50 protein-coding genes and 1 pseudogene (2 of these 51 cut by a window edge) are annotated in these 57,671 nt (G+C 41.3%); 17 read left to right on the top strand and 34 right to left on the bottom strand.

Going from position 1 to position 57,671, the window contains the following annotated elements:
* From G327_RS0102390 to G327_RS0102410, 5 genes are all read right to left on the bottom strand, one after another.
* Positions 1-132, bottom strand: the 5' end (the start) of a protein-coding gene (locus G327_RS0102390; RefSeq protein ID WP_019613166.1) for a glutamate-5-semialdehyde dehydrogenase. Its footprint begins 1,116 nt before the window's first position; only the first 132 of its 1,248 coding nucleotides appear in the window; its start codon is at positions 130-132; its stop codon lies off the left edge, out of view.
* 71 nt (positions 133-203) lie between these two features.
* Positions 204-1,313 carry a glutamate 5-kinase gene (gene proB, locus G327_RS0102395; RefSeq protein WP_019613167.1) on the bottom strand — a complete coding sequence of 370 codons (1,110 nt, stop codon included), beginning with the start codon at positions 1,311-1,313 and terminating at the stop codon, positions 204-206.
* 141 nt (positions 1,314-1,454) lie between these two features.
* A complete protein-coding gene (gene crl, locus G327_RS0102400) occupies positions 1,455-1,847 on the bottom strand; it encodes a sigma factor-binding protein Crl (protein ID WP_019613168.1) in 393 nt (130 codons plus the stop codon).
* 46 nt (positions 1,848-1,893) lie between these two features.
* Positions 1,894-3,153 carry an esterase FrsA gene (gene frsA / locus G327_RS0102405; protein WP_019613169.1) on the bottom strand — a complete coding sequence of 420 codons (1,260 nt, stop codon included), beginning with the start codon at positions 3,151-3,153 and terminating at the stop codon, positions 1,894-1,896.
* 178 nt (positions 3,154-3,331) lie between these two features.
* Positions 3,332-5,296, bottom strand: a complete 1,965-nt coding sequence (locus G327_RS0102410; protein ID WP_019613170.1) for a cation:proton antiporter — start codon at positions 5,294-5,296, stop codon at positions 3,332-3,334.
* A 336-nt stretch (positions 5,297-5,632) separates the two neighbouring features.
* Here G327_RS0102410 and G327_RS0102415 point away from each other — a divergent pair, with 336 nt between their 5' ends.
* Positions 5,633-6,526 (top strand): GGDEF domain-containing protein, encoded by an 894-nt coding sequence (locus tag G327_RS0102415; RefSeq protein WP_019613171.1) that lies wholly within the window; start codon positions 5,633-5,635, stop codon positions 6,524-6,526.
* Here the strand turns inward: G327_RS0102415 and tilS are convergent.
* The 17 genes from tilS to rpsB form a co-directional block, all read right to left on the bottom strand.
* A complete protein-coding gene (gene tilS, locus G327_RS0102420; protein ID WP_019613172.1) occupies positions 6,506-7,873 on the bottom strand; it encodes a tRNA lysidine(34) synthetase TilS in 1,368 nt (455 codons plus the stop codon). The two genes, G327_RS0102415 and tilS, sit on opposite strands and share 21 nt — an antisense overlap.
* Positions 7,874-7,888: 15 nt before the next feature.
* Entirely contained in the window at positions 7,889-11,410 is a 3,522-nt protein-coding gene (gene dnaE, locus G327_RS0102425; RefSeq protein WP_019613173.1) for a DNA polymerase III subunit alpha, read from the bottom strand.
* Between the two features lie 153 nt (positions 11,411-11,563).
* Positions 11,564-12,178 (bottom strand): ribonuclease HII, encoded by a 615-nt coding sequence (rnhB, locus tag G327_RS0102430; protein ID WP_019613174.1) that lies wholly within the window; start codon positions 12,176-12,178, stop codon positions 11,564-11,566.
* A 21-nt stretch (positions 12,179-12,199) separates the two neighbouring features.
* Complete coding sequence (gene lpxB, locus G327_RS0102435) at positions 12,200-13,342, bottom strand: lipid-A-disaccharide synthase (protein ID WP_019613175.1); 1,143 nt, start codon at positions 13,340-13,342, stop codon at positions 12,200-12,202.
* A 68-nt stretch (positions 13,343-13,410) separates the two neighbouring features.
* Positions 13,411-14,199 (bottom strand): acyl-ACP--UDP-N-acetylglucosamine O-acyltransferase, encoded by a 789-nt coding sequence (gene lpxA, locus G327_RS0102440; protein ID WP_019613176.1) that lies wholly within the window; start codon positions 14,197-14,199, stop codon positions 13,411-13,413.
* Entirely contained in the window at positions 14,199-14,651 is a 453-nt protein-coding gene (gene fabZ / locus G327_RS0102445) for a 3-hydroxyacyl-ACP dehydratase FabZ (protein WP_019613177.1), read from the bottom strand. The genes lpxA and fabZ overlap by 1 nt, the downstream gene beginning before the upstream one ends.
* A 15-nt stretch (positions 14,652-14,666) precedes the next feature.
* Positions 14,667-15,683, bottom strand: coding sequence for a UDP-3-O-(3-hydroxymyristoyl)glucosamine N-acyltransferase (lpxD, locus tag G327_RS0102450; protein WP_019613178.1), 1,017 nt, complete (start codon positions 15,681-15,683; stop codon positions 14,667-14,669).
* Between the two features lie 10 nt (positions 15,684-15,693).
* Positions 15,694-16,206, bottom strand: coding sequence for an OmpH/Skp family outer membrane protein (locus G327_RS0102455; protein WP_019613179.1), 513 nt, complete (start codon positions 16,204-16,206; stop codon positions 15,694-15,696).
* A gap of 71 nt (positions 16,207-16,277) precedes the next feature.
* Positions 16,278-18,701, bottom strand: a complete 2,424-nt coding sequence (gene bamA / locus G327_RS0102460; RefSeq protein WP_019613180.1) for an outer membrane protein assembly factor BamA — start codon at positions 18,699-18,701, stop codon at positions 16,278-16,280.
* A gap of 198 nt (positions 18,702-18,899) precedes the next feature.
* Positions 18,900-20,276 (bottom strand): sigma E protease regulator RseP, encoded by a 1,377-nt coding sequence (gene rseP / locus G327_RS0102465; protein WP_019613181.1) that lies wholly within the window; start codon positions 20,274-20,276, stop codon positions 18,900-18,902.
* Entirely contained in the window at positions 20,270-21,469 is a 1,200-nt protein-coding gene (ispC, locus tag G327_RS0102470) for a 1-deoxy-D-xylulose-5-phosphate reductoisomerase (RefSeq protein ID WP_019613182.1), read from the bottom strand. Before ispC ends, rseP begins: the two co-directional genes overlap by 7 nt.
* Positions 21,470-21,472: 3 nt before the next feature.
* Positions 21,473-22,324, bottom strand: coding sequence for a phosphatidate cytidylyltransferase (locus G327_RS0102475; protein ID WP_019613183.1), 852 nt, complete (start codon positions 22,322-22,324; stop codon positions 21,473-21,475).
* A gap of 39 nt (positions 22,325-22,363) precedes the next feature.
* On the bottom strand, positions 22,364-23,110 hold the full coding sequence (uppS, locus tag G327_RS0102480) for a polyprenyl diphosphate synthase (protein WP_019613184.1): 747 nt from the start codon (positions 23,108-23,110) through the stop codon (positions 22,364-22,366).
* 70 nt (positions 23,111-23,180) lie between these two features.
* Positions 23,181-23,738 carry a ribosome recycling factor gene (gene frr / locus G327_RS0102485; RefSeq protein WP_019613185.1) on the bottom strand — a complete coding sequence of 186 codons (558 nt, stop codon included), beginning with the start codon at positions 23,736-23,738 and terminating at the stop codon, positions 23,181-23,183.
* 38 nt (positions 23,739-23,776) lie between these two features.
* Entirely contained in the window at positions 23,777-24,517 is a 741-nt protein-coding gene (gene pyrH, locus G327_RS0102490; RefSeq protein ID WP_019613186.1) for a UMP kinase, read from the bottom strand.
* A gap of 196 nt (positions 24,518-24,713) precedes the next feature.
* Positions 24,714-25,586, bottom strand: coding sequence for a translation elongation factor Ts (gene tsf / locus G327_RS0102495; protein ID WP_019613187.1), 873 nt, complete (start codon positions 25,584-25,586; stop codon positions 24,714-24,716).
* A 98-nt stretch (positions 25,587-25,684) separates the two neighbouring features.
* Positions 25,685-26,422, bottom strand: a complete 738-nt coding sequence (gene rpsB, locus G327_RS0102500) for a 30S ribosomal protein S2 (RefSeq protein WP_019613188.1) — start codon at positions 26,420-26,422, stop codon at positions 25,685-25,687.
* Positions 26,423-26,845: 423 nt separating this feature from the next.
* Here rpsB and map point away from each other — a divergent pair, with 423 nt between their 5' ends.
* Both map and glnD read left to right on the top strand, forming a co-directional pair.
* Entirely contained in the window at positions 26,846-27,634 is a 789-nt protein-coding gene (gene map, locus G327_RS0102505) for a type I methionyl aminopeptidase (RefSeq protein ID WP_019613189.1), read from the top strand.
* A 58-nt stretch (positions 27,635-27,692) separates the two neighbouring features.
* On the top strand, positions 27,693-30,311 hold the full coding sequence (gene glnD / locus G327_RS0102510) for a [protein-PII] uridylyltransferase (protein WP_019613190.1): 2,619 nt from the start codon (positions 27,693-27,695) through the stop codon (positions 30,309-30,311).
* A gap of 205 nt (positions 30,312-30,516) precedes the next feature.
* On the opposite strand, the gene G327_RS25900 is transcribed toward glnD, so the two are convergent.
* From G327_RS25900 to G327_RS0102540, 7 genes and pseudogenes are all read right to left on the bottom strand, one after another.
* Positions 30,517-31,188 (bottom strand): HAD family hydrolase, encoded by a 672-nt coding sequence (locus G327_RS25900; RefSeq protein ID WP_019613191.1) that lies wholly within the window; start codon positions 31,186-31,188, stop codon positions 30,517-30,519.
* A 16-nt stretch (positions 31,189-31,204) separates the two neighbouring features.
* Positions 31,205-33,511: a 3-deoxy-manno-octulosonate cytidylyltransferase gene (locus tag G327_RS0102520; protein ID WP_019613192.1), complete on the bottom strand. Its 2,307-nt coding sequence runs from the start codon at positions 33,509-33,511 to the stop codon at positions 31,205-31,207.
* Positions 33,508-34,914, bottom strand: coding sequence for a hypothetical protein (locus tag G327_RS0102525; protein ID WP_019613193.1), 1,407 nt, complete (start codon positions 34,912-34,914; stop codon positions 33,508-33,510). The genes G327_RS0102520 and G327_RS0102525 overlap by 4 nt, the downstream gene beginning before the upstream one ends.
* 152 nt (positions 34,915-35,066) lie before the next feature.
* Positions 35,067-35,207: pseudogene (locus G327_RS27300) on the bottom strand (IS1595 family transposase); the annotation flags it as partial.
* A 40-nt stretch (positions 35,208-35,247) separates the two neighbouring features.
* Complete coding sequence (locus tag G327_RS0102530) at positions 35,248-36,297, bottom strand: ABC transporter ATP-binding protein (protein WP_019613194.1); 1,050 nt, start codon at positions 36,295-36,297, stop codon at positions 35,248-35,250.
* A complete protein-coding gene (locus tag G327_RS0102535; protein ID WP_019613195.1) occupies positions 36,297-37,928 on the bottom strand; it encodes an ABC transporter permease in 1,632 nt (543 codons plus the stop codon). Before G327_RS0102535 ends, G327_RS0102530 begins: the two co-directional genes overlap by 1 nt.
* Complete coding sequence (locus G327_RS0102540; RefSeq protein ID WP_019613196.1) at positions 37,918-38,931, bottom strand: Fe(3+) ABC transporter substrate-binding protein; 1,014 nt, start codon at positions 38,929-38,931, stop codon at positions 37,918-37,920. Before G327_RS0102540 ends, G327_RS0102535 begins: the two co-directional genes overlap by 11 nt.
* A 240-nt stretch (positions 38,932-39,171) precedes the next feature.
* On the opposite strand from G327_RS0102540, the gene G327_RS0102545 reads away from it, so the two are divergent.
* Positions 39,172-39,417: a PTS transporter subunit EIIB gene (locus tag G327_RS0102545; RefSeq protein WP_019613197.1), complete on the top strand. Its 246-nt coding sequence runs from the start codon at positions 39,172-39,174 to the stop codon at positions 39,415-39,417.
* 68 nt (positions 39,418-39,485) lie between these two features.
* Here G327_RS0102545 and G327_RS0102550 read toward each other — a convergent pair whose 3' ends face one another.
* The 3 genes from G327_RS0102550 to G327_RS0102560 all read right to left on the bottom strand — a co-directional run bounded on the left by G327_RS0102550 (position 39,486) and on the right by G327_RS0102560 (position 43,643).
* The gene (locus tag G327_RS0102550; protein ID WP_019613198.1) at positions 39,486-40,886 is read right to left on the bottom strand and encodes a sigma-54-dependent transcriptional regulator; all 1,401 of its coding nucleotides are present in this window, start codon (positions 40,884-40,886) and stop codon (positions 39,486-39,488) included.
* Between the two features lies 1 nt (position 40,887).
* Entirely contained in the window at positions 40,888-42,006 is a 1,119-nt protein-coding gene (locus G327_RS0102555; protein WP_019613199.1) for a sensor histidine kinase, read from the bottom strand.
* A 185-nt stretch (positions 42,007-42,191) separates the two neighbouring features.
* On the bottom strand, positions 42,192-43,643 hold the full coding sequence (locus G327_RS0102560; RefSeq protein WP_019613200.1) for a sigma-54 dependent transcriptional regulator: 1,452 nt from the start codon (positions 43,641-43,643) through the stop codon (positions 42,192-42,194).
* 326 nt (positions 43,644-43,969) lie between these two features.
* Between G327_RS0102560 and fliS the strand changes: the two genes are divergently transcribed.
* The 13 genes from fliS to G327_RS0102635 are packed head-to-tail and all read left to right on the top strand — an operon-like array spanning position 43,970 to position 54,577.
* Positions 43,970-44,365, top strand: a complete 396-nt coding sequence (gene fliS, locus G327_RS0102570; RefSeq protein WP_019613202.1) for a flagellar export chaperone FliS — start codon at positions 43,970-43,972, stop codon at positions 44,363-44,365.
* A gap of 13 nt (positions 44,366-44,378) precedes the next feature.
* Positions 44,379-44,681 (top strand): hypothetical protein, encoded by a 303-nt coding sequence (locus tag G327_RS0102575; RefSeq protein WP_019613203.1) that lies wholly within the window; start codon positions 44,379-44,381, stop codon positions 44,679-44,681.
* A 44-nt stretch (positions 44,682-44,725) separates the two neighbouring features.
* On the top strand, positions 44,726-45,721 hold the full coding sequence (gene pseB / locus G327_RS0102580; protein ID WP_019613204.1) for a UDP-N-acetylglucosamine 4,6-dehydratase (inverting): 996 nt from the start codon (positions 44,726-44,728) through the stop codon (positions 45,719-45,721).
* Positions 45,722-45,739: 18 nt separating this feature from the next.
* The gene (gene pseC, locus G327_RS0102585; RefSeq protein ID WP_019613205.1) at positions 45,740-46,900 is read left to right on the top strand and encodes a UDP-4-amino-4,6-dideoxy-N-acetyl-beta-L-altrosamine transaminase; all 1,161 of its coding nucleotides are present in this window, start codon (positions 45,740-45,742) and stop codon (positions 46,898-46,900) included.
* 3 nt (positions 46,901-46,903) lie between these two features.
* A complete protein-coding gene (locus G327_RS0102590) occupies positions 46,904-47,458 on the top strand; it encodes a GNAT family N-acetyltransferase (RefSeq protein WP_019613206.1) in 555 nt (184 codons plus the stop codon).
* On the top strand, positions 47,455-48,318 hold the full coding sequence (locus G327_RS0102595) for an aldo/keto reductase (protein ID WP_019613207.1): 864 nt from the start codon (positions 47,455-47,457) through the stop codon (positions 48,316-48,318). Before G327_RS0102590 ends, G327_RS0102595 begins: the two co-directional genes overlap by 4 nt.
* Positions 48,319-48,342: 24 nt before the next feature.
* On the top strand, positions 48,343-49,104 hold the full coding sequence (locus G327_RS0102600) for a cytidylyltransferase domain-containing protein (RefSeq protein WP_019613208.1): 762 nt from the start codon (positions 48,343-48,345) through the stop codon (positions 49,102-49,104).
* Positions 49,105-49,106: 2 nt separating this feature from the next.
* Positions 49,107-50,393, top strand: coding sequence for an aminotransferase class III-fold pyridoxal phosphate-dependent enzyme (locus tag G327_RS0102605; RefSeq protein ID WP_019613209.1), 1,287 nt, complete (start codon positions 49,107-49,109; stop codon positions 50,391-50,393).
* Between the two features lie 2 nt (positions 50,394-50,395).
* Positions 50,396-51,475, top strand: coding sequence for a UDP-2,4-diacetamido-2,4,6-trideoxy-beta-L-altropyranose hydrolase (gene pseG, locus G327_RS23895; RefSeq protein WP_019613210.1), 1,080 nt, complete (start codon positions 50,396-50,398; stop codon positions 51,473-51,475).
* The gene (locus G327_RS0102620; RefSeq protein WP_019613211.1) at positions 51,465-52,160 is read left to right on the top strand and encodes a formyl transferase; all 696 of its coding nucleotides are present in this window, start codon (positions 51,465-51,467) and stop codon (positions 52,158-52,160) included. Before pseG ends, G327_RS0102620 begins: the two co-directional genes overlap by 11 nt.
* Before the next feature lie 4 nt (positions 52,161-52,164).
* Positions 52,165-53,223, top strand: a complete 1,059-nt coding sequence (pseI, locus tag G327_RS0102625; RefSeq protein WP_019613212.1) for a pseudaminic acid synthase — start codon at positions 52,165-52,167, stop codon at positions 53,221-53,223.
* Entirely contained in the window at positions 53,213-53,887 is a 675-nt protein-coding gene (locus tag G327_RS0102630; protein WP_019613213.1) for a PIG-L deacetylase family protein, read from the top strand. Before pseI ends, G327_RS0102630 begins: the two co-directional genes overlap by 11 nt.
* A gap of 36 nt (positions 53,888-53,923) precedes the next feature.
* Positions 53,924-54,577, top strand: coding sequence for a formyltransferase family protein (locus G327_RS0102635; RefSeq protein ID WP_019613214.1), 654 nt, complete (start codon positions 53,924-53,926; stop codon positions 54,575-54,577).
* 100 nt (positions 54,578-54,677) lie between these two features.
* Here G327_RS0102635 and G327_RS0102640 read toward each other — a convergent pair whose 3' ends face one another.
* Positions 54,678-56,666: a motility associated factor glycosyltransferase family protein gene (locus G327_RS0102640; protein ID WP_019613215.1), complete on the bottom strand. Its 1,989-nt coding sequence runs from the start codon at positions 56,664-56,666 to the stop codon at positions 54,678-54,680.
* Positions 56,667-56,822: 156 nt separating this feature from the next.
* A protein-coding gene (gene fliD / locus G327_RS0102645; RefSeq protein ID WP_019613216.1) for a flagellar filament capping protein FliD crosses the window boundary here: on the bottom strand, positions 56,823-57,671 show its final stretch. 1,206 nt of this gene lie beyond the right edge of the window; 849 of the gene's 2,055 nt are visible here — the last part of the coding sequence; its start codon lies off the right edge, out of view; its stop codon occupies positions 56,823-56,825.

Genomic DNA, 57,671 nt, shown 5'->3' on the forward strand with positions numbered 1-57,671 from the left:
AATAATCTCTGCCTGGTTCGCTTCTAACGCCAGCGCAATTGTTTCTAATGCTTCATTTTTTTTATTGCTGTCAGTAACGGCAAGTTCATAACTTGCTTCTTTTGCCAGCTTTCCGATTACTTGTAAATCCATTAACTTTTCCTTTACTGATATGTATTTTCACGCAGAATATCGGCATAAAATGTATTCTGCATAAGATGATATTATAACAACACTAAATCATCACGATGAATAACGACGCGCCCATGCTCAAAACCTAAACAGGACTCAATCTGCTCGGAGTGCAGCCCTTTAATTTTTTCAATATCAATGCTTTTATAGCGTACAACCCCACGTGCCAGTCCTTTACCGGCCTGATTGTTAATCACAACAATCGAACCGCGCACGAATGTATCCAGGGTGCCGGTAATACCTTTAGCTAATAAGCTGCTGCCGGAACTGACTATCGCTTTGGCTGCGCCGTCATCAACCACTATTGTGCCTGCAACACGAGAGCCTGCAAAAATCCAGTTTTTACGGGCTTCTAACGGGCTGTTTTCAGAAATAAAACGTGTACCAACCGCTTTATCTGCAGCCGCATCAATAATAACATTCTTTTTATGGCCGGAAGCAATAACCACTTCAATACCTGCACGGTGAGCGACACTGGCGGATTCAATTTTAGTCGCCATACCGCCTGTTCCCAGGCCGCCGACACTGCCGCCGGCTAATGCATGAATTTCATGGGTGATCTGCTCAATTTCAGGGATCAGCTGCGCATCCGGGTTGCTGCGTGGATCTGCGGTAAACAAACCAACCTGATCGGTTAATAATAATAACTGATCAGCATCTGCAAGTAATCCGACCAATGCCGAAAGGTTATCATTGTCCCCGACTTTAATTTCACTAGTCGCTACCGCATCATTTTCATTGATAAGGGGGATAATACGGTGCTTTAACAGAGTATTAAGCGTGTCTCTTGCATTTAGGAAACGTACGCGGTCATCAAGGTCCGCACGTGTTAATAACATCTGCCCGACATGCAGCCCGTATATTTTAAAGAGGTTTTCCCACTCTCTGACCAGCTGCCCCTGTCCAACAGCGGCTAACATCTGTTTATTTGCGATAGTAGGTTCAATATCAGGTTTATTTAAATGTTCTTTGCCGGCGGCAATCGCCCCGGAGGTCACCACTATAATATGATGCCCTTGACTATGCAGATACGCACACTGGCGCACTAGCTCAACCATATGCGCACGGTCTAACTTTGCAGTCCCGCTAGTCAGTACACTGGTTCCTAATTTGACTACAATTGTTTTGCTGTTGCTTTTCATGCTTAATCTCATTTACAGTTACTTTTGCCACGTTTTTAAAAGCCCATAAAAAAACAGCAACGAGGTTGTCGTTACTGTTTTCAGTATATCATTATTGATTCAATGAAATTAAGTAAAAATACATTTCAAGGTCTGGTGCCTTTACACTTCGGTTAATTCCGTTTGTAATTCCGTGAATGTTTTTCCGGTTTCTGTATCAATTAATTTTTGTAAACGCTCAATGAACAGTTCAAAAGAATGATCCAGCTGCTTTTGATCTTTTTTCGCAATACTTTCAGCAGCCCACTCTCCTTCCAGGTTATAACGGCCGTTAAAGCGCTCATATTCAAAGCAGGTGTTGTTTTCAGTGACTACTAACCACCAGCCGTAAAACTCTCTCTCTTCCGGCTCTTTTTCTGCATCAATACAAATTTCTAGACAGTCGAAATAGAAGGAAGATTCAGTTGACTGCAGTCTACGGAAATAGGGGCCTAAATCGGTGAACAGTTTAAACAACCGGCCGCGGGACGGACCAGTTTTAACAGTTGAAGTCATAATTTTTATTCCTGATACAAAGGGATAGTGAAAGTTAATTTAACACTCACTCCGCCAGATGTCTTGTTAACCATTGAGCAGAATAACTTAAAGAGTTTAAATATGATTCAAAAATGGGAGGTTTATCAATAATGTGCGACTCCCCTTCACGGCTGGCATGGGCAATTAATTTTAAATCCTGCTCATTGCAGAGAATATCATTTTTATGACCAATGCTCAGCAGCGGTGTATTAATGCGCATACGTGCCAGCAGCCCCTGTTTTTTTAATGAAAAGGGTACGCAGTACTGATATAAAACCTCAACGCTGGAATTATTAATCTGCATACGCGATGCAATGCAGTCCAGGAGCATAGGAGGTAGTTTTTTATAATTCTCTAACTTATCAAAAACACTGCCGACAGCGGCGCCCACACAGACAACGGATTTTACGCTTTTAGGCTCCAAAAAAGCTAAACGAGTGGCGATATTACCGCCGAAACGCATGCCCATCAATGAGATACGATCATGATCGACCCAGGGTACATTTTTTAAATAATGAATAATCGCCTGGTGCAGATTAGAGGAATCCTGCTCAAGTTTTATCTGCGATGAAAAGCCGATACCAGGCAGATCGACCGTCAGCATAGCAATACCGGCCGGTGCGAGATCTTTTTCAAACAAAGAAAACAGGTCACACTGCAGTGTATCCAGACCGCCGCTGACAATCACCACGGGCAGAATTGTTTCAGTATGCGGAAGATGTAAAAAACAGCTGATCTGCTTGCCTTTAAACGGCACTTTTATCTCTTTTAACAGCGCATTATCATTATACTTAAATGCTTCGCGATAATTATTAAAAGCTAACACTTGTGCCTGAATACTTAATTCATCACCTTTGAGGTGCGGATAACTGGCCACGCTGTAAAACTGCGAAGCAGTATAATAAGCTTGTTTAGCTTTCTCTTTTTCGCCTTCTTTAGCAAACGCATTAGCCTGCTTCTGATAGGACATGCCTTTCTGCGTCCACTCATAACTCCAGTTTCCCGGACGAAAACCGATAACCGTATCTAAAACATCTTCGTCGCTGCGCTTATTTTTTGAAACTGAAATATGAGAAAGCACATCATAACAGTCGATAAGATCTAACCCCTGCCATGACCAGAGCATAAATTTTAATAAACGATACCAGCCGTCCTGCTCTTCACCGTCCATAATGACGTTATCCTGCTTATGATTTTTTTTGGACGCAGAGCTGGGAATAATTGTCGAAGTTTCCTGCACATGAAATTTATGGGCAAAAAGCGTTTTTGATAAATTTTCGGACATAAAGTGCTCATTAAAAAGTTAACCAATCAGCCTATAGACTACCGAGAATGTAAAAAAACAGCAATTACTGAGGCTCATTCGTTCTGTTTTTCAGCTATTCTTTTTAGCTGGCTCAATTTTTTTCTATTTACTATGCCTACCTGGACCGTATCTTAGCTATTTGACCAAGGTAGCTGGTTTAAAGAGATGCCTGATGCGACTTCCTCAGTAATATTTTCTCCGCCTGTATAAGAGCGCTTTTTTCCCCCTGTAGTAAGATCACATCACCGGCTTTAAAACACACCTTTGCCGATATCACCACTTCTTCTCCACCGCGGCGGTGCAGCGATTTAATAATAATGTCCGCAAGATGAAACTGTTCGACATAACTGCCGAGCACCTCAGTATTTTCAGTCAGAGTAACCGCATGCAGCTGCTCTATATGCCAGGCATTTTTTTCTGTCTGACTCTCCTGCCCGTAATAAAAACCATGCAGATGCTGGTATTTAGTTTTACGTTCACAATCTAAGCGGTGCATAATTCGGCTGCGCGGTACCCCGGACAAAAAAAGCACATGCGCCACCAGCATCAGGCTTCCTTCCAGAACCTCCGGGATGACTTCCGTCGCGCCGGCATCCTTGAGCATTTCTAATCCATTATCATTTTTTGTGCGTACCAGGACTTTGACATTGGGGTTAATCGAACGAATCTGCTCTAATAAAGTCAGTGAACGCTGCAGATCATCAAAAGTGATAATCAGAAGCCTGGCTTTTTCAATGCCGGCAATCAGCAGGATTTCACGGCGGCTGGCATCACCAAATTCAATCATTTCACCGCCCTCCCGCGCCTCTTTAACACGCATCGGATCCCGGTCTAAAACGATAAACGGCAGAGATTCGCTTTTTAAAAAACGTGAAAGAATCTGCCCGACGCGTCCGTAACCGCAGATAATGGTGTGATCATGAAACTGCCCGGGCAGTGTTTTTTGAAAGCCAAATACTTTTTCAGAGTGATGCAGTACTTCGCGGCTGATATTGTGACTGTATTTAACCAGAACAGGTGTCAGCGACATACTGATCACGCCGGTCGCAATAATCAGCGATGCTAACTCTGCATCCAGCAAATGATACTTGTTGGCTAACGCAATAAGAATAAAACCAAACTCTCCCATTTGCGCCAGCGCAATACCAACACTCAGCGCCGTTGCCAGCTTCTCTCTCATCATTAAAACAGCCAGCGTGATGGTAGCTGTTTTAGCCAGCATCACGCCGACAACAACCAGCAATAACGTACTAATATTATCTATCAATATGGGAAAGTGTAACAAAGTACCTATGGAGATAAAAAACATCGCCATCAGAATATCTTTAAAAGGCCGAATATCAGCTGAAAGCTGATGGCGGTAATGACTTTCAGCCAGCATCATGCCTGCCAAAAAAGCGCCTAAGGCCATTGATAAACCCAGCAGCTGGGTAAACCATGCGGCCAGCAGCGTAACAAATAGAGTCGATAGAATAAAAACCTCATCAAACCTGACGCGCCCCATTTCATCGAAAAAACGCGGTAACAACCAGCGTCCCACCGATAATAATACCGCAACTGCAAATGCGCCTTTAACAAAAGCAATCGACAAAGGGATCAGTATTCCACCTTCGAGGGTAGGCATGGCAATAATAGGAATAATAATTAAAAATGGAACAACAGCAAGATCCTGGAAAAGTAAAATCGCAATCGCCAGTTTTCCTGTTTTAGAATGCAGCCGCTGCTGATCTCCCAAGACCTTAACTATAATTGCCGTTGACGACATGGTTAATACACCGGCAACAGTAAACGACTCTACCCAGCTCATACCAAAAAATTGACTAAGCAGATAAAACATTAGAAATGAAACAATTACCTGTAATGCACCGACACCAAATACAGATCGGCGCATTTCAATAAGCTTATTTAATGAAAATTCTAGCCCCAGTGAAAACATTAAAAATACAATGCCGAACTCTGCAATCAGTTCTATCTCGTGATATGAGTCCAAGAAGTTAAGCAGGGAAGGACCGAGCACAAACCCAGTAAACAGATAGGCAACAATATTCGACAAACGAACCTGTCGAAACACAATCACACTAATAATGGCAAAAGATAATAGTAATAACAGATCGTTCAGCACTATTCTAAAAACCTCCTAATTGACACAACTGTCAAATAACGCCATTTATATGTCATCAAATATTTTCAGAAAAAGAATACAAACAGTGAAATATTTTTAGATCTGTACCTAATAATTTTTATTTCATAAATGTTTCTGCCTGTAACATTTAAAAAAAGCAAATAAATTAATCAGTTATCTCGTCAAGTTTAGCCAGATAAAAAGCATTGCTTTAAGCATAGCTAATCCTCAGAAAATCATGGTAAATAAAACGTCAATTACAATTTTCTATTCTGGCATAGATTGTGCATTTGTTATTGCCGAAGCATTATTTTTTGTCAGATAGAGGGATTTATTATGGAAACAATCACACAAGCAGAAGTTGGGGGATTTCCTATCAGCACCAACGTCTTTACAGTGTTTTCTAATGACTCGGTCTTAACACCTGAAAATAAACTAACCGTTCTCGAGCTGCTGCATGAATCATTGGACTTAAAGACCATGATGAACAGTTTTGCCTCTATAACGGCAAAATTTGTCCGCCCTTTTAATATCAGTTTCCAGTCTGCACATGGTTTTTTCAGTTCCAAAATCGATACTAAATCGCATTACAGTAAAAGTTATAACCTGTCCTTGCCGTCAACCAGTGCGCGAATAGGATCAATAACCTATCAAAGTGACAAGCCGCTTTCTGTGCAGGAAAATAAATTATTAACGGAGCTGCACAACCTACTGATTCCCAGTTTAAAACATGCATTAAAATTCTCTGAATTAAATTCCATGGTACTCAAGGATCATCTTACTAATATCGGCAACCGTGCTTATTATGATGAATGCTTAAACCGGGCAATTGAACAAAGCAGCCGCAACCAGCAGGGCTTATCCTTAATGGTCTTAGACATTAACAGCTTTAAGCTTATCAATGATACTTACGGACATTTACAAGGTGACAAGGTACTGCAGGCTTTTGCCGGGTTGTTAACAAAAAGCGTGCGCACATCGGATATGGTGTTTCGCTTAGGCGGTGATGAATTTGCTGTTATTCTGCAGCCGGGTGAACAGTGCTCAGTTAATAAAGTCATCAGCCGCTTATCTCATGAAATCGCAGGCAACTCTTTCTTAACTGAGCTGCAGTTTTCAACCAGTATCGGTTTCAGCCACTGGGAGATGGGTAAAAGCATCAATGAACTGTTTTATCAGGCAGATCAAAAACTCTATCAGAATAAAGCGTTAAGCAAAGCGAACCGTTAAGCAGGAATCGATACCTCCAGACGCCTCTGGAGTGCACTGCCATAAACCGACGGCACTGCTCAGTTTACCGTTGATTAAAATAAAGGGCACAAAATCTCGTAACCAGGGCGGTACATGATACTCATGAAGCAGCTTTTTAACAGTGCGCGAACCATTACGCCCGGCCGGCCGGCAGCTCAGTTTAGCCGGCAGCTGCTGACGAAAGCAGACGGCAATTTCTGCCCCCTGCTTAAAACAGATACTGTCACTGTTATTAACCTTGTCTTTAATCATAGAAAACTGCAGCTTAACCCGTCCGTCCAGCAGGTTCAACTGCGCTTCACCAGCCCAGACTACAGGCGAATCAGGCAGACTCACTGCCGGCAGATCTTTCACTAAATACAGATGCCCGCGATAACGGCGTACAGAATACCCTTTAAACTGAATCTCAGGTAACGCATCTTCCCCCGCTAATACAACATCCTGCCAGATCGCAAGCAGCTGCTTAGATGACGGATAACTATAGTTGTTTTCTTTAAACCAGTAACGCAGAACATTATTACGACGCGCGATACTTAATTCTTTTATGCTGCTGATATCTACAACTTGTTGATTTAACAGTGCCATGCTGCAATGCTGAAAATCGATCCCGCCGATTTCATCTAATAACGTCTGCTGCTCCTGACAGAGACTGGCTGTACGTGCTGCAGTTTTAGTAATAGCCGGCCAGCGCTGTTTTAATAACGGCGTAATACTATGGCGGATAAAGTTACGGTCAAACACTTGATCACTGTTACTTTCATCTTCAATCCACTTTAAAGCGAAAGCCTGGGCATAGGACTCAAGCTGCTGACGAGAGAAATTTAATAACGGACGAATTAAGTGTCCGCATGTTAATTTCTGCTTACTGAGTATCCCCTGCAGCCCGGTATTACCGGAACCGCGCTTTAGTGCTAGTAAGACCGTTTCAAGCTGATCATCCTGATGGTGAGCAGTTACTAAATAAGCCTTCTCGGATAGCTTCTCGGTTAAGCACAAATAGCGTTTTTCTCTTGCCAGAGCTTCAATACTGGTACGACTCTTTTTTACTAAACTTACCTGTGAAGTTATAAATTTAATATTTAACTCTTTACATAAATCCCGACAAAAAACTGTCCAGGCTTGCGCATTAGCGCTTAAGCCATGATCGACGTGATGTCCACAGACAGAAAGCTCTCCTCCACGATTACGCAGCCTGGCAAACAGGTGCAGCAGTACAACAGAATCTAAACCGCCGCTTAAAGCAATATGAAATTCTGTTTTATCCTGCACGGCAGCTAATGTATTTAACTGCCCGGAAAAACTATCCAATAAATCATTGTCGGTCATCTGTTTATCTCAGAGTTAATTAACATGATCAAAATGCAGAGTAACGTTTTCTTCACCAAGCAGGCGCGCCAGGGCAAACAACAGATCATCCGTCGGGGTGATTGCCCACTGCCGCCCTAAGGTTAGCTCAGCCTGCGCCTGCTTATTGGTATATTCAATAAACACCGGACATAAGCCGCCGATCGCCGGCTGCAGTGCTTGATGTAACTCAGTCTGAAAATCCGGGCCGATAAAATCAGCATTTATTTTTAAACGTAATTTCGAAGCAAAACGTTCGCGCGCCTGATCAATGCTCATCACCTCACGAGCATTCATTTTCAGGCCGCCGTTAAAGAAGTCTTCACTTACCTGCCCCTGCAGTATCAGCACACTATCAGTGACCAGCAGTTCTTCATACTGATCCAGCAGATCCGCAAAAACGGTAATATCCATACGCGCACTTTTATCGTCCAGGGTAATAATCCCCATGCGCTTACCTGCTTTAGTCACCATCACGCGCATACTCAGAATCAAACCGGCCACACGGCTGTTCTGACCGCGGCGGTTAGCAACCAGGTTAACCAGTTTAGTACAGTGGAATGCACGCACATGACTTTCATACTGATTGATCGGATGTCCGGTCAGGTATAACCCCAGAGTCTCCTTCTCTCCTGCCAGCCACTGTTTTTCCGGCCACTCCTGTACACAGGCAAATTTATCGGCAATCTCTTCACTGTCAGTGGTTAACACGCCGAACAGATCACTTTGTCCAAATGCTTCGGCTTTTTTATGCTGCACAGCAGACTGCAGCGCACCCGGCAGGGTTTCCATCAGAGCCGCTCGATGCGGTCCTAATTTATCTAATGCCCCCGCTAAAATAAGTTTTTCTAAAATGCGCTTATTACAGCGTTTTAGATCAATACGATTACAGAAATCAAACAGATCTTTAAACTTGCCGCCAGCTTCACGCGCTTCAATAATTGCATCAACGGGGCCTTCACCCACCCCTTTAACCGCGCCGATGCCGTAAACAATACGCTGATCCGGATCCACATTGAATTTAAACAAACCTTCGTTAACATCAGGCGGGCCAAGATCTAATCCCATGCTTTGGCACTCTGCCACCAGAACAACGATTTTTTCAGTATTATCCATATCCGCAGACATAACCGCGGCCATAAAATAAGAGGGATAAAAGGTTTTCATCCACAATGTTTGATAGGAAACTAATGCGTAAGCTGCTGAGTGAGATTTATTAAAACCATAACCGGCGAATTTTTCTACCAGATCGAAGATCTTCATCGCCAGTTCGCCGTCGATACCGTTAGCAACAGCCCCCTCTTCAAAGGCGGCACGCTGCTTAGCCATCTCTTCGGGTTTTTTCTTACCCATAGCACGACGCAGCATATCGGCGCCGCCCAGCGTATAACCCGACAGAACCTGGGCAATCTGCATTACCTGTTCCTGATACAGGATGATGCCGTAGGTCGGTGACAAAATATCTTTTAATGACTCATGCTGCCATTTTTCATCCGGGTAGGAAACGGCCTCACGCCCGTGTTTACGCTCGATAAAGTTATCTACCATGCCTGAGCCTAACGGCCCGGGACGGAACAGAGCAACCAGTGCGATCATATCTTCGAAACAGTCGGGCTGCAGGCGGCGGATCAGATCCTTCATACCGCGTGACTCCAGCTGGAATACCGCGGTGGTTTCATAACGCTTTAACAGATCAAAACAGGCCGGTTCAGTCAGATCTATCTTCTCAATATAAATCGGCTCTTCACCGCGCATTTTTTTATGCGCGTTAGCCATATCTAATGCCCACTGCACAATAGTCAGTGTCCGCAAACCTAGGAAGTCGAACTTTACCAGACCGGCGGTTTCTACATCATTCTTATCAAACTGAGTAACCGGGTTATGACCTTCATCATCACAGTAAAGCGGTGCAAAGTCGGTAATGGTGGTCGGAGAGATAACAACACCACCAGCGTGTTTACCGGCATTACGAATAGTGCCTTCCAGCGTACGGCACATGTCGATTAAGGCGCGCACCTCTTCACTGCCGTCATAACGCTCCTGCAGACGAGGCTCTTCTTCAAAAGCTTTAGTCAGGGTCATGCCTGGTGTCGGCGGTACCAGTTTAGAAATACCGTCAACAAAACCATAGGCATGACCAAGTACACGCCCGACATCACGAATTACCGCTTTAGCCGCCATGGTACCGAAGGTGATAATCTGCGACACCGCATCACGCCCGTAGAGCTCTGCTACGTGATCGATTACTTCATCACGCCTGTCCATACAGAAGTCAATATCGAAATCGGGCATAGAAACACGTTCAGGGTTCAAAAATCGTTCGAACAGCAGCTCAAATTCCAACGGATCCAGATCGGTGATCTTCTGTGCATAGGCAACCAGAGAACCGGCACCAGACCCTCGGCCCGGGCCGACCGGAATATTATTATCCTTACTCCATTGGATAAATTCCATTACGATCAAGAAGTAACCAGGGAATCCCATGGTATTAATAACGTCTAACTCAATCTGCAGACGTTCATCATAGGGTTTACGAATTTCAGCAAAATCCGGGGAGTTTTTATCAAATAAAAATTCTAATCGTTCCTGTAAACCTTTTCGGGAAACATCACAGAAATAATCGTTGATCGACAAATCACCGGTTGGAAAGTCCGGCAGGAAGTATTCACCTAACCGCAGGATAACATTACAGCGTTTAGCTATTTCCACGCTGTTCTGCAGTGCTTCCGGGATGTCTGAAAACAGTTCACACATCTCCTGTTCACTGCGCAGGTACTGTTCAGGGCTGTAGTCTTTTGGACGGCGATCATCACCCAGTGTATAACCCTGATTGATACATACTCGGATATCATGGGCATCAAAGAGTGTCTGGTCAGCAAAAACCACTTCATTAGTCGCAACAACCGGTAGTTTATATTTTTCCGACCAGGCAAGCGCCAGGTGCAGATAATCTTCCTCATTAACACGATTAGTTCGAATCAATTCCAGATAATAACGCTGCGGAAAATGTTCCAGATAAAATGCTGTTATCTGTTCGGCTGCTTCCTCATTGCCTTTTAACAGCATACGCCCAAGATCGCCGTCTTTTGCACCGGAAAGCAGCAGCACGCCTTTATTGTGCTCAATCAGCCAGTCCTGATCAATAACCGCACGCCCGCCGACATGCCCGCGCAGGTAAGCTTTAGATATTAATTCGGTGACATTTTTATACCCGTCATTATCCATTGCCAGTGCAGTCAGGCGAAACTGTTCTCCTTCTAGCAGTTCACTCTGCACCCAGAAGTCAGCCCCCACTATCGGCTTAACACCCGCACCGTGGGCTGCCCCGTAGAATTTAACCAGGCCGCAAAAATTAGTCTGATCGGTAATCGCCAGTGCCGGCATCTTCATCGAAGCGGTTTTAGCAACCAGTGGTTTTACTTTGGTTAAACCATCCACCATTGAAAAATCACTATGCACACGCAGGTGAATAAATTTAGGCGGTTGATTGTTAACAACAGGGTGCTCTGATTCAGACATAAGGTTATCTACTTTTATAACAAGCCAAGTGCTTTTTTACTGGTTTAAAACTTTTACGCTTTCCGGAGTAACGTTTTACTTTTGTAGAACGTTTCAATGCGCTGTTAATAAAGGTCCCCCTTACAAACAACGCACTTGAATTTCAACTGAAGATTATAACAAACCCAGCGCTTTTTTTACTGGTTTAAAGCTCTTACGGTATTCCGGGATAACCCCGTACTTTTCTAGTGCTTCAAAGTGTGCTTTGGTTGGGTAGCCCTTATGTTTGGCAAAGCCGTAATCCGGATATTTTTGGTCAAGCGCAACCATCTCCCGATCCCGCGTTACTTTAGCAATAATGGAAGCGGCACTGATTTCGGCCACACGTAAATCGCCTTTTACCACCGCTTCACTGGGCATTTTTAGTTCAGGACAGCGGTTGCCGTCAATAAATACAAACTCAGGCTGCACAGTTAAATTTTCAACCGCACGCTGCATCGCTAACATAGTGGCATGCAGAATATTAAGATCATCTATTTCCGCAGGCGAAGCGCGCCCCACCGCAATACATAAAGCTTTTTCCTGAATCTGATCGAATAACAGGGCAAGTTTTTTGTCCGTGAGTTTTTTAGAGTCAGTCAGCCCTTCAATGGGATTATTGCCGTCTAAAATCACAGCCGCCGTAACGACATCACCAACCAGCGGGCCGCGGCCGACTTCATCAACACCGGCTATTAAAGTAAAGTCGGGATAAATAACTTCTGGAAAATCGTTTTTTAACTTACTCATTCTATTCTCTATACAGCAGGATTATTTGCTTTCTAATAAATTAACTACAGCCTGGGCCGCTTGTGAGTCTGCATCGCATTTTATTAACTGATGTAACTCAGTAAAAGTCTTAATCATATCGCTATTGTCTTGTCCTAATAAACGATTTAATTCTCCGACAATTTTTTCTACCGTACAGTCGTGCTGGCTGAGCTCTTTAACCACTTCCCTGTCAGCAATCAAATTTGGTAAAGAGGTATATTTAATTTTTGATAAAGATTTCGCAATCACATAAGTTAACGGCTTGACCCGATATGCAACTACCATCGGCGCTTTAGCCAGCATAGCTTCAAGCGCGGCAGTACCGGACGCAAGTAATACAGTATCGGCAGACTGAAGCACAGCACTCGCCTGGCCGTCAAATATAAGCAAAGGCAGATCCGGCGCATACTGTTCTTTCTGGGCTAAAAACTGTTTTTTACGCGCTTCATTTACCATAGGCACGATAAACTTAAGTTCAGGGTACTGTTTACTAATAAGTGCCGCTGACTGTAAAAAGATCGGCCCTAACATCTCAACTTCGGCTTTACGGCTGCCGGGTAAAACTGCTAACAATTTGTCTTGCTCAGCAAGACCAAGGCGGGAACGTGCAGCCGCTTTCTCAGGCAGTAACGGCAGCTGATCCGCCAGGGTATGACCGACAAACTGACAAGGCACATTAAACTTATCATAAAATGCTTTTTCAAAAGGCAGGAAAGCTAAAACCAGATCGGTGGCCTTAGCAATTTTATGAATTCTCCACTGCTTCCAGGCCCAGACTGACGGGCTGACATAATGAATTGTTTTAATATTTTTTTCTTTTAATTTCAATTCAACAGTTAAGTTAAAATCAGGGGCATCAATACCGATAAATATATCGGGCGGATTAGCAATAAAATGATTAATAATCGATTTACGAATGGTTAAAATACTGCGTAATTTCCCCAGTACTTCAACAAACCCCATCACCGATAAGGCTTCAAGCGGATGTAATGCTTTACAACCTTGTGCAATCATTTTCGGACCGGCAATCCCTTCAAACACTGCATCTGGATAATGCACTTTTAAGGCTTTAATTAACCCTTCGCCTAAAATATCACCGGAAGCTTCGCCTGCAATCAGACCGATTCTTAATGGTTTACTCATTTCTAATTCACCCTTAAAAAAAAAGGCTCTAATGAGCCTTTTTCTAATAAAACTAACTGGTTATCAAATTAACGGACAATACCGCGGCTGTCTTCACAGATAAAGTCATATAAGACCTGCAGTTCAGGACAGCTGTCTAATTTTGCAGCAATTTCCTGCTTAGCCTGTTCAAGGGTATTTCCCTGACGGCAGATCGCTTTATAAGCACGTTTGATTTCCATAATGGCGGCGCTGCTGAAACCACGGCGCTTTAAACCAACCGAATTAATCCCCTGAGCCTGTACATAATTCCCCGTTGCCATGAAATAAGGCGGGATGTCTTTATTAACAGCAGAGCAGCCGCCGATCATTGCATACTCGCCGACACGAGTGAACTGATGCAGTGCCGAAAGACCGCCGATAATCACATTATTAGCCAGTTTAGTATGGCCGGCTAATGTCGCATTATTAGATAGGATAATATTATCACCAAGGACACAGTCATGAGCGACATGTACATAAGCCATTAGTAAGTTATTATTACCGATGCGGGTTGTGCCCTGATCCTGAGCCGTACCACGATGAATAGTACAACTTTCACGAAATACGTTATTATCACCTATTTCCAGAAAGGTTTCTTCACCGTTATATTTCAGATCCTGGCAGTCTTCGCCGACTGAAGCAAATTGAAAAATTTTATTACCCTGCCCCATTTTAGTCGGGCCCTTGACAACAACATGCGGTGCAATCCAACAGTCATCACCAATTTCTACACGATCCCCGATAATACTATACGGACCAATTTCTACATTTTTACCGATCACGGCATTTTCATGCACAATTGCAGTTGGATGAATTCTTGCTGTTGAATTTGTCATTAGATCTCTCTTCTTGCGCACATGATCATCGCCTGACAGGCTATTTCACCGTCAACTTTTGCTGTACATTCAAATTTGCCCATACCGCGGCGATCTTTTAGGTAAATAACTTCAAGGTGAATTATATCGCCAGGTACAACCGGTTTACGGAAACGTACTTTATCGATTGATGCTAAGAAATATAGTTCATTTTCAGCAGGTTTGCCGTAAGTTGCAAATGCTAATACACCCGTTGCCTGTGCTAATGCTTCAACAATCATTACACCGGGAAATACCGGAGTACCCGGGAAATGACCTTGAAACTGCGGTTCATTAAAAGAAACATTCTTTACACCATGCAGGGTTTTACCAGGAACATAATCTAATACGCGATCCACCAATAAAAACGGGTAGCGATGCGGTAAAAGATCCATGATCTCTTTAATATCCAGTGAATTTAATTCGTTACTCACGATCAGTTCCTTTATTTAATCTTTAAGTTGTTTTTCAAGTTCTTTAACACGTTTGAATAAATCATCAATTTTTAACGTGTAGGCAGTTGTTTTACGCCATGCCCGATTTTTTTGTGCCGGTACGCCGGATGAATAAATACCAGGTTGATCAATGCTGCGCATCACCATGCTGTCACCGGTAATAACCACATTATCAGTAATATTTAAATGGCCGTTCATTGCAACCGAGCCGCCGAGTATACAGTTTTTACCAATTTTTGTACTGCCGGCAACATTTGAACCACCGGCAATTGCTGTATGGGCTCCGATCGACACATTATGAGCAATCTGGCATTGATTATCAATTTTTACACCATCTGCAATGACGGTATTGGATAATGCGCCGCGGTCAATGGTTGTTGAGGAGCCGATTTCAACATCATCTCCAATCAAAACCTGACCTATCTGCGGAATTTTGACCCAGGTTCCCTGATACGGTGCATTACCGAAACCATCTGAGCCGATAACGGTATTAGCATGAATAATACAGCGTCTGCCTAACTGGCAGCTATGATAAACAGTCACGTTAGGGTAAATTTTAGTACTTTCACCGATAATCGAATCCTGACCAATCACTGTATTTGCCAGAATTTGGCAATTATCGGCTATCTGTACATTAGCGCCGATAACAACATTATCTGCAATAGCAACATTTTTACCGATTACTGCTGTGGCATCAATCACAGCAGAAGGCGCGATGCCGGCCTTCGAATTCGGAGTGGTATCGAATAAAGACGCGAGTAATGCATAACCTACATAGGGGTTATCCATAAACAGTGCATTACCCTGATAACTTTCCTGTAACTCAATCGGTAATACAATTGCATCTGCTTGACATAGCTCAAGTTTAGCCAGTAACTTTTTGTCTGATACAAAAGTAATATCACCGGTTCCCGCGGTATCAAAGGTAGCAAGACGTTCTAAGACAAGATTTTCATCACCGCCTAACTGTGCATTTAACTGCTTAGCTAACTGAGCCAGATTATATGTCATTACCTGCTGCCTACTTCTTACTGATTTCTTTAATGATGATGTCTGAAATATCTAATGCAGGGTTAGTATAAAGAGTTTGTTCACCGTTCATGATCACATCATAACCCTGCTTAGCAGCAACCGCTTCGATAACCTTCTGCACTTCAAGGAAAGATTTCTGCTGCTCTTCATTCTGACGACGGCGGTTATTTTCTTCGAATGCTTTACGCTTAAGCTGGTACTCAGAGCGTTTAACTTCAATCTGTAGATTTAGTTCGAATGCATCCGACGCAGACATCATTTCTCGATCACGTTTCAGTTTTGCATCTAGCTCTGTTAATTTAGCTTCAATAGTCTGGATGTCTTCATAACGATCTTTGAACTCAGCTTGTAAGCTTTTCTGTATCGCGTCACGCTGCGGCGATGCTTTTAGAATTTTAGTTGGAAATACGACACCAATTTTTGCAGCTTCCTGCGAAGCATTAGCCATTGGAACAGAAATTAATGCAACAGCGATTGTAACTACTTTAAAAAAAGACTTCATTTTATAACTCCGTAATAATAAAAGATAACACTGCAGTCTGTTATATAGGCTGCAGTTATATTTGTAAAAAATTAGAATGTTTCACCAATATTGAATGAGAATACTTCCGTACGATCTCCTTCATATTTTTTGATCGGCCAGGCCAGAGTGAAAATTAATGGTCCCATGGGGGAAACCCAGGTAATCTGCGTACCCGCTGAAACACGTATTCTACCAGGCTTAGAATAATCACCAAAATAATCACAGTTATATGAACAGCTTACCTGCTGATATTTCTCATAATCAAACTCAGTATCCCACACTTCACCGGCATCGATAAACAAACTGCTGCGTACCTGTCTGGTATAGGCTTCATCAAGGAACGGTACCGGGAAGATGACTTCACCGCTTAATGTATATTTAGCATTACCACCTACAGCATTATCAGTCAAAAGCAGTGAGTTATTACCCACGCTGTTTTGTCCGCTGTACATTGCACGAGGACCTACCGTATTACTGGCGAAACCACGCAGGGTTCTGTAACCACCAGCATAATAATTCTCGAAGAAAGGCAGTATCTGATCATGACCTTCGAAGGTACCGTAACCATTACCGTAACCGGCACTGCCTCGAAGCAGGGTCGTCCAGTCACCGTCATCGGTAATACGCTGATAATTGCTGATCTCAAAATTTATTTTAAAGTACTGCAGATCTGAACCTGGTACGGTCATTTTGCCCGATAAAGAGTGCTTCATACCTTGAGTGGCTAACTGCCCTTTATCTAGATTATTTCGTGTCCATTTAGCTGTTACATCAAAATTCTGGAAGTTAACCGAACCGTCGTCATTAAGCATTGAACCATAAATATCCCAGAAAGTAGTTAACTGTTCGTAGGATTTTAATTGTGAAATACCGTTATTTTCCCAGCCGACACTGAAACCTAAGCGGTTAAGTTCATTCACTGGAAAGCCTAAATTACCGCGTACACCATAAGTTGTATTGGTGTAGTCAACAATGTTTGCTTCACCCGCTTCAAATTTATCATAAAAGAGTCGACCGCCGCCGCTGACGCCGTCTTTGGTTAAATAAGGTGTCGTATAATTTACATTTGCGCTGGTATTATATTTATTAGTTTTTACTTCAAAACCAACTTTGTCACCGGATCCGAGGAAGTTGTTCTGCTGTACACCACCTGTCAGGCTCATACCTGATTCAGTACCGTAACCAACGCCCGCATTAAAGGAGCCCGAAGCCTGTTCTTCTACAGCAATATTCAGGTCGACTAAATCATCACTGACTCTTTCGGTATTGATATCAACCTTAGAGAAAAAACCTAAACGGTTAAGACGAGCTTTTGACGTTTCAATACTTTCGCTTGATAACCAGCCGCCTTCCATCTGACGCATCTCACGGCGTAATACAACATCTTTAGTCGTAGTATTACCGGAAATATTAATATGACGAACATAACCACGCTGACCGGGTTCAATAGAAAAGTTAACTGAAACCGTCTTGGTTTCATCATCAATTTCAGGGTAGGTGGTAATTTCCGGGTAGGCATAACCTAAACGCCCGAAGAATTTACGAATACTTTGTTCTGCAAATGAGACATCAGATGCGGCATAAACATCGCCACTCTTAAAAGGTACCAGCGAGGCAATTTCAGCATCGTGATCTAATAAATCACCGATAAATTTAACATCATCGATTTTATATATATCGCCTTCATCCACATTCACCGTTACATAAACACCCTTTTTATTCGGGGTTAACGCAACTTGTGTTTCATCAATCGCAAAACGAATATAACCGCGATCCAGGTAATAGCTTTTTATAACTTCTAAATCACCCGCAAGCTTCTGCTTCTGGTAATTATCATCGGCAAAAAAGTCCCACCAGCCGCCGGAGTCACTTAGTGTCAGACGTTTGAGCAGCAGCTCATCGGGAAAAACAGTATTACCAATAATATTAATCTGTTCGATCTTTGCAGTCAGACCTTCTCGAAATACGAACTGGACAGAGACCCGGTTACGAGGCAGCGGCGTGACGATAGTTTCAACTTTTGCGCTGTATTTACCGACACTGTGATAGAAATCTTCCAGGCTTTTTTCGATAGCACTGAGTGTTGTGCGGTCTAGAGATTCACCAACCTGCACTGCAGATGATTTTAATGAATCAAAAATTTGTTCTTCGGTTAATTTATCGTTGCCGCTTAATTCAACATTACTAATCGTCGGACGCTCTTTAACGGTGAAGATAACAACATCACCGTCTCTGCTCAGTTCGATTGATTCAAAATGACTGCTGGCATAAAGCTTTTTGACTGCTTTAGATAATTCATAATCATCAACAACATCACCTTCTCTAATTGGCAGGCTCAGTAAAGCTGCACCTAAAGTGACCCGCTGCAGACCTTTAAACTGCAGATCTGAAACAGTGAATTGTTCTGCAAATGATAATGCAGGTAAACAGCTGCCGATTACAATCGCAGAAGAAAGTAGATATTTCTTAATCATTTTATCCGTTAATCCTTTACAACACTTATATGAGTGTTTTTATTAAGCGCATTCAGTGCTGAAATTTTTAGTAAAACCGCGAGTATTAACTCTGCTATGAAACTATACGAAATCATTTTAATTAGGCTGAGTTTATAAAGTTATAAATACACTTTCAACACAATGATTTATCAACCACCTACAACGCAGTCTGGAGACCTAGAGTAAATTAAAATCATTGAGTATAGCAATCAGCATTAAACTCATTAAAATAGCTCCGCCAATCCGGAAACCAATATCCTGTATCCTTTCCGGCACAGGTTTACCTGTTATTACTTCGACGAAATAATACATCAGGTGTCCGCCGTCTAATACCGGCAGCGGAATTAAATTCATTAAACCTAAATTGACACTGATTAAAGCCAAAAATCCGAGAAAATACTCAATGCCGTAATCGGCACTCATGCCCGCCCCTTTTGCTATCGCAACAGGACCGCTCAGGTTTTTAACCGAAATATCACCTGTAACTAGTTTTACCAGGGTATCAAAAGTCAGCTTAGTTAACTGTCCGGTCTTGTGCAGCGCTTTGGTGAAAGCCTGCCATGGACCATATTGTAATTTTACCCGGTATTCTTCAGGAAATGCCTCAACAACAGGTGAAAGGCCTATATAGCCCAAAGCACTACCAGACTGAGTTTCGCGAGCGTCAGGTGTCAGAGTCATTTCCTGCGCTATTGTGCCTCTTTCAATATCAAGTTTCAGTACCTGGTTAGCATTTTGCTGGATAAGTTCAACAAATTCCTGCCAGCTGCTTAATTTAACACCGTTAATAGCGATTAATTTATCACCTGCGAGTAGTCCAGCTTTCTCTGCGGCCCCGCCTTCTGCAACAACTGCCGCCTGAAGATAAGCCTGCGGTGAAAAAGGAATCAAACCCAAGCTGGTTATTATCGACTCTTTTTTAGGATCAAATGTCCAATTCTGCAGTGAGACCGTAAAAGTTTTTGTTGGTTCAAAGGTCAAGTCAATTTTATCCGCAGTTAGCGGTTTAATCGTGATATCAAACGCAGTTTCACCAATCTGAGCAACCAGAGCAAGATTAAGCGCTTCCCAGTCACCAACAATCTGCTTATTAACAGCCGTCACCTGATAACGGCTGTCGTTCTCAATAACACTCATGGGACTGCCGGAAACTGTATCACTGATAACCGGCTTGGCACTATTAACACCAATCAAGTACATAAAGAAAAAAGCGATCACCGCGAGAATAAAATTAGCGATCGGGCCGGCGGAAACAATGGCAATACGCTGCCAGACTGTTTTTTTATCAAATGCAGAGTCCTGCTCCGAAGGCGGAATATCTTCAACCCGCCCGTCAAGCATTTTGACATAGCCGCCAAGGGGCACAGCGGCAACAGCAAATTCGGTACCGTGCTTATCGATACGCTTAAACAGCACTTTACCAAAGCCGATTGAAAAACGGTGTACTTTTACGCCGCAGCGTCTAGCAACCCAGAAATGACCGTATTCATGAATCGCCACTAAAATGCTTAATGCAACAACAAATGCACCTAAGTTCCATAAAGCACTCAGCATAAATTTTCTCGATTAATCAGCTGCAAAGCACTTTGCCTTGCCTGTTTATCAATTTCTAACAAGTGGGAAATTGAGTCAACCTGAACGGCGCTGCTGTTATTTAAAACGCGTTCAACAAGCTGTGCTATCTGGGGAAATTTAATTTTGTTATTTAAAAAAGCTTCAACCGCTATTTCGTTAGCCGCATTTAACGTGGTGGTCGCATGCTGTCCTTGATAACAAGCATCAATAGCTAATTTTAAACACGGATAGCGCTGATAATCGGGTTCACTGAAACTAAAATCAGGGCTGGAGAAAAAATCTAGACAACCAGCTCCGCTTTCTATCCGCTGGGCGCCTCCCATCACATGCGCAATCGGGATACGCATATCCGGATTGCCCATCTGCGCAATCACACTGCCGTCTTTATACTGTACCATAGAGTGGATAACAGACTGTGGATGTATAATCACCTGCAGCTGCTCTTTAGAGGCATTGAATAACCAGCGGGCTTCAATATATTCAAGGCCTTTATTCATCATAGTGGCGGAATCAATGGATATTTTCTGCCCCATTGACCAGTTAGGGTGTTTAACGGCCTGCGCAGGTGTGATCCCGGCAAATGAGTCAAGCGCAGTGTTTAAAAAAGGACCGCCGGAGCCGGTCAGTAATATTTTAGCAACTCCTTCGCCTTCTAGATCACATTCACCGATGCTGTCCTGCAGTTTTGCAGATAATGCCTGATAAATGGCGTTATGCTCACTGTCAACGGGCCAAAGCTTACTGCCCGATTTTGCAGCCGCATCCATTAACAAGGCGCCTGACATCACCAGTGACTCTTTATTAGCAAGAAAAATCTCTTTACCGGCGTTAACTGCCGCCAGTGTCGTTGTTAATCCGGCGCCGCCGACAATAGCAGCCATTACCGAGTCAACTTCACTGCTTGCCAGCAGCTGCAGTAACTGCTCTTCATTATCAACAACAATACAGGCCAGTTTAGCCTGCTGCAGCCGGGAAGATAAAGCGGCACTTGCCAGAGGATCACTCATTGATACATAGTCAGGAGAAAATTCCCTGCACAGGGCAAACATTTTATCAACACTAGACGCAGCGGCTAATAAAGAGATCTGATATAAACCCGGATTTGCTCTGCACACGCTAAGCGTGCTTGCACCGATTGAACCTGTTGCGCCTAAAACAGCTAACTTTTTCATTTATTAAATAAGCCAAATAAGATAGATAAGAGCAAAAACAGGTACAGCAGCCGTCAGACTGTCAATTCGGTCTAATATGCCTCCATGCCCGGGTAAAAGATTACCGCTGTCTTTTAAACCAGCTTCACGTTTGAAAATGCTTTCATTTAAGTCACCAAGTGCCGAGACCACATTGGTTAACAATGCACCAACAAAGAAGAATGCCATTTTATCCGTAGGAATAGCAAAATAAATGGAACCTAGCAGCGCGACCAGCATTGAACTCACTAAGCCGCCCAAAAAACCTTCGATAGTTTTTCCCGGACTGACACTAGGCGCTAACTTGTGTTTACCAAATTTCTTACCACAGAAGTAGGCACCGGTATCTGCGGCCCAGACCACCAGAAAGACAAACATTAACAGTTCTGCACCGTAATAAAAATCATGGTGCATATTAACCGAGCGTAATAACACCATTCCCCAGAAAAACGGCACTAGAGTCAACAAGCCAAACAGACTTTTGACTAATTTATTTTTCGCCCAGAGTGATGCTGTTTTCGGGTAGCTAACCACCATGAGTAGTGCCAGACACCACCACAGCGCAGTTACAATAAAGCCGTTAATTAAGATGGAATTAGCGATACCTTTCACCCAGACCTGTTCTATGGGCATAAAAATTAATGTAACGCCAAGCACTAAGCCGAACAGATAAAGAACCAGACTGGAAGGTTTATTATCAACAAATGCTCCCCATTCCTTGCTGGCCAGTAAATAAATAGCAGCGCAAAAGAGCATAAAAAATTTAAGCGGTAAGAAAAAAATGCCCGCAATTACCAGAGGAGCTAAAATCAAGGCGGTTATTATTCGTTGTTTCACAGAGACATCCTGTTAAATTCGGTTACGATATTCATGCGGTTAAGGTGACTTTGAGCTGACTTGTTCACTGGTTTTTCCAAAACGACGTTCCTTTCCAGAAAAAACATCTAAAGCGGTCTGAAAAGCAGACGCATCAAAGTCAGGCCATAAAATGTCAGTAAAATACAGTTCCGCATAGGCCAGCTGCCATAATAAGAAATTACTAATACGCTGATCACCACCGGTTCGAATCATCAGATCCACAGGCGGCAGCGACTCTAAGGAGATAGCTTGAGTTAACATTTTCTCATCAATGTCATCTGCGTCTAATTCACCGCTTGCGGCTAGCTTAGCCAATTTTTTAGCTGCTTGAGTTATATCCCAGCGTCCGCCGTAATTAGCAGCAACATTAAGTACCAGCCCGGTATTATTCTCCGTGGCTTTTTCTGCTTCCAAAACCTTTTTCTGCAGGCGCTCACTAAAACCGCTTAATTCACCAATGATTTTTAATTTAATATTGTTTTTATTTAATTTCTTTATTTCACTTTTTAATACGGTAAAAAACAATTCCATCAGCATACTGACTTCTTTTGCCGGCCGCTGCCAGTTTTCACTGCTGAAAGCGAAAATAGTTAATGCTTTAATATTGCTGTCGCTGGCAAAAGTAATCGCTTTACGTAAAGCTCTGACGCCATGCTTATGTCCAAAAACACGGTGCTTTCCTTTGCTTTCCGCCCAGCGGCCGTTACCATCCATAATGATAGCGACGTGCTTAGGTAATTTAAAACTTTCATTTAACGTTATCACAATCGACCCTGAGAAATATTACTAACAGAAAACAGCACACCTGCAGCCAGGTGTGCCGATTATTATACGATTAAACTTCTAACAGCTCTTTTTCTTTTACCGCAAGAATTTCATCAATTTGTTTGATGCTTTCATTGGTAACTTTCTGAACAAGTTCTTCACCTGTACGCTGTTCATCTTCGCTGATATCTTTATCTTTTTCTAGCGTTTTCAAATCACCGTTTGCGTCACGACGAATATTACGGATAGCAACACGGCTGTTTTCTGCTTCGCCACGAACCACTTTAATCAGATCTTTACGACGCTCTTCCGTTAACGGTGGTAATGGAATACGAATAACCGTACCGGCAGACATAGGATTCAGCCCCAGGTTTGAACCCATGATCGCTTTCTCTACGGCCTGGATTAACGATGCATCAAAAACGGTAACCGTTAATGTACGCGAGTCTTCTGTTGATACATTACCCACTTGACGAAGTGGTGTATTACTTCCGTAATACGGCACCATAATACCGTCTAAAAGGCTTGGATGCGCTCGACCAGTGCGCACTTTTGCAAGCTGGCTTCTAAATGATTCAATGCTTTTACCCATGCGAGTCTGAGCATCATTTTTTACTTCATTGATCATAACAATTCCCTTAATTTTTTACGTTTTTAAGTTTTTATTTATTTAACTTCAGTACAGTGCGTAATCGTTGTGCCTTCATTTTCGCCAAGTACAACGCGGCTTAAAGCACCAGGTTTATTCATGTTAAACACGCGAATCGGTAAACTATGGTCACGTGCTAATGTAAATGCGGCTAAATCCATAACCTGCAGCTCTTTTTCTAATACAACCTGGTAATCAATCTCGCTGTATAATTTTGCATCTGGATTTTTCACCGGGTCTGCATCATATACACCGTCAACTTTGGTGCCTTTTAATACGGCATCAGCTTCAATCTCAATACCGCGCAGGCAGGCTGCAGAATCAGTAGTAAAGAACGGATTACCGGTACCCGCAGCAAAAATAACTACAGTACCTAGTTTTAGATGCTTAATGGCTTCTGCCCAGTTGTAATCATCACAAACACCGTTTAACGGGATTGCTGACATTAAACGTGAGTTAACGTGTGAGCGGTGCAGTGCATCACGCATTGCCAGACCGTTCATTACCGTTGCCAGCATGCCCATATGGTCGCCGACAACACGGTTCATACCCGCTTCAGCCAGACCTGCCCCACGGAAAATATTACCACCACCGATAACTAAACCAACTTGAACACCTGCTTCAATTAGTGATTTGATTTCCAGGGCCATACGATCCAGCACCTTAGGGTCAATACCAAACCCCTCTTCACCGACGAGGGCTTCTCCACTTAATTTCAATAAAATACGACGATATGCAGATTTAGGATTCGTGCTCATAGTGTTCTTTCCTCAAAGTGGAGTTAATACCGATTACATTAGCAAGCTGCCTGTTTTTAAAACGATCCGGCATTCAAATCGAACAGTTTTAAAGCAGCTTGTTAATAAAATCGCCATATTCTTAATATAAAAGAACCGCAGTCTCAGCCGCGGTTCTTTAAAGACAACAAGTAAAACTCATTGTTTATTAAGATGATTATTTTGCAGAAGCGGCCATTGTTGCAGCAACTTCAGCAGCGAAATCTTCTTCTACTTTTTCAATACCTTCACCCACTTCTAAGCGGATGAAAGATTCAACGTCAGCACCAGCATCTTTAAGAAGCTTAGCAACTTTCATTGAAGGATCTTTAATGAATGCTTGACCAGTAAGGCTCACTTCACCAGTGAATTTAGCCATACGACCAGAAACCATTTTTTCAGCAATTGCTTCAGGCTTACCGCTTTCAATTGCAATCGCAAGTTGAATTTCTTTCTCTTTAGCAACAACTTCAGCAGGTACGTCTTCAGGCTTAACGTATGTTGGAGCAGCTGCTGCAATGTGCATTGCGATATCTTTAGAAAGGTCAGCATCGCCGCCTTTAAGTACAGATACAACACCAATTTTGCCACTGTGTACGTAAGCGCCAAGGTTTTCACCTTCAACGATTTGTAAACGACGTACAGAGATGTTTTCGCCGATTTTAGCAACTAGTGCAGCACGAGCATCTTCAACTGTATCAGCATCGTATGCTAATTCAGCTAGCGCTTCTACGCTATCTACTTTGTTTGCTAATGCGATATCTGCAACTTTATTTGCGAATGCAAGGAAACTTTTGTCCATTGCAACGAAATCAGTTTCACAGTTAACTTCTGCGATAAGTGCAACGTCACCAGCAGTTTTAGCCAGGATAACACCTTCAGCTGCAACACGACCTGCTTTCTTAGCTGCTTTTACAGCACCAGATTTACGCATGTTTTCAATTGCAAGCTCGATGTCGCCATCTGCTTCAACTAATGCTTTTTTACAATCCATCATACCCGCAGCTGTGCGGTCACGAAGTTCTTTAACTTGCTTAGCTGTAATAGCCATTGTCGAATTCCTATTATTTTCAATTAAAAAGGGGGTCATTAAGACCCCCGATAATCAGTTTGACACTGATTAATAAGAGCTTTTTAGCTTAGAAGTGCTTATTTCTCAGCAACTTCTTCAACAAAACCGTCTTGCTCAGCTTGTACGATAACATCTTGCTCACGACCTTCTTTAACAGTCAGAGCAGCTGCATCTAAGTACAATTTGATAGCACGGATAGCATCATCATTACCAGGAACAACGAAATCGATGTTGTCTGGGCATGAGTTAGTATCAACAACAGCGATAACTGGGATACCCAGGTTATTCGCTTCTTTAATTGCAATGTGCTCGTGATCTGCATCGATTACGAAGATTACATCTGGGATACCGCCCATGTTTTTGATACCACCAAGCGTTTTTTCAAGTTTGATTAACTCACGAGAACGCATAAGCGCTTCTTTTTTAGTTAACTTGTCAAAAGTACCGTCTTGGCTTTGAACTTCAAGGTCTTTCAAACGTTTGATCGATTGACGAACTGTTTTCCAGTTAGTCAACATACCACCTAACCAGCGGTGATCAACGTAGAACTGATCACAGCTTTCAGCTGCTTCTTTAACAGCTTCAGAAGCTGCACGTTTAGTACCAACAAATAATACTTTACCTTTTTTAGCTGCTTTCGCTTCTAAAAAGTTAAGTGCTTTGTTGAACATTGGAACAGTCTGCTCAAGGTTGATGATATGAACTTTATTACGAGCACCGAAAATGAAAGGTTTCATTTTTGGGTTCCAGTAACGAGTTTGGTGACCGAAGTGAACGCCAGCTTGTAGCATATCGCGCATTGATACATTTGCCATTAGAATTTCCTCTTAGGGGGTTAGGCCTCCACACATCCCATACACTCGACCCAATACTCAAACAACTTGAATAAAAGGCACCCCGAGTTACGTGTCGATGTGTGTGTGTTATTTTAAGTACGCCTTTAAATTTCATTGTTCACCAGGTGAACTATGTAAGAAAAAGGACGTATCAGTTAAGTGAGTTCTGCAACAACTAACTGCTGTTACAAACTCGATGCGCTTTATATCACACTCTGTGGTTCAACTCAATAATTCCTGTGTTAAAGTTATACGATTATTATCCAGCTTTCTATCTCCCGATACCGGCTATCCCACAGCACTAACAAGGGTTAAAGAGCGTAAACTTAACTAGCTTCGGTAACATTATTTCTTTATAGTTATCGCTTAATTATTCATGTAACAAAATAGAGACATAAACAGATGGCAGCAATCATAAAAACGGCAGAAGAAATCGAAAAAATGCGTATCGCAGGCCAGTTAGCCGCGGATGTACTGACGATGATCGAACCTTTTATTCAAAAAGGCACAACGACCAATGAGCTTAACCGACTCTGCCACGACATGATTGTTAATGAACAACAAGCAGTACCGGCACCGCTTAATTATCACGGCTTTCCAAAATCAATCTGTACTTCATTAAACTATGTTGTCTGTCACGGTATTCCTAATGATAAAGCGCTGAAAGACGGCGATATTATTAATATTGATATTACAGTAATCAAAGACGGCTATCACGGCGACACATCAAAAATGTTTGTGGTCGGTAAGCCTTCTATCTTAGCAGAGCGTTTATCTCGTGTTGCACAGGAATGCTTATATATAGGCATCAACTTAGTAAAGCCAGGTGCTCGTTTGGGTGATATCGGCGCGGCCATTCAAAAACATGCAGAGAAAAACAGTTATTCAGTAGTTCGTGAATACTGCGGCCATGGTATCGGCGCAGGCTTTCATGAAGAACCGCAGGTTTTACATTACGGTAAAGCTGGAACCGGTGAAACATTAAAAGTCGGCCAGTGTTTTACTATTGAACCTATGATCAATGCCGGCAAGAAAAACTGCAAAGTACTGAAAGATGACTGGACTGTGGTCACTAAAGACAAAAAACTATCTGCGCAGTGGGAACATACATTATTAGTTACTGAAAACGGCGTTGAGATTTTAACATTACGCCCGGAAGAAACTATCGAACGCTTTATCAGTCACATTTAATCTCTCTACGCCTTCATTAATATAATGGGGGCCCCCATAACACCTGCATGAGGTTAAAATGGATTTCGAAAAACTTTCCCCAGTCAATATTCAAGAAGATAACCTCACTATCAGTTATCTGAAAAATCACCTTAAACAGTTTCAAGAATGGCAGGTTGACTGCTTTAAAGCACGCCATAAAATTACCACCATCATTACCCAGCGTGCACGTTATATCGATGAACTTCTGGCACGCCTGTGGAACTCTATCGGCTTGAATGAAAGTTACGATCTCAGCCTGATTGCGGTTGGCGGATACGGGCGCGGTGAACTGCACCCTAAATCAGATATTGACCTGCTTATTCTGTCAGAAAGCGGCTTCAGTAAAGAGTCAGAAGAAAAGATAAGTACATTTATCACTCTGCTCTGGGATCTTAAACTTGATATTGGTAACAGTGTGCGCACCCTGCATGACTGCTCTGAGCAGGGTAAAGCTGATATCACCGTTGCTACCAGCATGATTGAAGCACGCCATATCGTAGGTAACCACAATACCTATGAAAAACTACTGCAGCTGGTTGACGGGAACGATTTCTGGCCTGCTGATGAATTTTTTACGGTCAAAAAAGATGAGCAGAAGCAGCGCCATAGCAACTGCCGCGGTGATGGTTACAGCCTTGAACCAGATCTTAAAAACGGCTGCGGCGGCATGCGCGATATTCAAACCATTGCCTGGATTTCAAAGCGTCATTTCGGGGCGCATACTTTGTTAGATTTAATCACCTACAACTATATTACTCAGGGAGAGTACCGGGAGTTAGTTGACTGCCAGACTTCGCTGTGGACAATCCGTTTTGCCCTGCACACGGTAACTAACAGGCCTGATAACCGCCTTCTGTTTGATTATCAGAATGAAGTGGCAGCATTATTAGGTTACCGCGGGCAGGGAAATCAAGCCGTTGAGCAGATGATGAAAGCTTTTTATCAAACTATTCACCGGGTCAAAGAGCTTAACGAAATGCTCCTGCAGTATTTTGATGAAGCCATTTTAGGTAATATCGCACAGCACATTGAATATATCGATGAACACTTCCACCTGCGTGAGCATATGATTGAATTAAAAACCCGCAGCCTGTTTAGTGATCAGCCTGAATCGATTCTGCAGCTGTTTCTACATGTCGCTAAAGACCCGCGCATCACAGGTATTTACTCACCAACTTTACGTGAACTGCGCGAAGCGCGGCGAGGCCTGACTCACTGGCTGCAGAATATTCCTGAGTGCCGGGAAATTTTCCTGCATATCCTCAAACATCCGAGAGGCATGGGCCTGGCTTTCACATTAATGTACGAATACGGAATCTTAGCCGCTTATATTCCACAGTGGAGTCGTATCGTCGGGCAGATGCAGTTCGACCTGTTCCACGCCTACACAGTTGATGAGCACAGCCATAAACTGGTTAAAAATATTTACAACTATCCTAAAACGAAAGAACATCACCCGCTGGCAAATGAAATATACAGCTATTTAGAGAAGCCTGAACTGCTTTTTTTAGCGGCTATTTTTCATGATATTGCCAAAGGCCAGAAAGGAGATCACTCCACTCTGGGCGCCGTTGATGCACAGGCTTTCTGTCAGCTGCACGGTTTTAGCCGCTATGAAAGCAATATTGTCTCCTGGCTGGTTAAACATCATCTGACCATGTCAGTTACAGCGCAGCGCCGAGATATTAGCGACCCGCGCGTGATCATTGAATTTGCCAAACTAGTGCGCGATGAAAAACACCTAAATTTATTACACTGTTTAACAGTTGCCGATATCTGTGCAACCAATGAAGACACCTGGAACAGCTGGAAAGGCGCGCTGTTACGCGATCTATATTACAGTACTTTAAAAATGCTTCGCCGCGGACTGGAAAATCCCCCCGATATACGTGATCGTATTCGCGACAGGCAGCGTAAAACACTAGGCCTGTTAATGGAAGCCGGTATTACTGAAAAGCAGGTAAAACCTTTATGGAAACGATTTAGACTGAACTATTTTTTCCGTTACCACTCGGCACAGATTGTATGGCATACGGTTAACCTGTTAAAACATGATGACCACAGTCGCCCGATGATCTTAATCAGTGATCAGAATGAACGCGGTGCAACGGAAATATTCGTCTACCACAAAGATATGCCGGCACTATTTTCTTCCGTGGTGACTGAAATTGATAATAAAAAACTCAGTGTGCATGATGCCAAAATACTTTCCAGCCGTGATTATTTTTCACTTAGTACGTTTACTGTATTAGAGCAGGACGGCGAGCATATTGATCCGGATAAAATTCAGCGTTTAAAACAAGCGATAGAAATGGCGCTGCTTGCACCGGAGAAAGTTAATATGCAGCAGACCCGGCTGCCCAGGGTTAAGCGTCAGTTTAAGTTTGAACCTGAAGTCACTTTTTTACCAACCCGCCGAAAACGCACGCAGATTGAACTGGTCGCCTTTGATGCACCGGGTATTCTGGCCAATATAGGTGATGTATTCCGCAGCAGTGGTCTGGTGTTGGATACCGCCAAAATAACCACCATTGGTGAACGCGCAGAGGATCTGTTTATTGTATCAACCGAAGAGGGAAATGCACTAACCGAGCAGCAGGAAGAAAACTTAAAAGCACACTTAATTGCAGAACTTAGCCCGGAAAGCTCATTATAATACTAATTCCACTCATTGGGTGATCTATTTAGGCGTAGAAAAAATGATTGATTGTCCCCATACCATGAGATTCATATATAGTGCTGGATGATGGATTTCATACATAGTGCCGATGGAGGGAAAATGAAGTGCAAAATCGAGAATTACTGCTGTTCAAATTTAAAAACGTAGAAAAATGAATGTTGAAATTTAAAAAGGTTCATCCTCATTTTACTTTGATAAAAGATAATAATAACTGACACAAATCTGTCGGGGTGTGACAAAGGTAATCGGCTCCCCATAAGTTAAAATCATCGTTTTTAAATTTAAAGCCATAATTAACAGCAATGCTTTTCATACCTGCATTTTTAGCTGTACAAATATCTTTAGCATGATCACCACAATAAATAGCATCTTTTGGATCCACCCCCAAGTAATTACATGCTTTCACTAAACCTTCGGGATCTGGCTTAATAACACTAACTTGTTCAGGGCAAATTATAATCTTAAAAGCATGATCTAAACCTATTGCTGACATTATGGGCAGTGCTAACTTTTCAGGTTTATTAGTTACAACCGCCATTGATATATCAGCCTTATAAAGGTGCTGTAAGGTGGCAACAATTTCACCGTATGGTTCTACATTTAATGCGGATATAGGCTGATAATGATCAAGAAACACTTTTCTAATTGCTGTTTTACGTTCTGTGGTAAATTCACTGTCGCAAAGTTCTTCTATGATTCCAATAGATCCATGAGAGATACGCTCAATAAAAAAATCATCATCAGGACAATCAATACCATAAACTGAAAAAGCATACTTTAATGATTGAACAAAACCTGCAGATGTATCAACAATAGTGCCATCTAAATCAAAGAGTAATGTTACTTTTGTCAAAATAATTTCCTATTCATTACTCTATGCCTTTACTAGTTAAAAAAGCTTCTACTTTGTCAATATCTTCAGGTACATCTACCGCAATTGAAGAAAAAGTAGTTTCCGTCATTTTAACCTTGTGCCCTAAATCAACTAACCTGAGCAATTCTATATCTTCATACTTTTCATTTCTTGTTTTATCATTGCTAGTGAAAACTTCTAAAGCATGCTTAGTAAAACCATACACACACACTTGACGGTATGCCTTTAATTTTTGTTGTTTACTGTAATTAACCGGAAGCGCTGCCCGAGACATGTATATGAGTTCATTGTCATTATTGAGCACTACTTTTACAATTGTTGGAGTGTTAAATTCGCTTTCTGTTACTTCTTTAAAACAATTATAGGCGATGTATTGCTCTCCATGTATTCTATAACTATCAATCACTTCATTGACGACAGAAGGATCTATAACGGGTTCATCCCCTTGAACATTAACATACAAGTCATAATCATAACGAGAAGCAAACTCAGCAACCCGATCAGTCCCGGTTAAACATTGTTCAGAAGTCATTATTACTGACATATTCTGGGACAGACAAAACGCTTTAATTTGTTGATTATCAGTCAAAATAAAAGTATCGACCTCAGGAATATTGACTACTTGCTGATATGTTCGCTTTATCATTGGTATACCTGCAATTTTAGCCAGAGGCTTACCGGGAAAACGTGAAGATTTATATCGTGCAGGAATAATAACAGCTATTTTTAGCGGCAAATCTTTCTTATAAAGTGAAGGTGTTAAAAATTGAATAGAAAGGTTAGTCGTTATTTTTTTTAATCCAGCTAAAACTTCCTCATTACGGGATGCTTTTTCTTTAGAACTTAATGCCCCATAACTAGATCCGTGAATCAAATCATCGGAATTTATTTGGTAACCATCTAACCCAGCAATAGATACCCGTTTGGAACCTGACAGGCTTAATGCATTTAACAATAATAACACAGCATTATTGCTGAATACTTCACTGTTTTCATAAAGCGTCTTAAAGTTTAAACGAATGCATGCTCTATGTTGAGATAACATTGAAAGATTGGACGTTACTATTAAACGAGTACTATCCCAAATAAAGTGCGCAAATTCGTTGTACCTTTTTTGATTAGAAAAAAATAGATAATCAGCTTTCAACGTGTCAGGTACATGGTTTATAGCAATGATATTATAATCATAATGAATTACTTTTTTTTCTATTTCACTTTGGTGTAAAGCAACACTAGTACCCGGAGCTATCAACAAAAGATTGCCAACATCAAAAGGTAAAGTATCACAACAATCAGTATTTTCTCTTTTATTATAATCAAGATAAATTGTTTCTATTGCCTCTTGTCGGTAATTATTTTTTTCAACTTCATTCAATTCATTTAACAAGCGTTGAATAATAGATACGGGTAAGGTTTTCTGATTGATTAAATAAGAGGCATAATTAGGGTGAGTTCCAGCAGCTGCAGATAAAAATTGTCCTAAATTTGGCCCCCAATTATATTGTTGAGCAATAGGCTCAATATAATTATCGATGGCTTCAAGTACTTCCAGAAGTTGGTATTGAGGTGCAATATGTTTAAGACTGTTAATCAGCACTTCTGTAGGAAGGTTTCCAGCTCCTCTCCCCATCCCCATAAGTGATGAATCTACGATTAACTCTCTTTTAAGAGACATATTAAAAAATGTCATCGCGTTTGATAACGAAAGCTGCATATTATTATGAGAATGAAAGCCCATCAGAATATCAGACGACAAATTATGATCAACAAGTAAAGCTAAACGATTCAGGCATGATGCGTCCATATTGCCAAAGCTATCAACCAAATAAAAAGCATACGGCGCTAATTTATTTACTTCTTCTAATAACGCCAACAATTCCATATCAGAGTAGTTAGCCGTCACCATAGGCTGAATAAAAACCTGATAACCTAAAGCTTTTATTTCTTTAGCCTGACGGATAGCATCATGCCAATCTTTCCTATGGAATGCTAACCTTATACCCGATAAAGAAGGTATTACACATTTAGCTGGTAATTGCTTAATATCTAGTTCACCATAATTGCACATCACGACAAATTTCGTATTTATGTCAGAAAAATCATTTCCAATATAAGAAGTTAAATTATTAATATCCTTACTATAAGTGTTGCCAATATGCTGTTCATGGCTTAAATAACCTATTTCAATAAGATCAATATTTGCCACAACCAAACTGGTGATAATTCCGCGGATATCCCGGCCTTTAAACTGCCAGTTATTTATATAACCACCATCACGTAAGGTACAATCAAGTATCATCATTTTACCACCTTATTTTTCAGCTTACCCACCAAGGCTTGATGAACCCGAGCTATCACAGCATCCCAACCTAACTCTCCAACTTGTTGATTAAAAACAGTCACAGATGGAAAAAATAATGATTGATTATCGGTAGTAGTACGCCACCACCAAAATGGATACTTAGAGCACATTAACAAAGTTGGTACCCCTAAAGCACCCGCAAAGTTTGCAACCGCATTATCAACCGTAATAACAAGATCCAGTTGTGATATTAATGCTCCGTAGTCAAGAAAATCACCTGATGGAGAGGCATTGTCAACTACATGAATGAGTTTACCTGTTTTATTCTCCAACTGCTGAATCTCGGTTCTTATCTCACCGTGTTGTAAATTCACCCAGGTAATATTGTTTTCATTAAATAAACCAGACAAATTATTTAACGCAATAGATCGACTATTATATTGATAATCATTATTGCCTCCTTTCCAGGATATACCAACTTTCAAACCAGAATATTCTGGAAATTCAACCTTACTTTTCGCTTGTAGAGGAAGAAATGATTGTTGAAAAGATTCAATTGTTGGTCGCATATATTCAAATAAATCGCCAGCCAAACAATAGCAATCTAAATGGGTTTTCAATTCAGTGGTATTTAGACTTACAATTTTTTTATTAAATGATTTGTAGCTGTGCACTATGCACGAAGGAAAATTACTACTGAATAATTTTTTTAGCCTTTCATTCACCACTAAAGAACATTCCAGCCCTTGTTTTGTCAACTGATGAATTACCGTAGAAAAGAGTAATTCGTCACCAATCCCTTGTTCAAAAATAATAGCTAATTTAACTTTATTATTTTTATCCCCCTTCCACAAAGGAAGTTTACGACTAATAACAACGGAATGATCTGTCTCTAATTTTTTTCTTAATCGATATAATTGCCAGCCATTATGAAGATCACCACAATAAAGTTGCAGCTGCCCATGCCCATAAAGATCTTTATCATTGCCTCTTAAGTCAATCAATTTGGCAGATACAGCCAAAGCGCCAACAAAATCCCCTTGATAAGCCAAGTTACGAGAAATATCCAATAAAATACTGACATTACCAGTTTGATTGAATAATTGTTCAAATATTGATTGAGCTTCATCATAATTTTGACGCTCAGTTAAAACTACACCGAGCAAGTGCCAAATAGCAAGATCTGCTTTATTCAAAGCAACTAACAGCCGGAGCATTTTTTCTGCCACAGAAAAGTTTTTTACTGATACCGCAGATGTGGCCACCAATTTAAGAATAAGGCCATTGTTAGGAAATTGCTCTAATGCTTTAGAGCCTTTAACAACAGCTTCTTTAAAAAATTTCTTTTTGATCAGCTTTTGCAATTGGCGGACAGTTTGTTCTACAGTTTTTTTCAACGCCATAATGTATATAAGTAACCATTGAATTTATAAATTAAAAGTGGACTTAAAAGAATAAACAGCATTTTAAATTTAGGCAAGGACTTATATCGATAGATGCTACAAGGTATTGACGTTTAGTTATTTTACATAGGCTCTGTTCCATTCATGTATTGTTACCCATATGCAGATTGTAAGATTCGCCGATAATCAAAGCTTGAGTTACTTTCTCTAAACCAAGTAAGATAATGTAACAAATACTTTGTCGCAACACCTCGCATTTTTGCATCTATCCAGCCTTTGAAATGAGCTATTGCTCTGAATATCGGCTCAGGCAGCCGGACTTTATTTAAAGCGTTAGGCTTCAAACACCACAAAGTCATGACTTAAGACTTTTAATGAAACCCTGTCGCCAAGGTTAAACTGCATGCTGTTATGCAGATGGTTACTGTGCTTAATGATGTAGTTTTTATTTAAGTAACTTACCGTTACCTGCTGGTATGCCCCTAAAAACTCAACCTCCAGCACCTCTCCTAAGCCCTGCCCATCAAGCTCAATAACAACCTGTTCCGGTCTTAATAACAGGCTAAACGGCTTGCCTTTGCTATGCTTAAGAGGTCTATCACTAGTTAGTAAACCTAAATCGGACTGATAGGAGTAATCGTCGTTAACGGTAACATTTAGATAATTACTCTGCCCCATAAAGTCGGCAACATATCTTGATTTCGGCTGCTGATATAAGCGCTGCGCGCTGTCTATCTGCACAATTTTTCCGGCCTGCATCAAAGCAATTTTATCTGCAAAGGCAAAACCTTCCTCTTTAGAGTGAGTAACAAACAAGGCGCTCATAGAGCGTGCTTTAAGCAGGCTGCGGATCTCTCTAATCAGCTGAAAACGCACATTATGGTCAAGATTTGAAAAAGGCTCATCTAAGAGCATTAAATCAGGCTGATAAGCTAACGCCCGGGCAATGGCAATACGCTGCTGCTGGCCGCCGGAAAGCTGATGAGGAAAGCGCTCAGCATAATCACTTAACTGCACCAGACTCAAAACGTCGTTAACACGTTCTTTCTTCTCTAAAGCAGTAAGCTTATTCAAAGAAAATGCTACATTATCAAAAACATTAAGGTGCGGGAAAAGCGCATAGTCTTGAAAAATCAAACCTATTTTTCTTTTTTCAGGGGTAATGTTAATGCCCTGTTCATTAACCGTTTTACCGTTAATGACGATAGAGCCGCAAAGCTGCTTCTGCAGTCCGGCAACCGCTCTTAAAAGGGTTGTTTTACCGCAGCCGCTTTCACCCAGCAGACAAACAATTTCATTTTTTTGTAATTTTAAATCGAGTGAATTGAGCACTTGGTTGTGTTGATAAAAACAACTTAATTGTTTAACAAGTAACGCACACATTAAGAGGCTTTCTCCAATAAACGGTTAACAACAATAAAAGGAACAAGTCCCATTAATACAATCAGCAATGCCGGCAGAGCCGCGTACTCTATCATCTCATCGGAAACAAACTGATACACATAAGTTGCTAAGGTTTCAAAGTTGAACGGACGTAATAACAAGGCAGTCGGCAGCTCTTTCATTGCTTCGATAAACACTAAAATAAACGCGGTCAGCAGCCCTTTTTTAATCAAAGGTAAGTTTACCCGGCGAATAGTTTGTGAAGCATTCTGTCCAAGCGTACGCGATGCTAAATCCAAAGAGGGAGAAACCTGCGCTAAACTACTGTCAATACTGCCGACAGCAATTGCACTAAAGCGTACTAGATAGCCCATCACTAAAATAAACAGTGTCCCAGAAAATAGCAGCCCGACACGAGAAAAACCAAACTCAACCAGCAGCTGATTTAACCATAAATCAATATTAGTGAAGGGAATAAGCACGCCGATCGCAACAACAGTGCCCGGGACTGCATAACCTAACGATGTGAAGCGTATGCATGTTTTAGCCAAAGGGCCGGGAGATAAGCGCTGGTAAAAATTAACGATTAAGGCCACCAGCAGTGCTAAAAATGCAACGATAACCGCAAGCCAAAGGCTGTTGACTGTATACTGCCATAATGATTCATTCAGCGATTCGCTGAAATAGTGGAACGCATAATAAAAAAGTACACACAGAGGCAGAATAAATGCAGCGAAAAGCAGTCCCCAGGAAAAACTAAGAGCCCCCCATTTTTTCCAGCCCTGTAAAACAAAACGCAGCTCTGTATGTGTTGCACCGCTGCGCTGATAAATTTTCTGCTTACGGCGGCTGTAATTTTCCAGGGTGATTAATATCACCAGCCCCAAAAGCATAAAGGAAGAAACTTTAGCAGCTGTAGTCAGACTGCCTAGCTCTAACCAGGTATCATAAACAGCTGTTGTTAAAGTACTCACTGCAAAATAATTGACAGTAGCAAAATCACCTAAGGTTTCCATTGCAATTAGTGATAAACCCACCGCAATTGCCGAACGTGAAAGCGGTAATGAGACGCGCCAGAAAGCTGCCCAGGGGGATAAACCTAAGGTTCTGGCCGCCTGAAACAAACCGCCGGACTGCCCCAAAAAAGCACTTCGCAATAACAGATACAAATAGGGGTAAAGTGTCAGGCTAAGCACGATTACCGCACCGGATATTGTTCTAATATCAGGGAAATAATAATCTGAGGCCTGCTGCCAGCCCATAAAAGAGCGTAAAAACTGCTGCACCGGTCCGCTGAAGTCTAGAAAATCAGTATAAACAATAGCAACAATATAAGGAGGAATAGCCAGAGGCAGCATAAAAGCCCACTGCAGAACAGTACGACTTGGGAATTCACAGCAGGCAACAAACCAGGCGGCCGGCAGTGCAAGAATAAAACTTAAACAGATAACACCTAGAATTAACAGCAGGGTATTAAATGTATAGTTTATCAGGACCGTATCGATAAGGTGCTGAAAACTGCCGCTGTTATCAATACTAAATGCGCTGATGATCAGCGCAAAAATGGGCGTAATTATAAGACAAGTTACTGCCCAGGGCAGTAACTTGTACAGGTTAAACTTAGAGATCAAATTTCACTTCATCCAGTAACTTAACGGCAGCTTCGTGCTGCTTGGCAATTTCAGCAAGCGGCAGCGGGTCAGCTTTAAATGTGCCCCATGATGCAACCAATTTTGAAGGTTGTACACTTTCTTTTACAGGATATTCGTAATTAACTTCAGCATACATCTGCTGAGCAGTATCATCTGATAAGAATTCCATCAGTTTAACTGCATTTTCTTTGTTTGGCGCATACTTAGCTAAAACCACACCGCTTACATTTACATGCGAACCGGTTGTTTTCTGGTTAGGGAAGTTAATATCAACCGCTTCTGCCCAGCTAACCTGCTTAGGATCTGCCAGCATTTTACCCAGGTAATAGTTATTACCCAGCGCATAATCGCATAGGCCGTCTTTAACTGCTTTAACCTGTGCACGATCATTACCCTGTGGCTTACGTGCAAGGTTTGCTTTAAAGCCCTCTAACCAGACTTTTGCATTTGCTTCACCTTGATGTGCGATAACAGATGCCACTAATGATACGTTGTAAGGGTGTTTACCTGAACGAGTACAGATTTTTCCTTTAAATTCAGGAGAGGCTAGATCCAGATAAGAGATTTCAGCTGCTGGACCAATACGTTCAGAAGATGAATAAATATTACGTACACGTGTTGTTAATGCAAACCAGTGCTGTCCCGGATCACGGTACTGAGCTGGAATATTTTCGCTTAATACTTTGCTGTCAACCGGCTGTGTTAAGTCCTGATCAGTCAGTTTCATTAAACGGCTGATATCAGTCGTTAATACTAAATCAGCAGGAGACAGTTCGCCTTCTCGTTTAACTCGCTCAATTAATCCTTTTTTAGCAAATAAAATATTTACTTTAATGCCGGTTTGCGCAGTAAACTTTTCCATAATCGGTTCAATCAGAAAAGGCTGACGGAATGAGTAAACGTTAACTTCATCTGCAAAGGTTGTAAAAGAGCTGAGACTTAACGCAGCAAATGCAGCGGCTGCCGTGATCATTTTTTTCATAAATATTTTCCATTTCTTAAACAAGAACAATTATCAGTTGCAGGGATAATAATGATAACAGTTACTATTTGCAAGTTTGTTTACAATTCTTTTCTGTAAATAATAATCATTATGCTTCTCATAGATAAAAGCCTAACGCAGTAATTTTTTAACATTTTGATTTCAAACAATAGATAATAACAAAGTCGGAGTAGACTCTTTATCTTATCTGTAAAATGTATATTTAAAAGGAAATAAATAATGGAAAAAATTATCCAGGAAGTGATTACCGCAGTCGGCGGTATCAATAACATTACAGAATGCACTAACTGCATGACACGCCTGCGTTTAACATTAAAAAATGAAACGAATGCAGATCGTCAAAAAGTAAAAAATATCAGCGGCGTATTCGGAATAATTGAAAATGATCAGCAGTTTCAAATCATTCTCGGCCCGGGTAAAGCGCAGAAAACAGCAGATATGATGAACAGCATGTTCAATTTTTAATAAGCAGAAAAACAGCTGTTGAGAGTAACCAGCCGTTCATCTTAACAGGAACGGCAGCTCAGTTTAGACTAGACAGGTAAAGCGATCCCCTGATCTTTCATACGTGCAATTTTGTAACGCAGCGTGCGCGGGCTGATACCCAGCAGCTCGGCAACATCCTTACGCTTTCCACGGCAGGTCTGCAGCGCATCTAATATTATTTTCTGCTCTTGTTCCTTCAAGCCTTTACCTAAAGCTCTTTCCTCTGCATCAATGAAGTCATTTTCAAGCTCTTCTTGTAAAATATCATTTTCCGCCAGCTCTTGATTAGCCGTCTCACTTGCGCTTTGAATATGTTCAAACTGCATATCCTCTAATATTAATGCATGTTGATCAATCTTTTCACCATCAGATAAAATCAGCGCCCGCTGCATAACATTATCGAGTTCACGCACATTACCCGGCCATGGATACGCCAGCAGCATCGTTTCCGCCGTTTCCGTAAGAGTTGGGACAGCCTGTGACTGCTCAATGGCATGGCGCTGCAGCAGATGCTCTGCTAAGGGTAATATATCTCCTTTGCGCCTGCCAAGCGGCAGCCACTGCAGAGGAAAAACATTCAGACGGTAGTAAAGATCTTCACGGAATTTGCCCTCTTCGACCGCTTTTTTGATATCGCGGTTACTGGTGGCAATCACACGTATATTCAGTTTAATTGTTTTACGAGAGCCTAATCGTTCAACTTCACGCTCCTGCAGAACACGTAGTAGTTTCACCTGCAGATCCAGCGGCATTTCACTTATTTCATCTAATAAAATCGTCCCGTTCTGCGCTTGTTCAAACTTACCCGGGCATGCCTGCACGGCACCGGTAAATGCCCCCTTCTCATAACCAAACAGAGTTGATTCAAGCATGGTTTCAGGAATAGCACCACAGTTAATAGCGACAAAGCTTTGATCCGAGCGGCTGGATTTATCATGCAGATAACGAGATAAAACTTCTTTACCGGATCCGCTTGGGCCTGTCACCATCACAGACGCATCTGAAGCGGCGACTTTTTCCGCCACCTGAAATAAACGCGCAGTACTGGGATCTCCGTAAATAGGCGTGCGAGACTCTACTTTATTAACCGGTGCATAACGGCTCACCTGGTTTAACAGTACCTCTGGCGAGAAGGGTTTTGCCAGATAATCGATAGCCCCGTCACGCATTGCATTAACCGCATCATCAATGGTTGCGTATGCCGTCATTAATAAAACCGGCACTAGCGGGTATTTATCTTTGATATTCTGCAGCAGGGTCAAACCGGACATGCCGCCCATTTGAATATCACTGATCACTAAATCGTATTTTTGTTTAGTTAAAGCGACCAAAGCAGCTTCGCCGCTGTCAACTTCAGAGCAGTCGTATCCGGCCAGCAGTAAAGTGTCGACCAATGCTTCGCGAAGTCCTGCATCATCTTCCACAACTAATAATTTACCTTGTGACATATTAGCCTCCCACTACCTGGTTAAACTGATTGTTATTGTGAATTTCATGGCGATATAAACCAACTCGATGTAAGGGTAATACCAGAGTAAAACAACTGCCTTTACCGAACTCCGATTTAACTTCCACACTGCCCTTATGCGCCTGCGCTATCGACTGTACAACAGCAAGCCCTAGCCCGGTGCCCTGTGATTTGGTAGTATAAAATGCTTCCATTACTTTAGCTAAATGGCCTTTTTCAATGCCGGGGCCGTTATCCATGACAGATATTTCCACCAGATCATCACCTCGGCGCGCAGTCGTGATGTAAAGCTGCGAGCCCTTACCGGCGGCTTCTACGGCATTGGAAATCAGGTTTGTCATGGCGCTGGCCAGCGCATTTTTGTTAGCCATAATAAGCAGGTCAGGATCAGGAAGGCGGCACTGCAGATGTCCATCCACCTGAGTGATCAAACTTTCACTGGCATCCTGCACCTCTTCAAGCAGGGTCACTAAAGAAACTTCTTCAACTATCTTGCGCTCGCCGCTGCGGGCAAATAGAAGCATATCATTCACTTGTGTTTCCAAATCATTAAGACGATTCATTAGTTTCCCCTGAAAACGCGAACGAGAACTTTCGGTCAGGGTTTTATTCGCAAGGTTTGCGCCATACAGCATAGCGGCAGACAACGGTGTTCTAATCTGATGAGCCAGTGACGCAACCATTTTTCCTAAAGATGACAGGCGCTTTAATTTAGCAACATGCTCCTGCAGTTCACGCGTATCGGTTAAGTCTGTTAATAAAATAAGTTGTCCCGGGCGCCCTTCAAGTGATGAAATAGAAAGCTGAATACGTCGGCCGTTCTTAAGCGATATTTCATGACCGTCATCGTTTTTAGGTGCAAATGAGCGGTTAATAATATCGCTCCATAACTGCCCCTCTAACGGCTCTCCCAGCAGAGCAACCGCAACACGGTTAACCTGTTCAACAACACCATAACCATCAATAACAATTAAACCCGACGGCAGCTCACTGTAAAGCTGTTTCATATAACTCGCCTGTGCACGCAGCTGCTGAAGTTCACCTGAATAGCTTTCCTGCTCCAGCGCCGACGTCTCTGCCTGTCGATTAATTGATGTCATAACACAACCTTACTTTATAGTTTGTTCTTACACGCTATAAAGCAATATTTAGACCAACACCATAAAATAGATACACAACAGCCACTTACCAAGCTAGCGCCACAAAAATGACGCTAATTTCAGCTAAAAAAAAAGCCCGTTATCAAAAAAATAACGGGCTTTTAAAAATTAAAATAACAGTGCCTTTAACCGTCTTTGTTAAGGCCGTACTTTTTCATTTTTTCGACCAGTGTGGTACGACGCATAGATAGCAGTTCAGCCGCATGGGACACAACACCGTCCTGACTGTCTAATGCCTGGCGGATCATCTCAATTTCAAATTCAGTCAGCTTATCTTTAAGGTTCATTCCCTCAGCAGGAAGATGCCCTAAAAAGCCCAGAGACTCATCAAACGCCTCAGGTCCGTCAAGTGTCTGCGGTTCATCCCCAAACATGCCGCAGAGGGCATCCCGCTCTGCTAGCGCCTCTTCTTCTGGGCTGTACTGAAGCTGCTCAACCATCTCGCCGGAAGCGTCAAGGTGACGATATTTAAGCGGTAAATCGCCCAGATCAACTATTTGACCGGCATGCAGAATAAGCAGCCTTTCCAGTAAGTTAGATAACTCACGAACATTACCCGGCCAGGCGTGTTTCATTAATGAATCCAATGCACGCTGGGTAAAACGCAGTGTCGCTTTATGTTCCTCTTCCAGACGAGATAACAGCTCCTGTAATAAAAGTGGAATATCTTCCTGACGCTCACGCAGTGCAGGTTTCTCTATCGGAAAAACATTTAAACGGTAAAAAAGATCTTCTCGAAATTTCCCCTGTTCAATTAACTCTTCTAAATTTCGATGCGTAGCCGCTACAACACGCACATCGGCCAGCAGAGACTTTGTTCCCCCGACACGTTCAAAGGTACGCTCCTGTAAAACTCGCAGCAGTTTAACCTGCATCGGCATCGGCATATCACCAATTTCATCTAAAAACAGTGTCCCGCCGGCAGCTAACTCAAAGCGTCCTTTGCGCGCAGAGAAGGCTCCGGTAAAAGCCCCCTTTTCATGGCCGAACAACTCACTCTCAAGTAATTCAGCAGGGATCGCACCACAATTAATCGGAACAAAAGGCCCTTTTTTTCGATTTGATACTTCGTGAATAGCCCGGGCAACAACTTCTTTGCCGGTACCGGACTCGCCAAGAATAAGTACGTTAGCTTTGCTGTCAGATACCTGCTCTACCAGATAGCGAATTTCCTGAATACGTAAACCACGCCCGACCAGAGAAGACATCAAGTATTTATTGGCTTTTTTCAGTTTCTTAGCTGGATTGTGAAATGACTGACAGTAATGCAGCAGCTGTGTCAGCTCAGCATACACAACCGGTATGGTTAAGACCCCAATATGATTGCTGTCATTCTTAACAGGCGCCCCGCTTAAAGTTAAAAAAGGCGTTTCCGACAGACGGTTAAAAACCTCGTCAGAGGGAGCATGCTCCCCTCCCCAGATAACACATAATGGATTGATGTGATTTATTTTCTCAGATAAATCAGCACTATCTACCGACTCACTTGTTTCTCCGATAAAATGTAATACTGTGGTTAATGTATCGTATTCTTCCCGGCTAGTATGAACCAGGTAAATAGGTGCTCTTTGTTCCATAAAAATCCACTTATTAAATATCCTTGAGTGAGCATAGAGTAAACAGAGACATATAGAAATGATAAAAGTCAAAAACATGACGATGACCGAATTATGACACGTAGAATGATTAATGACAGCCCAAATAACCAGCATGAAAGAACAAAAAAGCAAAGTATGGACATTTGGTATGCTTATTGCTTTACTTCTATCGGTGATGAAAAAAAAATTTCAACGAATAAAGCGTCAAAAGACACAGAGTTATTCTAAAAAAGATGCATTTCTCAAAAGCAGACGTAAACTGACACTAGTAAACTTAAAGTCGTTAGCAAGGAAATAATCATATTATGCGCGGTTCTATCAAAAAATATCAAAATACCAATCTGGCACATGTTGAACAGGCCGATCCCCATACCCTGATCTCGCTGGTAATGCAGCATATATTAGGTAATCTGGCAGCAGCCAAAGGCGCTATCGAACGTAAAGAGATAGAAAACAAAAATAAAATGCTCAGTAAAGTTATTGGTCTTATTGGTGAATTACAAAACAGTCTGGATATGGAACAAGGCGGTGAGCTTTCTGAAAATCTATATGGTTTATACGCTTATATGATAAGCCAGGTAACCCAGGCAAATATAAAAAATGATGTCGAACCCTTGGCGGAAGTCAGTGCTTTGATTGCAGAGATAAAATCCGGCTGGGACGGCATTCCGCAGGACATCCGCCAGCAGTACAAAAAATAATCAGAGGTGAAATATGCAGCTGCCAGTAGAATTACAACTCGATGCGCTATTTGACTTTGAACAACAACTGCAGGCCCTGCTTGATGGCGAACAATATGAGTTGTTTCAGCAGCAGCAGGATCTTTTTTCTGATCAGATAAAAGCACTGCTTGATACTAACTCGAGTGAAGATTTAGCCGTCGTTGTTGAACAGTTAAAAATACTTGAAGCTAAAATAGCCGCATTACAGATAAAATCTGATACCTGCTACCAGCAGCTTAAAGAAAAGTCTTTATTGCAGAAACGTAATAAGAGTAAAATCAAAGCTTATAAATAAGTAAAATAAACAACTAGTTAGTCTTTATTAAAGCGAGAAGAGTTATGTTTAATAATCAATCAATTTTGATTACCGGCGGCACAGGTTCATTTGGCAAAAAGTATGTAAAAACTCTGCTAGAGCGCTATCAACCTAAAAAAATCATAATCTTTTCCCGTGATGAATTAAAACAGTTTGAAATGCAGCAGAGCTTTAATGAACCTTGTATGCGTTATTTTATCGGTGATGTTCGTGATGCAGAACGGGTACAACGCGCAATGTCTGGTGTTGACTATGTCATTCATGCAGCAGCCATGAAACAAGTACCGGCGGCAGAATACAATCCGATGGAATGCATCAAAACCAATATTCTTGGCGCAGAAAACGTCATAAAAGCAGCAATAGACAATAAAGTAAAAAAAGTAATTGCTCTTTCAACGGACAAAGCAGCCAATCCCGTCAATCTTTACGGCGCAACCAAGCTATGCTCAGATAAACTTTTTGTGGCGGGTAATAATATCGTTGGTTCAAAAGATACTACCTTCTCTGTGGTACGATACGGAAATGTTGCCGGTTCTCGAGGCTCGGTAGTGCCTTTCTTTAAGAAAATAATTAACGAAGGCTGCGATCATATTCCGATTACCCATGCAGAGATGACCCGATTTTGGATAACTCTTCAACAAGGCGTTGATTTTGTTTTAAAAAACTTCGAACGTATGCATGGCGGGGAAATTTTTGTACCTAAAATTCCATCAATAAAAGTGATTGATCTTGCAAAAGCTTATGCCCCGCAGTTACCTGTAAAGATTATCGGCATTCGTCCAGGTGAAAAGGTACATGAAATCATGTGTCCATCCGATGAATCTCATTTAACGCTTGAGTTTGAAGATCATTATGTATTAAGACCAAGTATTCGATTTTTTACCAATGAGAGTGATTATACTCATAATGCTGTTGGAGAGATTGGTGTTGAAGTGGGTGAAGGTTATGTATATCACTCGGGTAATAACCCTCACTTTTTAAATATCGATGAAATCATCGAATTCGATAAACTCATATAATAATTATAACTAAAGCATATGATCCCCTACGGTAAACAAGACATTAATCAGCAAGATATCGACGCAGTCATTGATGTCTTGCGATCTGATTTTCTAACTCAAGGCCCTAAGGTACCTCTTTTTGAAAAAACCATAAATTCAGTCTGCAGCTCTCAATATGCCGTTGCCGTTAACTCTGCAACTTCTGCACTGCACATAGCCTGCCTTGCGCTCGGGGTTAGTCAAGGAGATCTAGTCTGGACAACACCTATCACCTTTGTGGCTTCTGCAAACTGTGCTTTGTACTGTGGTGCGAGCATCGATTTTGTCGACATTGATCCAGATACCTATAACCTTTGCCCAATACAATTAGAAAAAAAATTACAGCAGACTAAACAGCTAAAACAGCCTCTACCAAAAGTTGTCATTCCTGTTCATCTATGCGGCCAGTCTTGCGATATGCAGGCAATCCACCAGCTCAGCTTAGAATATGGCTTTTCTATTATTGAAGATGCATCTCATGCCATTGGTGGAAAATATCAAGAGCACCCGATAGGTAATTGTTTATATAGTGATATAACCATTTTCAGCTTTCACCCGGTAAAGATTATTACCACAGCTGAAGGTGGAGCGGCAACAACTAACGATCCACAGCTGGCTGATAAAATGGCCTTGTTTCGCAGCCACGGCATTACTCGTGATGAAAATTTAATGACAGAGCCCTCTCACGGCGCCTGGTATTACCAGCAGATTGAATTAGGTTTTAACTACCGCATGACAGAGCTGCAGGCGGCGCTTGGAATCAGCCAGCTGTCGAGGATAAATGAATTCATTTCTGAACGTATTCAATTAGCTGAAGTATATAATCAGCAGTTAAAAAAACTGCCTATAACCCTTCCTAAGCAGTTGAAAGAAAGCAGTTCATCCTGGCATCTCTATGTTATTCAACTGCAGCTGGGTAAAATAACTAAAACACACCAGCAGGTATTTGAGCAGTTAAGATCATCGGGAATAGGAGTAAATCTACACTATATCCCTGTTCATATTCAGCCCTATTACCAGGAATTAGGTTTTAAACCTGGTCAGTTTCCTGTTGCTGAAAGTTACTACCGGCAGGCTATAAGCCTGCCGCTGTTTCATCATATGAGTGAAAAACAGTTTAAAAGAGTAGTTAATACACTGACAGACATACTGGAGTAGATAATGTTAAAAACCCCATTATTAACCGGGAAGCAGATTTACTTAAAAGCACTGATGCAGACAGATGTCACAGATGAATATGTACAGTGGTTAAATGATTCCAGCATCAATCAGTTTTTAGAATCCCGTTATCAGACACAAACTGCAGCATCTTGCCGGCATTTTGTTGGTGAATTGCAGTCACAAAATAACAACTGTTTTTGGGGCATCTATTGTAATCAAAGCAAACAGCATATCGGCAATATAAAACTGGGACCAGTTAACAAACTTTATCAGCGTGCCACAATCGGTTTATTAATTGGCAATAAGTCTTATTGGGGAAAAGGAATTGCCACTGAAGCAATTAACTTGGTAAGTGACTTTGCATTTCAGAAGCTGAGTTTGCATAAAATAGATGCCGGCTGCTACGTCTCAAACCAAGGCTCAAAAAAGGCCTTTCTTAAAGCGGGTTATCAGGTCGAAGGGCTTTTAAAAGACCACTTTTTTTATCAGAATAAGTTTGAACATTGTGTACTGTTAGGCAAAATATGTGAAAATTCACAAAAGGACACGCAATGAAGCTGGCACTGGGCACAGTTCAATTTGGTTTAGATTACGGCATCACCAACCTAGATGGAAAAATAACCAATAGTGAAGCGAACAAGATAATCAAGAGAGCTGACAAAGCAAACATTTCACTATTTGATACAGCCTGTGTTTACGGGGATAGCGAAAACCGTTTAGGTAAATTAACCCAAGGTTACCCACAGTTTAAGTTTATTAGTAAATTTTCGACAACAGCAAAAGAAACCATTAATATCAGTAAAACCCTGCATAGCTCTCTCGAGAAACTAAACTGCTCTTCACTTTATGGTTTGTTATTTCATGATGAAAATGATCTATTAAGCCCTCAAGGCTCTGGTTATTATCAGCAGTTAACTGATTTGAAAGCACAAGGTAAAATTCAGAAAATTGGCGCTTCATTTTATACACAACAAGCATTAGAGAAAGCTCTTGAACAATATCAGCTAGACCTTATTCAGATCCCGGCAAGCTGTCTTGATCAGCGCTTCCAGCAGAGCGGCTTGTTACAAGAAGTACAAAAACAAAATATTGAGGTGCATGCCCGCTCACTATTTTTACAAGGTTTACTGCTTAGTCAGAATACTAACTTACCCGCTTCACTGCAGAAATTCATGCCCGAATTAGAGTTTTATTTCACCACGGCAAAGCGCTTAAATTTAACACCATTACAGCTTGCTTTAGCTTATTTAATACAAACCGACGAAATTAATTATGGTGTTGTCGGCTGTCAAAACTCACAACAACTTTTAGAGATCATTAATGCTTACAGTGAAATGCAGCAAAAAGAACTAAATATCAACTTTAATTCACTAGCCGTCACTAATGAGCTATTAGTAAATCCAGCCCTCTGGTAGTAACAATAAAACGAGGAAATAAAAATGAAAGTGGTTGCAATTGTTCAGGCTAGATGCAGTTCTACTCGCCTGCCGAATAAAGTATTAAAAAAAATACTCGGCAAACCTATGCTGCAGCAGCAGATTGAGCGTATTCAGCGCAGCAGATTAATTGACAAACTGGTCATAGCAACCTCAACGAAGACTGAAGACGAAGGTATTGTGGATTTATGCCGACAGCTTAATGTCAGCTGCTTTACTGGAAGTCTAAATAATGTTTTAGAACGCTATTATCGAGCAGCTGGAGAATACAAGGCAGATGTTATTGTACGTTTAACTGGGGACTGCCCTCTGACAGATGCGGCAGTTATTGACCAAGTTATCAAAAAACACCTTAACTCAAACAATGACTACACATCTAATATAGATCCAGAAACCTTTCCTGACGGATTAGATGTTGAAGTATTTAACTATAAGACATTACAACAAGCGGAGTTAAAAGCTAAAAAACCGTCTGAATTAGAGCATGTCACGCCATATATACGAAATAATAAAGAGTTTATAAAGGGCTCCCTGCAGTCTTCACAAAACTATAGTCAATATCGATGGACTGTTGATGAACCTGAAGACTTAGAGTTTGTAACCCAGATCTATCAGCAGCTGGGAAGTACCGGGCAGTATTTTGATGCCGATAAAATCTACCAGCTGTTAGAAGAGCACCCGGAATTATTAACGATAAATCAAAACCTTATTCGTAATGAAGGCCTGCTCAACTCATTAAAAGAAGATAAATTACAGGAAAATTAAATATGAGCCGCTATCAACACTCAGAAGAGTTATTAACGAGAGCATTACAAACGATCCCTTTAGGCTCACAAACTTTTTCAAAAAGCAAAACACAATTTCCCGAGGGAGCTTCGCCCTTCTTTTTAGAAAAAGGCAAAGGCTCAAAGGTCTGGGATGTAGACGGTAATGAATATATTGATTTCATGAACGGCCTGTTGTGTGTCTCCATCGGTTATGCCGACGATGAAGTTAATAATGCCGTCTGTACACAGATTCAGAACGGCACAAGTTTTTCATTACCTCACCGGCTAGAGATGGAAGTCGCTGAAAAGTTAGTTGAGATGATTCCTTGTGCTGAAAAAGTCCGTTTTGGCAAAAACGGCACAGATGCCACTTCTGGTGCAATTCGTCTAGCACGAGCTTATACCAATAAAGAGATGATATTAGTATGCGGTTATCACGGCTGGCAGGACTGGTATATAGGCTCAACAAGCAGAAACTTAGGCGTACCGGAATCAACCAGAGCGCTAACAAAAACCTTTGTCTATAACGATATTGAATCACTTAAGCGCTTAACTGCCTTATACAAAGGTAAAGTCGCGGCTATTATTATGGAGCCGATGAATGTTGAGTTTCCAAATCCAGGTTATCTTGAATCAGTACAGCAGATAGCCAAAGAGGAAGGCATTGTTTTCATATTTGATGAAACCATTACCGGCTGCCGTTTTGCTAAAGGTGGTGCTCAAGAGTTGTTTAATATTACGCCAGATTTGGCAACCTTTGGAAAAGGGCTGGCAAATGGTTTTCCGCTTTCAGCAGTCGTTGGCAAATCTGAAATAATGGATCTGATGGAAGATATTTTCTTTTCCGGCACCTTTGCTGGTGAAACAGCCTCACTTGCGGCGGCCAAAGTTGTGCTCGAAAAAGTTGAAAAATTAGATACCCCGACAGCTCTAAGAAAAACAGGTGAATACCTGCTGACCAACCTGAATAAATTAATTATTGATCTAGAGTGTCAGTCATTTTTAAAAACAGCAGGCCATCCCTCCTGGTCATTTCTAATGATCCAGGATACTGAGCCCTACTCAAGCTTTGAAATCAAGACACTGTTTATGCAGGAGGTATTACAACGAGGTATTCTAACCTTCGGCACCCATAACATCAGTTATTCACACAGTGTCGAAGATATCGATACTTTACTCTCTTGTTATAAGCAGGTATTTCCTATTTTAAAAGAGGCGATAGAAACACAAACAGTTAAAGAAAAACTGAACTGCAAAGTATTACAGCCTCTATTTAAGGTGAGATAATAATGCTGAATATTGCCTTTCGAGCAGACTCTTCTTATGAAATTGGTACTGGTCATATTATGCGCTGCTTAACGCTTGCTTTAGCAGTCCAAAAAAAACATAAAGCCAATATCTACTTTTTCACTCGTAAAAACAGCGGCAGTATAAACAGCTTAATAACAGATGCAGGCTTTTACCTCGTAGAGATGAAAGCCTCAGAAAAAATCAATAACCCAGCCTTGAGCCATTCAGCCTGGTTAGGCGCTGCACAGGAAGAGGATGCAGAAGAGTTTATTAAGTTATGCAATAAGCGCCGTTTTGATCTTCTTATTATTGACCACTATGCCATTGACAGAAAGTGGCATCAGCTAGTTAATAAACAAACAAAAGAGATAGCAGTCATTGATGATCTCGGAGATCGTTACCTGCAATGTGATTATCTACTGGATCAAACATTTAACTGCCCGGATCATAAATATAATAAACTTGTCAGCCGTAACTGTGTTCAGATGCTGGGCACAAAATTCGCTCTATTACGGGATGAATTTCAACATCAGCCTCAAAAACAGCCGGCAAATACAGCTTCAAAACTGTTAGTTATGTTTGGAGGAACGGATCCGGACAATCTCACTCTGCAGGCATTAACTCAGCTCAATCAACGAACCGATATTGATAAAATTACAATCATTATGGGAAGAGCTGCTTTACATATCGATAGTGTGGTTCAGTTTATAGAAAAGCAGAATAATATAATAACCTTTGATTTACAGATAAGCCCGGAAAATATTGCAGTATTAATGTCAGAAGCAGACCTTGCTGTCGGTGCTGCAGGCACCACCTCATGGGAGCGCTGCGCAGCAGGATTACCCACGGTGGTAATTATCCAGGCAGAAAATCAAAGGCAGATCGCATCTGAATTAAATAATCTGCAAATAATCACTTATCTCGAAGCAAAACAGATAAAAACGCTACTAAATAAACAGGTGACAGAGTGGATTAGCAATCCAGCCAAACTACAGGCATCGATTAACAACGGACAAAAAATTTGTGATGGTTATGGCGCCTCACGAGTCATAAACAGGATTTTTAATCATGAACAATAACTATGTTGTTGCCACAATAAAAGAGTGGAATATAAGCCAGTATGAACAGCAGAAAAAAAAGCTGCCTGGAACTTGGCACCTTATATCCACTCCAGAGCAGCTGACAATTGAACAGCTCAGAAAAATAAACCCTCGTTATGTCTTTTTTCCCCACTGGAGCTGGATCGTCAGTGAAGAAATATTAAATGAGTTTGAATGTGTCTGTTTTCATATGACGGATTTACCATTTGGACGCGGCGGAAGCCCGTTACAAAATCTGATTCAACGAGGCTATAAAGAAACACAATTAACCGCATTAAAAATGAATAAACAGCTTGATGCTGGAGATATTTATTTAAAGCACCCTCTTAATCTGAGCGGCAGTGCCGCAGATATCTTTTTAAAAGCAGCTCAGTTAACTTTTATAATGATAAAACAAATTGTAACATCAGAGCCGGCAGCATCACCACAGCAGGGACAAGTTGTTGAGTTTAAACGGAGAACACCTGCACAAAGTGAAATACCTAAAAATTTAACGATCGAACAAATTTATAATCATATACGCATGCTGGATGCAGAAAGTTATCCCAAGGCATTTATCGATTATGGTGACTTTAGAATTGAATTTAAAAATGCATCAATCAATGAACAACAAACCCTTACAGCGCAGATAATACTCTCGCCCAAAAAACAGATTGAGAAATAAGCAGATGATTAAAAACTATATTGAAATTGATGGTAAAAAAATTGGTCCCGATCACAAACCCTATATCATTGCAGAGCTTTCAGCTAACCATAATGGTGATATCAATAAAGCGTTACAAACAATCGAAGAAGCTGCCAAATGCGGTGCGGATGCTATAAAAATTCAAAGCTATACAGCCGATACCATGACTATCAATTGTGATAAAGATGACTTTCAAATTAAAGGCGGTTTATGGGATGGTTATAAGCTTTACGATCTTTATCAGGAAGCACACACTCCTTTTAAATGGCATTCACAGCTTTTTGCAAAAGCAAAAGAAGTGGGTATAACCCTATTTTCAACACCATTTGATGAAACAGCCGTTGAATTACTTGAATCACTCGATACACCCGCTTATAAAATTGCTTCATTTGAGATGACGGATCTGCCTTTAATAAAACGAGTAGCAGAAACAGGCAAACCAATGATTATCTCTACAGGCATGGCAGATTATGCGGAGATTAAAGAAGCCATTACTACCGCAAGAAAGCATGGCTGTAACGAGTTAGTCATCTTACACTGCATTAGCGCTTATCCTGCTCCCTATGAGCAGGCAAATTTAGCAACGATAAAAGATATATCGCAGCAGTTTGAGGTCATATCAGGTTTATCCGATCATACCCTAGGCACAGCCGTTTCCATTGCAGCTGTTACCCTAGGCGCCTGTGTTATCGAAAAACACTTTACCCTAGACAGAAATGATAAAGGGCCTGATTCAGCATTTTCTATTGAGCCTGAAGAGCTAAAACAGCTTGTTAGAGACACTGAAATTGCGCAGCAGGCAATTGGCCTGGCTGGTTATGAACGCAAACCCATTGAACATGCTAGTTTAACATTTAGGCGTTCACTCTATTTTGTTCAAGATATTAAACAAGGGGAAATAATCGCAGAAGCTCATATCAGGCGCATTCGACCAGGTTTTGGACTGGCACCTAAATATTATGACCAGATTATCGGTAAAAAATGTAAACAGGACATTAAGCGTGGGACAGCAGTGCAGTGGGAGTTAATAGATGACAAATAACAGAGTATTAGTCGTAGCAGCACACGCTGATGATGAAGCATTAGGCTGTGCCGGCACGCTGGCTAAACACACAGCATCAGGCGATCAGGTTAGCATCATTTTTATGACGGACGGCGTTTCATCTCGGTATCCATCAAACACTGAGCAGTCGCAGGCAAGAAGTGATGCGAAATTAAAAGCAATGGAACTGCTTGGAATCACTAATATTTATCAGCATTCATTTCCAGATAATAAAATGGACAGTGTGCCCCTGCTTGATATTGTGCAGGTTGTAGAGCAGACAATCTCCGATATTCAACCTACAATTATTTACACTCATTTTGCTTCTGATCTGAATATTGATCATAGAGTAACCCATAATGCAGTGATGACAGCCTGCAGACCTCAAAAAACAAGCTCAGTTAAAACGATTTTATCCTTTGAAGTATTATCCAGCACAGAGTGGAACTCACCTTCTCAAACGGCTTTTACTCCTCAATATATAGTGGACATCACTAACTTCTGGGCAGTAAAAGAAAAAGTACTGAATTGTTATCAGGAGGAGCTGCGGGTTTTCCCGCATAGCCGCAGTTTACAGTGTATAGAAGCACTCGCGACTTTGCGCGGCGCAACGCACGGATTAAATAAAGCAGAAGCATTTTTTGTAGAAAGAATAATAAATTAGCAACTGTTGGATATAAGCAATGCATTGGAAATTAAAATGGACAAAAAGCAACTAAAAATATCTATCTTAGCAGATAACCCGAACAGCTGGATTATGCCCTATATCCACAATTTAATAGGTAAATTAACCGACTTACATCATCATGCACTATTAATTCAAAACCAGCAGCAGATAACTCCAAGCGATATCGTTTTTATACTTGCCTGCGAGAAAATTGTTCCGCCAACAACATTATCACTAAGTCAGCACAATTTAGTTATACATGAAAGTGCCTTACCCTATGGAAAAGGCTGGTCTCCACTAACCTGGCAAATATTAGATGGAAAAAAACGAATCCCCATCACTCTGTTTGAAGCAGACGAAAAAGTTGATGCTGGTGATATCTATTTTCAAGAAATGATGAATTTTGAAGGCCATGAATTAGTTGATGAATTACACCAGATACAAGGACAAGCAACCATTCGATTATGTCTTAAATTTATCGATGCGTACCCTGATGTCAAAGGGATTAAGCAGACAGGCAGGGAGTCATATTTTCCGCAAAGAACCGCAAAAGACAGTCAGGTCTCAGTTAATAACACCATTGAAGAGTTATTTAATAATTTCAGAGTCGCTGACAATGAAAAGTACCCCGTTTTTTTCGAACTGCACGGTAAAAGATACAATCTAAAAATTGAAAAAGTTAATTAAACCAACAGCCACAAACAAAACTATAGCTATCTATTACTAATATAGAAATAGATAGCTAGTCAGCTGATAACGGGCTAGCTTTTATATATAAAAACAAATATTAAATTTTAGATGGTTTGTTATAGTTGTTGTTGAGTTCCTCAAGAAGCCACTCAAAATGCTCATTCATAACGGCTAAACAAAATTTAATGTACTTTTCCTGCTGCTGTGCATCTTCATATAAATGAGCATTAGTCATAATATTTGACTGCATATAGGTCAGTGTGCCGTTCATAAAGCGGTGAAAAAGCTGCTTACTAGTATCACCATGGAAATTTATTAGAAATTTATACTGAGCAGTAAAAGCCTTGGCCAGGTCTACACGAGATTTCACATTCTTACTCAAAGAGACCAAAGTTTCTATATGCTTTTTAAACTCAGGTAATAAAGCTTCAAATTTTTGTTCTGGGTGAATCATAAGGTAATCTTTATTGTCAAAACTATCAAAAAGCATTTGTTTGGTCATTTCAGATTTTTCGATTAATTCTGCGAATTCAGGTAAATCAGCAGATTTAACCGCTTGAGTTAACTGAACTTTTGCTCCATCACTGCAGTTCACACAGGTCACATCAGGGTTTGCCTGCAGAAGCATTTCCAGCATCATGCGCGAATTATCAAAAAACTGAGTTGTGTGGACCTTTTCAACAAAATTACCCTCGACCTCAAAATCCCCCTTCATCTCTTTTCTATGCTGCTCGGCATCTGCATCAAAATATAAACTGCCCTTTGAGTGGTGATATTCTTCTGATTTATAGCCGTAATCCACACCAAACAGATACATATTTTTAAAGCCCATCGCAACAGCAGCCGATGTCGCAGTATTGGTCACGGTCGGATTACAAAAGGCTATTTGTGCATATTTGTCCGAAATAAACTGGCTCATAAAAGCACTGCCTGCATCATCATATTTTAAAATAAGGTGTGCTTGTTTAAATAACTTTAATATTTCAGGATAAACCGTATTTAAACTAATTAAATTTATCTGCTTTAATTTTTCTTTATGTCCAACTTGATCAACCCACTCAAATAAGGCGGCTGTCCTTTCAGTCTCTGCATGAAAGTCAGGCGTAATACCATAATCCAATAAGGGTTTTAATGCTGTACCGCAAGAAAATATAATCACTTTTCCTTGATGGTCTTTCAAAAAGGCTAAATTATCATCTAGCGAAGGGCCGTTACCAACAATAAAGATCGGGATATCACGTTTAACTTCTTTTGCTTTTTTTAATATGCTGGGAAACTGATGCGTTGAAATATTTGAAAGCGTATGTGTTAAGCTGATTATTTCATCTTCGAAGAACCCCCAGCCGCTGACATAACGATAAGCGAGATCATGCACTTTTTGATAAGCCTCATCGGTCTGCTCACTGAAATAGTGACGATAAAGATACATTTTAGCAACGTTGAAATACCCCTGACGTTTAAAGATCCTTGCTATTTCATTAACAAAAGATGCGGCATTACCACCAACTTGAAGTGTTAACTGCCCTCCGCGTTCAAAACAGCCGACAATCATATTACCTATATCAATGCTGTGAAGGGTACAGTAAAAACAGTCAGGATCTGGTTCAAAAACAAAAGCATAGCGTATATCATGTGCATCAAACATCCCCTGCAAATGATAACCGAGGCCGGTTCCCATAAAGGCAATAAAATCGATCTGTTCGTTTTTATGTAAAACGGTTTGATATTTATAACCAATCTCACTGCCTCGGCGCTTCACCATTTTTCCTAAAACTCTCTCATGCTCAAATTTACCGCTGCCGTCTTTTGCCACATGATAGGTAATATTACGCGGATCTTTTAAAAATGCCTCAACTTGAGCATCGCTTAATTTTTTAGGATCATCCTGATAAATCAAACTGCCGTTTGAAACCAGGTTTAAAAAACCATTTTCATCAAATATTAACTTCACCCGAGTGGGCGTATATTCTTTATAAAAATTATAAACATCAGGCAGGTACTTTTTTAACACCGCCATATTATTAACAAATGTTGCTCGTAGTACTTTAGTCTGGATATCTAATAGCGGATCGATTTGCTGGGCCATAATTTTGATTCTCTGAAGTGGCGAATAGATTAATTATATCGGGGAGGAAGCAAGTTGCTATCCACAATTAAAAAGTCTTCGGAATTAATAAAAAAAACGTGCGCATTATCTAGTTATTAGCTAATGCGCAGTTATATAGACAATATTTTGTATGAGTTAACTTTCTCGTGTATATCCAGGTAAGGCATCCAGAGCACTTTTCAAATAGCCCATGGTATTATTAAGGCTGGAAACCGCAATATCCATGGCATTAAAGTCTTTATATAAACGCGCTTCCAGCTTTTCCATACGGTAGGTTAAATTTTCTTCCTGCTTTTCAAGATCAGTTATTTTTTTGTACAGCGAGTCAACTTTACCGTCTATAGTTCCTTCACTTAAGTCCACATCCCCGCTGGTTCCCGAGATACTTTTATCAATAATACTGGTAAGTAGATTATTCATGACCACAGTCATGCCTTCAGCAAAAGTAACATCACCGCGGCTGCCTAAAGCGCCGCCTTCAATAAGTAACTTGATACCACTGGAATCACCATTTTCAGATAACAAGTACTGGCCGTCACCAAGTGCATCTTGACCGTCTATTTTCCCTTCAACATTCACTCCAGCAGTGCCTGACTGCACATCAATACCGAGATCTGCCAGAAAGTTTGTATCCACTTCAGTGAAAGCAACACTTGATGAAGATCCGTATTTATTAGAGGTAAAGGAAAGTTTACCTGCATCTTCAATTATTTTAAGGCTGATACCTTTCTCGATAAAAGTCGGATCGGAATTTATTTTTGACTGCAGCTCTGTTGCTAAATCACCAATCGAGGCATAAGTTGCCTGATCAAGTACAATATCACTGGATAATGTACCATCAACGCGCATTTTAAAAGTGTCGTTATCCGCATCAATAGTCAAGTTATTGACTGCTGCTCCAGTTAACGAGCCCTGTGTCGCTAACTGCGTTACCTCGACACTATAGGTCCCCGGTTTAGTCAAGCTGTTACTGCTGTCAAAAGA

Source organism: Psychromonas ossibalaenae ATCC BAA-1528, from assembly GCF_000381745.1.
Taxonomy (GTDB): Bacteria; Pseudomonadota; Gammaproteobacteria; order Enterobacterales; family Psychromonadaceae; genus Psychromonas; species Psychromonas ossibalaenae.

Bases quoted from the DNA above. Each gene is read 5' to 3' on its own strand.
- pseB (WP_019613204.1), top strand. From the start codon at position 44,726: ATGTTTAATAATCAATCAATTTTGATTACCGGCGGCACAGGTTCATTT.
- G327_RS0102620 (WP_019613211.1), top strand. From the start codon at position 51,465: ATGAACAATAACTATGTTGTTGCCACAATAAAAGAGTGGAATATAAGC.
- tilS (WP_019613172.1), bottom strand. From the start codon at position 7,873: ATGACCGACAATGATTTATTGGATAGTTTTTCCGGGCAGTTAAATACA.
- G327_RS0102455 (WP_019613179.1), bottom strand. From the start codon at position 16,206: ATGAAGTCTTTTTTTAAAGTAGTTACAATCGCTGTTGCATTAATTTCT.
- rseP (WP_019613181.1), bottom strand. From the start codon at position 20,276: ATGCTGAGTGCTTTATGGAACTTAGGTGCATTTGTTGTTGCATTAAGC.
- G327_RS0102525 (WP_019613193.1), bottom strand. From the start codon at position 34,914: ATGGCGTTGAAAAAAACTGTAGAACAAACTGTCCGCCAATTGCAAAAG.
- ispC (WP_019613182.1), bottom strand. From the start codon at position 21,469: ATGAAAAAGTTAGCTGTTTTAGGCGCAACAGGTTCAATCGGTGCAAGC.
- G327_RS0102520 (WP_019613192.1), bottom strand. From the start codon at position 33,511: ATGATGATACTTGATTGTACCTTACGTGATGGTGGTTATATAAATAAC.
- G327_RS0102550 (WP_019613198.1), bottom strand. From the start codon at position 40,886: ATGTCACAAGGTAAATTATTAGTTGTGGAAGATGATGCAGGACTTCGC.
- map (WP_019613189.1), top strand. From the start codon at position 26,846: ATGGCAGCAATCATAAAAACGGCAGAAGAAATCGAAAAAATGCGTATC.
- G327_RS0102635 (WP_019613214.1), top strand. From the start codon at position 53,924: ATGGACAAAAAGCAACTAAAAATATCTATCTTAGCAGATAACCCGAAC.
- tsf (WP_019613187.1), bottom strand. From the start codon at position 25,586: ATGGCTATTACAGCTAAGCAAGTTAAAGAACTTCGTGACCGCACAGCT.
- G327_RS0102530 (WP_019613194.1), bottom strand. From the start codon at position 36,297: ATGTGTGCGTTACTTGTTAAACAATTAAGTTGTTTTTATCAACACAAC.
- G327_RS0102415 (WP_019613171.1), top strand. From the start codon at position 5,633: ATGGAAACAATCACACAAGCAGAAGTTGGGGGATTTCCTATCAGCACC.
- G327_RS0102540 (WP_019613196.1), bottom strand. From the start codon at position 38,931: ATGAAAAAAATGATCACGGCAGCCGCTGCATTTGCTGCGTTAAGTCTC.
- G327_RS0102545 (WP_019613197.1), top strand. From the start codon at position 39,172: ATGGAAAAAATTATCCAGGAAGTGATTACCGCAGTCGGCGGTATCAAT.
- G327_RS0102605 (WP_019613209.1), top strand. From the start codon at position 49,107: ATGAGCCGCTATCAACACTCAGAAGAGTTATTAACGAGAGCATTACAA.
- lpxB (WP_019613175.1), bottom strand. From the start codon at position 13,342: ATGAGTAAACCATTAAGAATCGGTCTGATTGCAGGCGAAGCTTCCGGT.
- G327_RS0102555 (WP_019613199.1), bottom strand. From the start codon at position 42,006: ATGACATCAATTAATCGACAGGCAGAGACGTCGGCGCTGGAGCAGGAA.
- proB (WP_019613167.1), bottom strand. From the start codon at position 1,313: ATGAAAAGCAACAGCAAAACAATTGTAGTCAAATTAGGAACCAGTGTA.
- crl (WP_019613168.1), bottom strand. From the start codon at position 1,847: ATGACTTCAACTGTTAAAACTGGTCCGTCCCGCGGCCGGTTGTTTAAA.
- pseG (WP_019613210.1), top strand. From the start codon at position 50,396: ATGCTGAATATTGCCTTTCGAGCAGACTCTTCTTATGAAATTGGTACT.
- rnhB (WP_019613174.1), bottom strand. From the start codon at position 12,178: ATGAGTAAGTTAAAAAACGATTTTCCAGAAGTTATTTATCCCGACTTT.
- G327_RS0102575 (WP_019613203.1), top strand. From the start codon at position 44,379: ATGCAGCTGCCAGTAGAATTACAACTCGATGCGCTATTTGACTTTGAA.
- lpxA (WP_019613176.1), bottom strand. From the start codon at position 14,199: ATGACAAATTCAACAGCAAGAATTCATCCAACTGCAATTGTGCATGAA.
- G327_RS0102595 (WP_019613207.1), top strand. From the start codon at position 47,455: ATGAAGCTGGCACTGGGCACAGTTCAATTTGGTTTAGATTACGGCATC.
- G327_RS0102560 (WP_019613200.1), bottom strand. From the start codon at position 43,643: ATGGAACAAAGAGCACCTATTTACCTGGTTCATACTAGCCGGGAAGAA.
- fliS (WP_019613202.1), top strand. From the start codon at position 43,970: ATGCGCGGTTCTATCAAAAAATATCAAAATACCAATCTGGCACATGTT.
- G327_RS0102640 (WP_019613215.1), bottom strand. From the start codon at position 56,666: ATGGCCCAGCAAATCGATCCGCTATTAGATATCCAGACTAAAGTACTA.
- glnD (WP_019613190.1), top strand. From the start codon at position 27,693: ATGGATTTCGAAAAACTTTCCCCAGTCAATATTCAAGAAGATAACCTC.
- rpsB (WP_019613188.1), bottom strand. From the start codon at position 26,422: ATGGCAAATGTATCAATGCGCGATATGCTACAAGCTGGCGTTCACTTC.
- G327_RS0102600 (WP_019613208.1), top strand. From the start codon at position 48,343: ATGAAAGTGGTTGCAATTGTTCAGGCTAGATGCAGTTCTACTCGCCTG.
- frsA (WP_019613169.1), bottom strand. From the start codon at position 3,153: ATGTCCGAAAATTTATCAAAAACGCTTTTTGCCCATAAATTTCATGTG.
- dnaE (WP_019613173.1), bottom strand. From the start codon at position 11,410: ATGTCTGAATCAGAGCACCCTGTTGTTAACAATCAACCGCCTAAATTT.
- pyrH (WP_019613186.1), bottom strand. From the start codon at position 24,517: ATGAGCACGAATCCTAAATCTGCATATCGTCGTATTTTATTGAAATTA.
- pseC (WP_019613205.1), top strand. From the start codon at position 45,740: ATGATCCCCTACGGTAAACAAGACATTAATCAGCAAGATATCGACGCA.
- lpxD (WP_019613178.1), bottom strand. From the start codon at position 15,683: ATGACATATAATCTGGCTCAGTTAGCTAAGCAGTTAAATGCACAGTTA.
- pseI (WP_019613212.1), top strand. From the start codon at position 52,165: ATGATTAAAAACTATATTGAAATTGATGGTAAAAAAATTGGTCCCGAT.
- bamA (WP_019613180.1), bottom strand. From the start codon at position 18,701: ATGATTAAGAAATATCTACTTTCTTCTGCGATTGTAATCGGCAGCTGT.
- G327_RS0102590 (WP_019613206.1), top strand. From the start codon at position 46,904: ATGTTAAAAACCCCATTATTAACCGGGAAGCAGATTTACTTAAAAGCA.
- frr (WP_019613185.1), bottom strand. From the start codon at position 23,738: ATGATCAATGAAGTAAAAAATGATGCTCAGACTCGCATGGGTAAAAGC.
- G327_RS0102630 (WP_019613213.1), top strand. From the start codon at position 53,213: ATGACAAATAACAGAGTATTAGTCGTAGCAGCACACGCTGATGATGAA.